At 48.2% G+C, this 57,671-nt stretch carries 51 protein-coding genes, 2 pseudogenes and 1 riboswitch (1 of these 54 running past the window's edge); of the genes and pseudogenes, 5 read left to right on the top strand and 48 right to left on the bottom strand.

Translation table 11 applies throughout. The annotated features are described in order from the left end of the window. From EDM58_RS10885 to EDM58_RS10775, 23 genes are all read right to left on the bottom strand, one after another. Positions 1-803, bottom strand: the 5' portion of a protein-coding gene (locus tag EDM58_RS10885; protein ID WP_122913357.1) for an NRAMP family divalent metal transporter. It extends 385 nt beyond the left edge of the window; the window shows 803 of its 1,188 coding nt (coding positions 1-803); it begins with the start codon at positions 801-803; the stop codon falls past the left edge of the window. A gap of 48 nt (positions 804-851) precedes the next feature. Continuing rightward, on the bottom strand, positions 852-1,613 hold the full coding sequence (gene pxpA / locus EDM58_RS10880) for a 5-oxoprolinase subunit PxpA (RefSeq protein ID WP_122913356.1): 762 nt from the start codon (positions 1,611-1,613) through the stop codon (positions 852-854). Between the two features lie 11 nt (positions 1,614-1,624). After that, complete coding sequence (locus tag EDM58_RS10875; RefSeq protein WP_122913355.1) at positions 1,625-2,629, bottom strand: 5-oxoprolinase subunit C family protein; 1,005 nt, start codon at positions 2,627-2,629, stop codon at positions 1,625-1,627. Next, positions 2,626-3,366, bottom strand: coding sequence for a 5-oxoprolinase subunit PxpB (gene pxpB / locus EDM58_RS10870; protein ID WP_122913354.1), 741 nt, complete (start codon positions 3,364-3,366; stop codon positions 2,626-2,628). The genes EDM58_RS10875 and pxpB overlap by 4 nt, the downstream gene beginning before the upstream one ends. Beyond that, the gene (locus EDM58_RS10865; RefSeq protein WP_122913353.1) at positions 3,366-4,142 is read right to left on the bottom strand and encodes an IclR family transcriptional regulator; all 777 of its coding nucleotides are present in this window, start codon (positions 4,140-4,142) and stop codon (positions 3,366-3,368) included. The genes pxpB and EDM58_RS10865 overlap by 1 nt, the downstream gene beginning before the upstream one ends. Before the next feature lie 254 nt (positions 4,143-4,396). After that, positions 4,397-5,530, bottom strand: coding sequence for a GerAB/ArcD/ProY family transporter (locus EDM58_RS10860; RefSeq protein ID WP_122913352.1), 1,134 nt, complete (start codon positions 5,528-5,530; stop codon positions 4,397-4,399). A gap of 43 nt (positions 5,531-5,573) precedes the next feature. Beyond that, positions 5,574-5,804, bottom strand: a complete 231-nt coding sequence (locus EDM58_RS10855) for a hypothetical protein (protein WP_122913351.1) — start codon at positions 5,802-5,804, stop codon at positions 5,574-5,576. Between the two features lie 10 nt (positions 5,805-5,814). Continuing rightward, positions 5,815-7,011: a Ger(x)C family spore germination protein gene (locus EDM58_RS10850; RefSeq protein ID WP_122913350.1), complete on the bottom strand. Its 1,197-nt coding sequence runs from the start codon at positions 7,009-7,011 to the stop codon at positions 5,815-5,817. A 38-nt stretch (positions 7,012-7,049) separates the two neighbouring features. After that, positions 7,050-8,555, bottom strand: a complete 1,506-nt coding sequence (locus tag EDM58_RS10845; RefSeq protein ID WP_122913349.1) for a spore germination protein — start codon at positions 8,553-8,555, stop codon at positions 7,050-7,052. 343 nt (positions 8,556-8,898) lie between these two features. Then, complete coding sequence (locus tag EDM58_RS10840; RefSeq protein ID WP_122913348.1) at positions 8,899-10,260, bottom strand: putrescine aminotransferase; 1,362 nt, start codon at positions 10,258-10,260, stop codon at positions 8,899-8,901. 18 nt (positions 10,261-10,278) lie between these two features. Beyond that, positions 10,279-11,751, bottom strand: a complete 1,473-nt coding sequence (locus EDM58_RS10835) for an aldehyde dehydrogenase family protein (RefSeq protein WP_122913347.1) — start codon at positions 11,749-11,751, stop codon at positions 10,279-10,281. A gap of 21 nt (positions 11,752-11,772) precedes the next feature. Further along, positions 11,773-12,774 carry an ABC transporter ATP-binding protein gene (locus EDM58_RS10830; protein ID WP_122913346.1) on the bottom strand — a complete coding sequence of 334 codons (1,002 nt, stop codon included), beginning with the start codon at positions 12,772-12,774 and terminating at the stop codon, positions 11,773-11,775. Further along, positions 12,764-13,777 carry an ABC transporter ATP-binding protein gene (locus tag EDM58_RS10825; protein WP_122913345.1) on the bottom strand — a complete coding sequence of 338 codons (1,014 nt, stop codon included), beginning with the start codon at positions 13,775-13,777 and terminating at the stop codon, positions 12,764-12,766. The genes EDM58_RS10830 and EDM58_RS10825 overlap by 11 nt, the downstream gene beginning before the upstream one ends. 14 nt (positions 13,778-13,791) lie before the next feature. Next, complete coding sequence (locus tag EDM58_RS10820; protein WP_122913344.1) at positions 13,792-14,715, bottom strand: ABC transporter permease; 924 nt, start codon at positions 14,713-14,715, stop codon at positions 13,792-13,794. A 16-nt stretch (positions 14,716-14,731) separates the two neighbouring features. Beyond that, complete coding sequence (locus EDM58_RS10815; RefSeq protein WP_122913343.1) at positions 14,732-15,682, bottom strand: ABC transporter permease; 951 nt, start codon at positions 15,680-15,682, stop codon at positions 14,732-14,734. A 78-nt stretch (positions 15,683-15,760) separates the two neighbouring features. Then, complete coding sequence (locus EDM58_RS10810) at positions 15,761-17,386, bottom strand: ABC transporter substrate-binding protein (protein WP_246000652.1); 1,626 nt, start codon at positions 17,384-17,386, stop codon at positions 15,761-15,763. A 44-nt stretch (positions 17,387-17,430) separates the two neighbouring features. Continuing rightward, positions 17,431-18,540, bottom strand: coding sequence for a C45 family autoproteolytic acyltransferase/hydrolase (locus EDM58_RS10805; RefSeq protein ID WP_122913342.1), 1,110 nt, complete (start codon positions 18,538-18,540; stop codon positions 17,431-17,433). A 243-nt stretch (positions 18,541-18,783) separates the two neighbouring features. Then, entirely contained in the window at positions 18,784-19,656 is an 873-nt protein-coding gene (locus EDM58_RS10800; protein ID WP_122913341.1) for a LysR family transcriptional regulator, read from the bottom strand. 2 nt (positions 19,657-19,658) lie between these two features. Beyond that, positions 19,659-22,109, bottom strand: a complete 2,451-nt coding sequence (locus EDM58_RS10795) for an EAL domain-containing protein (RefSeq protein ID WP_122913340.1) — start codon at positions 22,107-22,109, stop codon at positions 19,659-19,661. A gap of 190 nt (positions 22,110-22,299) precedes the next feature. Next, entirely contained in the window at positions 22,300-23,544 is a 1,245-nt protein-coding gene (locus EDM58_RS10790) for an MFS transporter (protein ID WP_122913339.1), read from the bottom strand. Positions 23,545-23,623: 79 nt separating this feature from the next. After that, entirely contained in the window at positions 23,624-24,289 is a 666-nt protein-coding gene (locus tag EDM58_RS10785) for a tetratricopeptide repeat protein (protein WP_342769007.1), read from the bottom strand. Between the two features lie 123 nt (positions 24,290-24,412). Continuing rightward, positions 24,413-25,120 carry a DUF421 domain-containing protein gene (locus EDM58_RS10780; RefSeq protein WP_122913337.1) on the bottom strand — a complete coding sequence of 236 codons (708 nt, stop codon included), beginning with the start codon at positions 25,118-25,120 and terminating at the stop codon, positions 24,413-24,415. 81 nt (positions 25,121-25,201) lie between these two features. Next, positions 25,202-26,089: a LysR family transcriptional regulator gene (locus EDM58_RS10775; RefSeq protein WP_122913336.1), complete on the bottom strand. Its 888-nt coding sequence runs from the start codon at positions 26,087-26,089 to the stop codon at positions 25,202-25,204. A 127-nt stretch (positions 26,090-26,216) separates the two neighbouring features. Here EDM58_RS10775 and EDM58_RS10770 point away from each other — a divergent pair, with 127 nt between their 5' ends. Next, on the top strand, positions 26,217-27,407 hold the full coding sequence (locus EDM58_RS10770) for a coenzyme F420-0:L-glutamate ligase (RefSeq protein ID WP_122913335.1): 1,191 nt from the start codon (positions 26,217-26,219) through the stop codon (positions 27,405-27,407). Positions 27,408-27,483: 76 nt separating this feature from the next. On the opposite strand, the gene EDM58_RS10765 is transcribed toward EDM58_RS10770, so the two are convergent. From EDM58_RS10765 to EDM58_RS10750, 4 genes are all read right to left on the bottom strand, one after another. Further along, the gene (locus EDM58_RS10765) at positions 27,484-28,236 is read right to left on the bottom strand and encodes a MerR family transcriptional regulator (RefSeq protein ID WP_122913401.1); all 753 of its coding nucleotides are present in this window, start codon (positions 28,234-28,236) and stop codon (positions 27,484-27,486) included. A 112-nt stretch (positions 28,237-28,348) separates the two neighbouring features. Next, positions 28,349-28,771, bottom strand: a complete 423-nt coding sequence (locus EDM58_RS10760) for a VOC family protein (protein ID WP_122913334.1) — start codon at positions 28,769-28,771, stop codon at positions 28,349-28,351. A gap of 36 nt (positions 28,772-28,807) precedes the next feature. Continuing rightward, positions 28,808-29,542 carry an SDR family NAD(P)-dependent oxidoreductase gene (locus EDM58_RS10755; RefSeq protein ID WP_122913333.1) on the bottom strand — a complete coding sequence of 245 codons (735 nt, stop codon included), beginning with the start codon at positions 29,540-29,542 and terminating at the stop codon, positions 28,808-28,810. An 89-nt stretch (positions 29,543-29,631) separates the two neighbouring features. Further along, on the bottom strand, positions 29,632-30,495 hold the full coding sequence (locus EDM58_RS10750; RefSeq protein ID WP_122913332.1) for a LysR family transcriptional regulator: 864 nt from the start codon (positions 30,493-30,495) through the stop codon (positions 29,632-29,634). Between the two features lie 164 nt (positions 30,496-30,659). Here EDM58_RS10750 and EDM58_RS10745 point away from each other — a divergent pair, with 164 nt between their 5' ends. Beyond that, on the top strand, positions 30,660-31,637 hold the full coding sequence (locus EDM58_RS10745) for a DMT family transporter (protein WP_122913331.1): 978 nt from the start codon (positions 30,660-30,662) through the stop codon (positions 31,635-31,637). A 267-nt stretch (positions 31,638-31,904) separates the two neighbouring features. Here EDM58_RS10745 and EDM58_RS10735 read toward each other — a convergent pair whose 3' ends face one another. From EDM58_RS10735 to arsR, 6 genes and pseudogenes are all read right to left on the bottom strand, one after another. Next, positions 31,905-33,110: an MFS transporter gene (locus tag EDM58_RS10735; RefSeq protein WP_122913330.1), complete on the bottom strand. Its 1,206-nt coding sequence runs from the start codon at positions 33,108-33,110 to the stop codon at positions 31,905-31,907. Positions 33,111-33,168: 58 nt separating this feature from the next. After that, a riboswitch (purine riboswitch) is annotated at positions 33,169-33,269 on the bottom strand. A gap of 109 nt (positions 33,270-33,378) precedes the next feature. After that, positions 33,379-34,323 carry an aminoglycoside phosphotransferase family protein gene (locus EDM58_RS10730; RefSeq protein ID WP_122913329.1) on the bottom strand — a complete coding sequence of 315 codons (945 nt, stop codon included), beginning with the start codon at positions 34,321-34,323 and terminating at the stop codon, positions 33,379-33,381. Continuing rightward, positions 34,299-34,730 carry an arsenate reductase (thioredoxin) gene (gene arsC / locus EDM58_RS10725; RefSeq protein WP_122913328.1) on the bottom strand — a complete coding sequence of 144 codons (432 nt, stop codon included), beginning with the start codon at positions 34,728-34,730 and terminating at the stop codon, positions 34,299-34,301. Before arsC ends, EDM58_RS10730 begins: the two co-directional genes overlap by 25 nt. A 28-nt stretch (positions 34,731-34,758) precedes the next feature. Then, positions 34,759-34,827 (bottom strand): annotated as a pseudogene (locus EDM58_RS26165) (hypothetical protein); the annotation flags it as partial. Positions 34,828-34,873: 46 nt separating this feature from the next. Next, positions 34,874-35,311 carry an ArsI/CadI family heavy metal resistance metalloenzyme gene (locus EDM58_RS10715; RefSeq protein ID WP_122913327.1) on the bottom strand — a complete coding sequence of 146 codons (438 nt, stop codon included), beginning with the start codon at positions 35,309-35,311 and terminating at the stop codon, positions 34,874-34,876. A 66-nt stretch (positions 35,312-35,377) separates the two neighbouring features. Then, positions 35,378-35,692, bottom strand: a complete 315-nt coding sequence (arsR, locus tag EDM58_RS10710) for an arsenical resistance operon transcriptional regulator ArsR (protein WP_122913326.1) — start codon at positions 35,690-35,692, stop codon at positions 35,378-35,380. Positions 35,693-35,846: 154 nt separating this feature from the next. Here arsR and EDM58_RS10705 point away from each other — a divergent pair, with 154 nt between their 5' ends. After that, a complete protein-coding gene (locus EDM58_RS10705) occupies positions 35,847-36,680 on the top strand; it encodes a DUF92 domain-containing protein (RefSeq protein WP_122913325.1) in 834 nt (277 codons plus the stop codon). Between the two features lie 95 nt (positions 36,681-36,775). Here EDM58_RS10705 and EDM58_RS10700 read toward each other — a convergent pair whose 3' ends face one another. The 15 genes from EDM58_RS10700 to EDM58_RS10630 all read right to left on the bottom strand — a co-directional run bounded on the left by EDM58_RS10700 (position 36,776) and on the right by EDM58_RS10630 (position 56,798). Beyond that, a complete protein-coding gene (locus tag EDM58_RS10700; protein ID WP_122913324.1) occupies positions 36,776-37,207 on the bottom strand; it encodes an SRPBCC family protein in 432 nt (143 codons plus the stop codon). Between the two features lie 180 nt (positions 37,208-37,387). Continuing rightward, entirely contained in the window at positions 37,388-37,936 is a 549-nt protein-coding gene (locus tag EDM58_RS10695; protein ID WP_122913323.1) for a dihydrofolate reductase family protein, read from the bottom strand. Between the two features lie 324 nt (positions 37,937-38,260). Continuing rightward, positions 38,261-40,018, bottom strand: coding sequence for a Rieske (2Fe-2S) protein (locus EDM58_RS10690; RefSeq protein WP_122913322.1), 1,758 nt, complete (start codon positions 40,016-40,018; stop codon positions 38,261-38,263). 86 nt (positions 40,019-40,104) lie between these two features. After that, complete coding sequence (locus tag EDM58_RS10685; RefSeq protein WP_122913400.1) at positions 40,105-41,172, bottom strand: PQQ-dependent sugar dehydrogenase; 1,068 nt, start codon at positions 41,170-41,172, stop codon at positions 40,105-40,107. A gap of 394 nt (positions 41,173-41,566) precedes the next feature. Next, entirely contained in the window at positions 41,567-42,607 is a 1,041-nt protein-coding gene (locus EDM58_RS10680; protein ID WP_122913321.1) for an NADH:flavin oxidoreductase, read from the bottom strand. Positions 42,608-43,003: 396 nt separating this feature from the next. After that, a complete protein-coding gene (locus EDM58_RS10675; RefSeq protein WP_122913320.1) occupies positions 43,004-43,597 on the bottom strand; it encodes a TetR/AcrR family transcriptional regulator in 594 nt (197 codons plus the stop codon). A gap of 140 nt (positions 43,598-43,737) precedes the next feature. Further along, entirely contained in the window at positions 43,738-45,384 is a 1,647-nt protein-coding gene (locus tag EDM58_RS10670) for a HEAT repeat domain-containing protein (RefSeq protein ID WP_122913319.1), read from the bottom strand. A 312-nt stretch (positions 45,385-45,696) separates the two neighbouring features. Continuing rightward, the gene (locus EDM58_RS10665) at positions 45,697-47,460 is read right to left on the bottom strand and encodes a DUF4179 domain-containing protein (RefSeq protein ID WP_122913318.1); all 1,764 of its coding nucleotides are present in this window, start codon (positions 47,458-47,460) and stop codon (positions 45,697-45,699) included. Continuing rightward, positions 47,457-48,014, bottom strand: a complete 558-nt coding sequence (locus EDM58_RS10660; protein WP_122913317.1) for an RNA polymerase sigma factor — start codon at positions 48,012-48,014, stop codon at positions 47,457-47,459. The genes EDM58_RS10665 and EDM58_RS10660 overlap by 4 nt, the downstream gene beginning before the upstream one ends. Before the next feature lie 383 nt (positions 48,015-48,397). Continuing rightward, a complete protein-coding gene (locus EDM58_RS10655; RefSeq protein ID WP_221175407.1) occupies positions 48,398-49,186 on the bottom strand; it encodes a sugar phosphate isomerase/epimerase family protein in 789 nt (262 codons plus the stop codon). Positions 49,187-49,362: 176 nt separating this feature from the next. Beyond that, positions 49,363-50,184, bottom strand: coding sequence for a macro domain-containing protein (locus EDM58_RS10650; protein ID WP_246000660.1), 822 nt, complete (start codon positions 50,182-50,184; stop codon positions 49,363-49,365). A gap of 99 nt (positions 50,185-50,283) precedes the next feature. After that, entirely contained in the window at positions 50,284-53,628 is a 3,345-nt protein-coding gene (locus EDM58_RS10645) for an AAA family ATPase (RefSeq protein ID WP_122913315.1), read from the bottom strand. Then, positions 53,609-55,363 (bottom strand): hypothetical protein, encoded by a 1,755-nt coding sequence (locus EDM58_RS10640; RefSeq protein ID WP_122913314.1) that lies wholly within the window; start codon positions 55,361-55,363, stop codon positions 53,609-53,611. Before EDM58_RS10640 ends, EDM58_RS10645 begins: the two co-directional genes overlap by 20 nt. A 304-nt stretch (positions 55,364-55,667) precedes the next feature. Continuing rightward, the gene (locus EDM58_RS10635) at positions 55,668-56,264 is read right to left on the bottom strand and encodes a GNAT family N-acetyltransferase (protein ID WP_246000650.1); all 597 of its coding nucleotides are present in this window, start codon (positions 56,262-56,264) and stop codon (positions 55,668-55,670) included. 195 nt (positions 56,265-56,459) lie between these two features. Beyond that, positions 56,460-56,798, bottom strand: coding sequence for a DUF1801 domain-containing protein (locus EDM58_RS10630; RefSeq protein ID WP_122913313.1), 339 nt, complete (start codon positions 56,796-56,798; stop codon positions 56,460-56,462). 266 nt (positions 56,799-57,064) lie between these two features. Here EDM58_RS10630 and EDM58_RS10625 point away from each other — a divergent pair, with 266 nt between their 5' ends. Both EDM58_RS10625 and EDM58_RS26010 read left to right on the top strand, forming a co-directional pair. Further along, complete coding sequence (locus EDM58_RS10625) at positions 57,065-57,418, top strand: ASCH domain-containing protein (RefSeq protein ID WP_122913312.1); 354 nt, start codon at positions 57,065-57,067, stop codon at positions 57,416-57,418. A 52-nt stretch (positions 57,419-57,470) separates the two neighbouring features. Next, a pseudogene (locus EDM58_RS26010) lies at positions 57,471-57,671 on the top strand (hypothetical protein); the annotation flags it as partial.

Below are 57,671 nucleotides of genomic sequence, written 5' to 3'. Positions count from 1 at the left end.
TAGCCAATGTCACCCGCTGCCAACTGGAAGACGGATGCCGGTGGATTTGCTGGATCCAATTGCAGACCTTGGGAAACAACTCCGAGTACAGCGAGGAATAATACGACCCGCATGATGGAAACGACGATGATCCCTGACATGGAGCTTTTCGTCACTTCCGGCAAAGCCGCTCTCCCTTTCACGCCTGCATCCAACAGACGGTGGCCGCCCGCAAATGTAATATAGCCGCCCACTGTTCCGCCGACCAGGGTTACGATAGCCAAGACGTCAATGGTGTCTGGAACAAAGGATTTGATAACTGCTTCTCCAACTGGCGGGGAGGATACAGCGGCCACGTAGATCGTAAGACCAATCATGATGAAGCCCATAATCTGGGCGAAGCGGTCCATGAGTTTTCCTGCTTCACGAACGAGAAAAATACCAATAGCAATAATTGCGCTTACTAGTGCGCCCGTCTCAGCGGGAATACCGAACAACACATTCAGGCCCAGGCCTGCACCAGCCACGTTCCCGATATTAAAGGCCAAGCCGCCCATGACAATCAGCAACGCCACCAGATAGCCCATACCCGGCAGTACCATGTTTGCAATATCCTGGGCTCTTTTTTCTGACACCGCAATGATGCGCCACACGTTCATCTGCGCTCCGATATCCAGGATAATGGACATCAAAATCACGAATCCAAAGCTTGCAAGCAACGTTTGTGTAAATACGGTAGTTTGTGTCAGAAAACCGGGTCCAATCGCTGATGTTGCCATCAGGAAGGCTGCCCCCAAAAGCAGACTCAATTTGGATTGTTTCATAGAATGGATTCACTCCGTTTTTTGGTAGTCTGTTTTTTCTTTTTTCTCTCAAAGTGACATAGCTTTGACTTCTACCCCGGTTTTCTCCAAAGTCTCGCGAATTTCGCGCGCGAATGACAGAGCGTGTTCGCCGTCCCCATGAATGCAGACTGTCTCCGCCTTAATCGCGAAGTCACTTCCTTGTCTTGTAAGCACTTTTCCTTCTTTGATCATACGGATTACTTGCTGAACTGCCTGTTCATCATTCGTGATCAGTGCACCCTCCTGGCTGCGCGGGGTGAGAGTCCCGTCCTGTTGATAGGTGCGATCTGCAAAGACTTCACTTTTTGCTCGAAGCCCGATTTTTTCTGCCTCTGTGATCAAATGACTGCCGGCAAGCCCTACCAGATACAGCTCTGGATTGATTCGGTACACCGCTTCTGCGATTGCCCGAGCAAGATCAGAATTGACGGCTGCCATGTTGTAAAAGGCACCGTGCGGTTTCACATGTTGCATCACTCCTCCCTCGGATTGAACGAAGCCCTGCAGCGCCCCCACCTGATACACGACCAGATCGTAGGCCTCCCCGGCGGTAATGGCCATGTTCCTTCTTCCAAAGCCTTGCAGGTCCGGCAGGCCAGGGTGCGCCCCGATTTTGACATCGTGTCTCAAAGCCAGCTGCACGGTCTTGCGCATGGTAGCCGGGTCCCCGGCGTGGAAGCCACATGCAATATTGGCCGAAGTGATGTATGGCAAAACGGCCTCATCATTTCCAATCCGGTAGGCACCGAAGCTCTCTCCCATATCGCAATTCAAATCGATGTGATACATCTTGATCCCTCCTAGGCGTTTTTGACCAAAATCCCTGTCTTTAATTGACGGATTTGATTTTCTCTAACAAGCAAAAGCCACTCCGCGTCTTCACGGCTGATTTCCGTATAACGGATGGTGTCCCCGGGCTTCGTCTGGGCAATCAATGGCAAGTCAACCGTGGCGATCTGGGCGATCTTGGGGTACCCGCCAGTCGTCTGCCTGTCAGCCAGCAGCACGATCGGCTTGCCTTCAGCAGGAACCTGTATGCTCCCAAAAGCGACGGCCTCTGAGATCAACTCCATCTGCTCTGTCAGCTCGAGCATCGGTCCATCCAGCCGGTAGCCCATCCGGTCGGATTGCGGTGTGACCTTGTATGGCTCTGAAAAGAACGCGATTTGGCTTTCTTTTGTAAACCAATCGTATTGATTGCCGCGAATCGCTCGAATCACGGGCGCCGACGTATAATTCGGCACCATTTCCTGTGCCACTCCCCACTCTGGAACGATAAAGGACGCCTGAGCTGATTGACTGCTTAGTCGCTTCATCATTTCTTCTCCGAGCTGGGTGCGCGCCCCAAAGCTCAATTCATCTCCGGCTTTGAGAGCACGTCCCTGAAACCCGCCAATCCCGGCCCGCAAATAGGTGGAACGGCTGTTCATGACGAGCGGAACATCCCAGCCTCCTGCTATGGCGAGATACGCTCTGATTCCTGTTCGGCATGGTCCAAAGTCCAGAACGGATCCTTTTTTCAGGAAAATGGGCTTCCACAATGGCACCGGGGTCCCTTCCACGGATGGGGACAAATCACCGCCGCATATCGAGATCAGCGCATCTTTCTGAAATTCCAGGGTGGCACCTTTCAGGGTCATTTCCAGAGTGGCTTGCGTCTCCTCATTGCCAACCAGCATATTGGCGATCCGGTGCGCCAACGGGTCCATGACACCGCTTACGATTACTCCATGTTTTTGAAATCCATATCGCCCTGCATCCTGAACCGAGGTCAACAATCCAGGTCGAATCACACGTACGGTCACGATGATCCCTCCTCAAACGCCCGGTATTCCTCCATGGAGATCGGATAGAAACGAACCCGGTCTCCCGCTTGCAGCAGACTGGGCGTATCATCCTCCGGTCGGAACAGCCTCAAGGGAGTCCGGCCGATAATTTGCCAGCCACCCGGTGTTTCCATAGGATAGATACCGGTCTGCTTTCCTGCAATCCCGACGGAACCTGCCGGAATCGAGAGGCGTGGAGATTTCCGGCGCGGTGCCGCGATTCGCTCTGACATCCCGCCTATATAAGGAAATCCGGGAGCAAACCCAATCATATAGACCAGATAATCTCCCCCCGCATGGATGTCGATCACTTCCTGCTCCGTGATTTGATTCAACGCGGCTACATCAGGCAGATCAGGCCCGAGCTCTCCCCCGTAGCAAACCGGAATTTCTACAGTCCGTTCCTCTCCAGCGCTTGCTACGGTTGCTTGCTTTAGCTGATCCCGAATCAAATCGCAAACGATCTGATAGAGAGTATCCGACTCTTCTGCCCGCTCTCTCGCTGTATGCTTTTGGTTCCAGTCATATAATGCCTGCGGGTTGTAAAAGATCGTAATCGTCGTGTAGGCAGGAATGTATTCCACCATTCCCGGAATGGGATGCCTGTCCAGTATCAAGGCTACACGCCTTACCTGTTGATACGCCTCCAGACTCATGGTCGTACCGAACTGAACCACGACGGCCTGATCACCCAATGGCTGAAAAGTTGCTTCCATCAGGCCTTCTCTCCTTTTCCTGTTGCTTGCCAGCCTAGTCTTTCTGATATTTCTCGGGCTGCAGCTACTGTTTTTTCAATATAAAACGGCAAATTTTCTTCTCCGTAACGATTTTCTGGTCCCACAATACTGAGACCCGCAACAACGTTGCCCGAATGGTTGAATATGGGCGCGCCTACTGCAGAGGTGTAATTGTACAGCTCAGAATGGCTGATCGTATACCCCGTTTCACGCGTCTTGGCGATGACTTCCCGCAACTTTTGCAGATCTGTAATGGTATTGTTAGCAATTCGCTCCAATTTTACGTTTTGAAAATACGTTTCCCGCTCGAATTCGGACATGTAGGCCAGCAATACGCGCGGACATGCCCCCCCATACAAAGGAGCGCGACGACCAATCGCGGTAAAAACACGGACTGGTTCCGTCGTATCTACTTTCTCTACATAGATGGCTTCGTTGCCATCTCTCACAATCAGGTTTACCGCTTCCCCGATCTCCTGTCGAAGCCGCTGCATGACTGGCAGAGCAATCTTGCGAATATCCAATCGATCGGCGACAGCATGCGCAAACTGTAAAAAGACAAATCCCAATTCATAGGCATGGTCAGCTGTCCGACGTACAAAACCCGTCTCTTCCAAGGAGCTGAGCATCCGATGTACGGAGGTCTTCGGTTGGCCGGTTAGTTTGACAACCTGCGGCAAGGTAAGAGCGGGATGGGACAAAAAGAGCTTCAACAATTCCGCCGCTTTTAATACCGTACTGTTTTTCTCAGACATATTCCCACTCTCCTGTTCCGAATATCGGAACAATCGTTCCGTTAATCGATACTTGTGATCCATTATAAATCGAATGTAAATTACATGACAATATGTAATTTTCATTCTATTCCACACACTTAGGTATCATGGCCAACGAATGACGATGAAAAAGCACAGAGAAGTTTCTCCGAAAACAAAAGCGACTGCACCCCGGATTGGATTCCAGATTGCAGTCGTTTTTTGTTTAATCGGCGCTTCTTTGCTCAGCGATCTCATTCGGATTTTGTTTCATTGCTGGACGTCGCCATGTCTTGCCTTCCTTTTCTTCGGAATGCGTATACTCCCAATAACAGCAAGGGCAAAAACAACCCGTAAGTCGAGACATAAGACAGCCAGGTTTCCCTATTATACTCAAAAGAATGCAATGTATTGGGATGTACCAGCATGGAGAGTGCAACCATAACAACCCCCAGCGGGAGTGTTAGAAAACGATAATCCTTTACATTCAACGTTTGTGCCAAGCCAGTGACGGATGCATAGAAATACAATGAAAGCTTGAAAAAGATCGAGATAAACCACATACCAGCCATGACGATCTCAATGCGTTGGAGAAAATTTCCGACATTAATTTTTTTCGCTAGAGAATAGCTCGGATATATCTGCAGTTGGGTTGTAGTGACTCCAAGTACAAGTATACTCAAGGCGATCATGATGATTAATGTAACCCCGGCGATGATGACTCCAGAAAAAAAGTTTTTTTTCGCTTCATTTGGCCGATTTACGGAAGCGGGATAAACCATTAACAGCACAACAGTGGGGAGGGAAAAGACGCTAATGAAATAGATGGCTGCCCTAAGCAGATTTTTGAAGTCGGCCTCCAAGACCGGCTGTATGTTCTCAACTTTTACTTGAGGAGATACAAAAATCACAAAAACCAGGAATAGAAAAACAAACAACGGAAATAACAGCTCTGCTGAGCGTGCCAAGGTCTCGATTCCAAGTCGAACTCCCATGACGACTACGCATGCAAAAATAATATTGATGGATTGCATCGGGGTTTCCGGCATAATTTGAGTGGTAATAAAGTTGCCGACAAAATACAAAAGTTCAGAAGCAGTGACAAGTGCAAAGAATATAAACGTCAAGGAAACTGCCTTTCCCAGCCATTTCCCAAGTAACTCCTCCATCAATTCAACCAAGCTCATGGAGGGAATGAGACTTCCTACAGCAATGAACAGCCCCACAAGCACAATACCTATGCCCACTCCGAGCAAAGCCGCAATCCAGGCGTCCTGTTTTGCCTCTTCCGCCAGGACTGCGGGAACAATCAAGATGGTAGTGCCTATCGAATATAACGCTACTAGAATCCCAAATTGGCGTGCACTTATTTTTTCGTTGCGAACCATTTTCTCCCCCTTATATCCCCGCGATATGGACGAGATACGCGATTTATTTCAAGATGCCTTGAATGAAATCATTGATTGGTTTGTACAAGTAGGCGATCCCATCAATAGGGTTCGGAACCTTTACGGATAAGCTTTCGGCAATACTGATGCCTGTACCCAAGAGAAGCAGAAGCATAAAAACCCAAAGCTCTTTCTTGTGGCCCTTTCTCCGTAGACGGGGCACTTCCGCCATCGCAATGATCCCTGCTATCGCCAATATTCCAATAACCGCCATAAGCGAACATTTACTCCTTCAATTTATTTTGAAATGAATCACCAGTCGTGCCCAGTTGCCTGATTTTGAAGTCAACCTTGATCCGGACCGGTAATGAAGGAAAATGCTTGTCCCAATCCTTTTTTACTGTTTGCCAATAGTTCGGATCCGCCCGGTGGATAGCCTCACCAAAACCAAAAATATCGCTTTTCAGCTTCTTTGCCTTACTCAGTGCACGTTCTGCATCACTTTTCATTTTCTGTTCCAATTCTATTTCCAGATCGTATAAGGTTTTGGACTTCATAAGATCGATCTGACATTCTACATCCCCTATGTTGGCTTCAGTACGAATCGTCACCTTGATTTCTGGTTGCCCGTCCTTCACCTTTCCCTTCACTTTTGTATTGGAGCGGATCACCTCAACCGCCAATTTTCCGTTATTCCCACAAGCTACTTCCATCACTGTACTGTCCAATCTGTTGGTTAGATTGCTGACCCCCTTGCTTTCTTCTTCATTCAACCAACCGATCATTCGATCTTTTTTAAATACGGCAATGCCTCCGTACTGCAAATTGGTAGGCGTGTCGATAGTTTCGAGATTCCCTTTGCCTTTGCCTATGGCGGGATTCCCTTTAATCAAGATGCCTGTCAAAACGGGCTCCTTCCCTTCGCTAACTATATCGTTGATGAGTTCATCCAATTGAATCGCTACTGTTGGTGCCCATGCTTTCTCTGATACCTCAAGAGAGGTGAACATTTTGGTTGACGGGTTTTTTTCCAATGGGGTCAGGATACTGATGATATCTTTGGCTGCCCTTCCTTTGGACACCACGATGTAAAAATCAGTGCGCAATTCATGGTCTCTGGAGAAAAAATCCAGAATTTTGCCGATGCCTTCCCTTGCCAAGTCTTCACTCAGAACGAACATTCGCAGATGGGAAAAGTACAGCTTCCTGGGGGTTACCGTCGTCATTCTGCGGATGACTTCAAACACCGTGTCTCCTGAAGCATCATACAACGTCACAGGAGAACGTCCGCTGCTTCCTTTCTTTCCTGCCGCTTCCCCGGGATCCACGACTTGAACGGAGACACGATACTTGTTATCGATTTTGTCAATCGCAACTCCTGTGACGATGGCCAGATCGTTCAATTCCCGGCGGCTCCAGCAACCGGTAGCGAAAAGCAAAAGTGTCAGCACGGCGAAAAACAAGGCAGCATTGCGAATCATGGCTGAGCTTTCCTCCTGTTGGTGAAATCTTCGCCTTTCTATTGTCTCGGTTCTGGTTTACGAGGTGGAACATTTTGCTTGCGAGTCACATTTATTTGGCTGATAAGACGCGGACGGGAGAACATCGCCCACTGGGGCAGCCTGAGTATGGCATCCTTTTGGTCAGGGAGAATCATCGGGGCAAAGGGACTCATGTACGGAACCCCGAAGCTGCGCAGACTGCACAAATGCAGCAGCGTGGCAATGGTCCCGACAATTACCCCGAACAACCCGAAGGTGTCAGCCAAAATGATAAACGGAAAGCGCAGGATTCGAATGGAGTTGGCCAGGCTATAAGAGGGAAAAACAAAGCTGGAGATGGCTGTCGTTGACACGACAATGACCATTGCAGCTGATATGATCCCTGCTTCTACAGCTGCTTGCCCGATTACGAGTGTACCGACGATGGATACTGCTGGCCCGATTGTACGAGGCATACGGAGTCCGGCTTCACGCAAAATTTCAAAGGCGACTTCCATCATGATCGCTTCAAAGAAGGCTGGGAAAGGAACACCCTCCCTCTGAGAAGCCAAGCTGACCAGTAATTGCGTCGGGAGCATTTCCTGATGGAACGTTGTAATCGCGACATAGAGCGATGGGCCGAACAAAGCGATAAATATCCCGAGATAGCGCAGGATGCGGATGAGACTGCTGATATCCGCACGATGATAATAGTCCTCGGCTGCGTGCAAAAATGACACAAACAAAGCAGGAACGACAAGGACAAACGGGGTGCCGTCGACCAGTATGGCCACCTTTCCCTCAAGAAGCTCGGCCGCGATCACATCCGGGCGTTCGCTATTGTATACCGTCGGGAATGGTGTAAATACATCGTCTTGAATCATTTCCTCAATGTAGCCGCTTTCCAAAATACCGTCGATGTCTATTCGATCCAGACGCTCTCGGACTTCTTCCACTACTTTGTCATTCACGATTCCTTTGATGTACATGAAAGCAACTTCCGTTTTTGTCACACGGCCTATCTGTTTGGTTTCCATCCAGAGATTCGGATCCTTGATTTTGCGCCGTATCAAAGAGGTATTCGTCCGCAGCGTTTCCGTGAATGCTTCCCGCGGGCCGCGAACGACAGATTCTGCGGAAGGCTCTGTCACGCCTCGATTCTGCCATCCTTGGGCACTTACTGCCTTCGCTTTGGTGCTCCCATCGAACAGGATGATCGCATCCCCGGACAACAGCCCGTTGTACAAGTCATCGAAGGTATGAATGTCCTGGGCATCGCCTATTGTGGTGACAAATTTTTGCAGGACCTGGGCCACGTCTAGTGTGTCCGTATTGGATGGATCCGCCTCATTAAACCGGGTATCCAGAAGCAGCGACGCCCTGATGTAGTCAGTGATCACATTTTTGTCTACCAAGCCGTCTGTATACAGGATTCCCAGTGCTTGGTCCGCTTTTTTCCCGATGCGGACCTCTTGAATAATGATATCTGAGCTGTTGCCAAGATCACTTTTGATCTTTCTGATATTTTCTTGAAGGCTTGACAGAAGCGGCTGCCCCTCTGTCGCAACCGTTTCCGGACTGGTTTTCGTGGAAAAAAAAACGTCTGCGAAAGTCCTTAATTTTCATGATGATCCCCTTTTTGCTAAGGATGCAGTCTAGTATTTCATTATCGTCCTTGCAAGTTCGGTTTAGACATTTTGATGGCGTCGGGTTATGCATCGCCGCTGGGTCCCATACACAAAACGAACCGCCACATCGCTGGAATCGCAGTGGCGGTTCGTTCCTCTTTCCAAATATTACATTTTTAAATAATTGTTTAAATGGATCCTACCCTTCGATTTTCCGGGTCATGCTCTCCTACCGGCACCCCTGCTGCTAATGAGCATTTCATTTGAGCAGCCGAAGCACTTCTGCAAAAGCCTCGATCACGCGATCTGCCTCATCGTAGGTGATCGTAAGCGGCGGTTCGATGCGAATCGTCTTGGCATTAATCAGGGTCCCGGCTACCAGCACACCGTTGTCGAACAAGCCTTTGGATACCTCGTAGCCAATCTCGTCGCTATGGAATTCAATACCGATCAACAAACCTTTTCCCCGTACCTCCTGCACTTTATCCTTGTGCTGCCCTGCCGCTTCACGCAGGCCTTTCAGAAGGTATTCTCCCATTTCCACACAGCGGTCGAGCAGATTTTCCTCGATCAAGACATGAAAAGTTGCAATTGCAGCGGCACACGCCAAGGGATTGCCGCCGAATGTGGTCGTTTGGACAAACGGGTTGGGGAAAAAGCTCTTGAATACTTCCTCCGTCGCGACGACGGCCCCGGCTGGCATGATCCCGCCGCCGAATGCCTTTGCGAGACAAAGAATATCGGGAACGACGCCATAGTGCTCGCAGCAGAACATTTTCCCGGTACGTCCCATTCCGGTCTGAACCTCGTCGAGAATCAGCAGCGCGCCGTACTCATCACATAGCTCCCGCACTTGCTTCAGGTAGTTTTCCGGAGGGAGATTGACGCCGCCCTCCCCTTGGATTGGCTCGAGGATGACGCCTGCAATCTCTTCCCCTACCAGCGTGCAGGCTTCAAAGGTTTTGCGCATCATCTCCATATCGCCGAAATGGACATGGCGAAAACCGGGGATCATGGGGATAAAGGGCTTGCGGAACACTCCTTTTGCCGTGGCGGACAAAGCCCCCAGGCTCTTGCCGTGGAACGCTTTGGTCGTTGAGATGAAAGTCGTGCGCCCCGTATGCATCTTGGCCAGCTTGATGGCCGCTTCCACCGTCTCCGTGCCGCTGTTGGCAAAATAGGCGTATTTCAAATCTCCCGGCGTGATCTCAGCCAGGATTTTGGCGAGCATCGCCCGCAGCGGATCCAGCAGGTCCTGACTGTGCAAGGGTTGGCGATTGAGCTGGTTGATAACTGCTTGTACGACTTTGGGATGACGATGTTCAACGTTGTAAATCCCGAAACCGCCGAGGCAGTCGATGTATTCCTTGCCGTTCACATCCATGAATGAATTGGGACCGGCATCCTTCCATTCGACCGCAGCGAATTGTCCATCCTTCGTTACGGATTTTCGATAGCTGAGAAAGCCGGGATTGACGTGCTCCCGGAAGTTATCCACCGTCTGCCGGGTGACCCATTCTGCCTCCTCCTTTGAGATCTCGTCCTTGGCAATCAGATCAAGTACTTTTTGTGTATAGTCAAAGACCTCTGCGTATCGTTCACTCGTTATTGTTCTGCTCACTTTTGCATCCTCCTGAGTTTAGTTGCGAAACCAACCGCTCGGCTGGACCTGCAACTGAATGTTAATCTGCTTCACCTCGGTGTATTCCTCATAACCGTAGGTGCCCAGCCCGCGACCGATTCCGCTCTGCTTGTAGCCGCCCCACGGCGCCTCATTGTATGTCGGGTGGTAACAATTGATCCAGGTGATGCCTGCGCGCAATTTGCGGATCACGCGCATCGCCTTGGCACCGTCTTGGGTAAAAACGCCGCCTGCCAACCCGTACACGGTATCGTTGGCGAGACGAATCGCCTCTTCCTCATCCCGGAAGCGCTGGACAGCCAGCACAGGTCCAAAAATCTCCTCCTGGACGATTCGCATCGATGGAGTGGTTTCTGTAAAAATAGTCGGTTCGACAAAGTACCCGTTTCCGAGTCCATTGGCACTGATCCTGTTGCCACCGCATACCAGGCGCGCTCCCTCGGCTTTTCCCAGCTCGATGTAATGCAGGACCTTTTCCAGATGTGCCTGGCTGACCAAGGGCCCCATCTCGGTATCCGGATCGCTTCCTGGTCCGACGACGATTTTCTGCGCCCGCTCCACCAGCTTCTCGACGAACCGGTCATGTATGCTGTCCTGAAGCAACAGACGAGAGCCAGCCGAGCAGACCTGCCCCTGATTGGCAAAAATGCCGAAAAGCGCATAATCCACTGCCGTATTAAAATCCGCATCCGCAAACACGATATTGGGGGATTTTCCGCCCAGCTCGAGCGAGATTTTTTTGATGTTCCCGGCTGCTGCCTTCATGATGCTGCGCCCAGTCGCGATACCGCCTGTAAAAGAAATTTTGTCTACCAAATGGCTTTCCGCCAGTTCGTGTCCCACGGTAGCTCCCGGACCTAGAACCAGGTTGGCTACGCCCTTCGGAATTCCTACTTCTTCGATGATTTCAAACAGTTTGATCGCCGTCACTGGCGTAACCTCGGATGGCTTGAACACAAAGGTGTTTCCAGCCGCCAAAGCAGGAGCGATCTTCCATACGCCCATCAGGAGCGGGTAGTTCCAAGGCACGATGAGGCCGCATACACCTACAGGCTCGCGAACAACCATCGCTTGCACGGGATCGGCGACGGGATAGGTCTGTCCGTCCGGCTTGGTTGCCAACCCGGCATAATACCGGAAGCAGGCCGCTGCGTCTGCGACATCGAATGCTGTCTCCCGTAAAGGCTTGCCGTTGTCCAGCGTCTCCAGCCGGCTGATTTCCTCCGCCCGCTGCTCCAGTTTGTCTGCGATCGCAAACAGATAGCGCGCTCGTTCGGCTGCCGGCAGCTCAGACCAGATCCCGCTGTCGAATGCTTCTCTGGCGCATTGCACGGCTTGCCTGGCGTCGTCCACATCCCCTTCTGCCGACAAGGCGATGACTTCCCCATTAGCGGGATTCACAATCTCCCGCGTTTTCCCGCTCTTTGCGTCCACCCATTCCCCATTGATGTACATCCTCAATTTCATCACGCCAGCATCTCTCCTTTTCGATTATGGTTTTGTATAGAAATGACAGGAAACCATATGTTGGGGGGCTGCTTCTAACTGAGGCGGCACCTCTTGTTTGCACACGTCCATCGCGAGTGGACATCTTGTGTGAAAAATGCACCCGGACGGAGGATTCATCGGCGACGGGATCTCCCCCCGCAGGATGATCCTCTCTTTCTTTCTCTGTGGATTGGGAATCGGAACGGCTGACAGCAACGCTTGCGTGTAAGGATGCAGCGGGTTGGCAAACAGACTTTCTGTCGGGGCCTGTTCTACCATCTGGCCTAAGTACATCACCCCGATGCGATCCGAAATGTGGCGCACGACACTGATATCATGGGCGATGAAAAGATAGGTAAGCCTGTATTCTGCCTGCAGCTCCTGCAGCAGATTGATGATTTGCGATTGAATGGACACATCGAGCGCAGAGACAGGCTCATCAGAGATGACAATCTGCGGATTGACTACCAGTGCTCTGGCCAGACCGATCCGCTGCCTTTGTCCGCCCGAAAATTCATGGGGATAGCGAAAATAATGGTCTACTTGCAGGCCTACCTTGTGCATCATCTCCATCACCCGTTCGGTTCGCTCTTTTGGATCGCCGATGGAGTGGATGGCCAAGGGCTCCTCCAGGATTTGCCCGATGCGTTTTCGCGGATTGAGTGATGAGAATGGATCTTGAAAGACCATTTGCATGTCCCTGCGGATCTTTTGCAATTCTTTTCCGGAAAGCTGAAAGATATCTTGGTCTCCGTAAAGCGCCTGCCCTGCTGTCGGATCTGTCAACCGCAAAATGGTGCGCCCCATCGTGCTTTTGCCGCACCCGGATTCTCCGACGATACCGAGCGTCTCGCCTGCATGCAGCTGGAACGAGACATCATTTACCGCTTTTACGTAGCCTTTTACTCCGCCCAAGGTGCCTAAAGGGCCTTTGACGGGAAAGTATTTTTTGAGTCCGCGCACATCCAGAAGCGGTTTACGGGTTTCCAGGGCTTCATGAGACATAGCTTCTCTCCTCTTCTTCCTGCGCGATTTTTTCAGCATGCCAGCATCTCACCTTATGTCCCGCTGCATGCTCCTCGTATGCGGGAGGCCGTTCATGGCACATGTAATCGGCATATGGGCAGCGGGGAGCAAAGCGGCAGCCGGTCGGAATATTGTCGAGGGTCGGCACCATTCCTTCGATAACGTGCAGTTTTTGCGATCGGTCGGAATCCATCTGCGGGATTGATTTCATCAACCCTTTTGTGTACGGATGGCGCGGCTGGGCAAACAAGGTTTCCACATCTGCTTCTTCCACGATCTGCCCCAGGTACATGACGACCACGCGACTGCACAATTCTGCCACCACTCCGAGATCATGCGTGATAAAAATCATCCCCATGCCCTGCTCGCGATTCAGCTCCAGCATCAAATCCAGGATCTGGGCTTGAATCGTAACATCCAGCGCAGTCGTAGGCTCATCGGCGATCAGCAGTTTCGGCTGGCACGCCAACGTCATCGCGATCATCGCTCGCTGCCTCATCCCTCCCGACAATTGATGGGGATACTCATGCACGCGCTTCTCCGGAGCCGGAATGCCCGTCATCCGCAACAGCTCTATCGCTTTTTCGAAAGCTGCCTTTTTCGAGATCTGCTGATGAAGCATGAGTGATTCGGCAATCTGGGAACCGATGGAGAACACCGGATTGAGGGAACTGAGCGGGTCCTGAAAAATCATGGAAATCTCATTGCCTCTGATTTTTTGCATACCTGCCTCAGGCAATTGCAGTAAATCAGTCCCTTCAAAAAGGATCTTACCGTCGTATTCCACGGTGTCTTTTTCGTCCAGCAATCGGAGGATCGCTTGGGAGGTCACGCTTTTCCCGCATCCAGACTCCCCGACAACACCGACGATTTCCCCTGCGTTGACATGGAAGGAGATGCCGTCAACCGCCGTAATGCGGCCGCGTTCCGTATAGAAATGGACCTTAAGCTCATTCACTTCCAAAAGAGGTGGTTTCGTCACGATAATCCCCCATTTTATTTTTTCTTCTTTCTTTTAAAGGAGAGACTGGAATGAGGATCTACCATGTCGCGAATACCGTCTCCCGCAAAATTCAGGCCCATGACCGTCAAAATAATCAAAATCCCGGGGAAAACCGTCATCCACCAGGCTTTGAAGATGACCAGCTTGCCATCGTACAGGATGTTCCCCCAGCTTGGGTCCGGCGTAGGGACTCCGGCCCCCAAAAAGCTCAAGGCTGCCTCGGTGATGATGGCATCCGCGAAGATGAAGGTCGCTTGCACGACGAGAGGGGACAGCGTATTGGGAGCGATATGCATCCAGATGATCCGCGCCGCGCTTGCTCCTTGCGCCTTCATCGCTTCAATATAGGTTTCTTCGCGCACCACGAGGGTAGCCGAGCGGACAATCCGGGCAACATAAGGGATGAACACGATCCCGAGCGCAATGATCACATTTTCCGTCATAGGGCCTAGAGCCGCTACGAGGGCAATCGCCAGCAAGATACCCGGAATCGCCATCAAACCGTCGCAGATCCGCATCAGTACTTGATCGAGAGCCCTGTAATAGCCGGAATACAGGCCAATCACCATGCCCGCCGCTGCAGAAATGAGCGCTACCGAAAACCCGACCCCGATGGATACCCGCGCGCCATATACAATACGGGTCAGCAGATCGCGACCGAAGTTGTCCGTTCCCAGCAGATGCTCCGCTCCAGGCGGCTGCAGTCTTTTGACCGGGTCCATTTCGTACGGATCGTAGGACACCAGATACGGCCCCACCAGAGCAAAGGCTGTGATCAGTACGATGATGATGCTTCCGGTAAGCATCAATTTATTGGAGAGAAAACGGCGCAGTTGAAGGCGTCGCTGTTCTTTTTTCAACGTTTGTTTAACTTGGGACAATTCCAGTCTTTTCGCGTTTGATCCAAGTGCATCCATCCTGCATTTCTCCTTTCTATTTCCGCTCCAATCTCACCCTTGGATCAATGACGCCATACAGGATGTCGACGATCAGATTAATGAAGACATACACACAGGTCACAAACAGGACGACTCCCTGTATCACCTCATAATCTCGCCTCTCGACAGAATTGATGATGAGCTGTCCGATACCCGGGATGTTAAATATCGTCTCGGTCACCACCGCCCCAGTGACCAAGCCGCCAAAAGTTTGTCCGATGACCGTCAGGATTGGGAGAAAGGCGTTGCGCAGGGCATGCTTGTAGATGAGCTGCCGCTCCTTCACTCCTTTGGAACGCGCAGCTTTCATATAATTCATGTTGAGGACCTCAAGCATCGATGATCGGGTCATCCGCGTGATTAAGGCGGATTGAATCGCTCCCAGGGACACCGCGGGAAGGATTAAATATTTCAGGTGATTCCACAGCCCCGCTTCCAAGGGCTTGTATCCCGCCACAGGCAGCCATTGCAATTTTACGCCGACCAAAAGAATCAAGAAGAGCGCCAGCAGGAAGCTGGGAATGGCCATCCCAAGCAAGGAGAAGCCCATCACCGTCTGGTCGGCAGCCGTCCCTCTTCGCAGAGCTGCCGTAATGCCCAGTGGAATCGCGATCAATAATGCGATGATCTGGGCCAGAATCGCGAGCGAAAGCGTCGGCTGCAGATGGCTGAATATCGCCTCGGAGACCGACTCTTTCATAAAATAGGACTCTCCCAAATCGCCGCGAAGCACGTCTGTGATCCAGTTCATGTACTGCTGATATATCGGGAGATCAAGCCCGAGCTGTTGCCGCAGGGCCTCCACATCCTGCGCAGTTGCCGACTCCCCCAGTATCACGGAAGCAGGATCCCCCGGAGTGATATGAATGATCAGGAAGATGACCACGGAGACTACAAACAGCACAGGGATCAGGGCTAAGATTCTCTTAACCAGGTAAAGATTCACGAGTCATCCCTCCTTTCTTCGATTTCAGGAAAATTCTCCACCCATTCCCGAAGAAAGAATGGGTGGAGACAGCGTTCTTTATTTCGCGTTGGATACATTCCACAGAATCAAGCCGTCCAGCCATGTCATGCCTTCCACTGATTTTTGCGAGGAAGAGATGGAATTGCCGTCGCCAATCTTGACTACAGGAACGTATTCGTAGAACCACTTTTGTATGTCATCGTAAACTGACATCGCTTTTTCCAGATTGGGCGCTCCTCTGAATTTCACCAGAAGCTCATCGAGCTCGGGACTGTTGGTCCACCCTGGAAAATCCTTTCTCATAAACGCGAGGGAGCTGGGCTCCGGCTTGGGCGTATTGGTGATGACAAGGATATCGAATTTGTTTTCATCGTTTCGCAGCTCAGTGAAAGTAGGCCAGTCATACACCTCCAGCTTGGATTTGACCCCCAGGTTCTTCAATTGTTGTTGAAAGGCGACTGCCCCGTTGTACATATCTTCATAGTCACGGCTTGTCATGATGACGATTTCTTCGCCATTGTAGCCCGCTTCACCAAGCAGCTGCTTGGCTTTTTCCGGATTATTCTGATTATAGGATTCGCGTCCGTTTTCACTGGACCATTGGCCGATCTGGTAATACATCATCATATTGTGGTTAAGCTCGTAATATTTTTCTTGCGTGTAGGCAGCGATCAGGATGGATTCGGCGTCGATCCCGGCTGCAATCGCCTGACGCGCCTTCTCATTGGCGAACAATCCTTTTTTCTTGTTAAAGTACAGATTCAGCATACCGGTAGGAGCGACATCCACCTTGATCTCGGGATTGCTTTCCAGCTGCTGGACACTGTCATAGGAGACATCCGCCGCGATGTCGAATTCCCCGGAGAGAAGTCCTGCAACCTGTGTCGACGAATCAGGAGTAAAAATAAAGTAGATATCGTCAACGCGTGCCTCTCTCTTTCCAGCCAAGCCATCCGCCGCTTCACTTCTAGCCTGGTAATCCGCATATTTGGTCAGGTGAATTTGCTGATCTTGCTTCCACTCCTTGAATTGGAATGGTCCGGTCCCGACATATTCCTTGACGCCTTTGGGATCTGCCTGATCGATCAGTTCTTTGGGCATGATCGCCGGGTAATTCCCACCGCCGTAGGCGAGAATTGCCATCGCTGTGGCGGTAGGCTGTTTCAGGGTAAGAACGGCAGTCTGGGCATCCTTGGCTTCAAAGACAGCCCCAGTGAAGTGATCCTTTCCGGCACTGGATATCTGGATCCACCGATTCATAGATGCCGCCACATCGTCAGCGGTCATTTCTTTGCCGTTATGAAAGCGGATTCCCTGGCGCAGCCGGAAGGTAATCGTTGTGCCATCCTCACTCTGCTCCCATGACTCTGCCAGCATGGGCTGGACGTGGTACTTGGAATCAGCGGTCACCAGCGTCTCAAATACGTTGCGGCCGATGGTGGCCGAAGCCTGCGAGGTGGTCACATGCGGGTCGAGAGTCGGTGGTTGTGCCTGGTAGGCGATCTTTAATTCTCCCCCTGTCGCTGCTTGCGGTTCCTTAGCGGGTTCTGGTTGGGCTTGCCCCTGACCAGGCGGTTGAGCCCCTTCATTTTGTCCTGTCTGTGCCGTCTGTGCCCCGCATCCAGCCAATGATGCCGCCACCATCCAAATGGCCAATGTTCTGACAATACGAGATGCCTTCATTTTTTCTACCCCCTTTATCATTGCTTTTTTAGATTCTGCTATGCCTAGGAAAAGGAATAGCGTTTGTATTCGTATTGATTGGGAGGACCCAGTGCGACCCACAGATTCCCTTCCCCGGGTTCCGCGATGACCGAAGCAAACGTGATGATGTCTGCCCCCTTGTCTCCAGGAGACTGTACTCTCTCATCACCCTCAACCTGACACAAGCAGTGGGGAAAAGTTGCCCGATCCCGCAAAATGTCCTGCATGACCGTGGTATTCAACCTGCCGTGATGCTCCTTCAACAAGCTCAGCATCCGCTCCAGTCTGATCCGCGAATTCTCCAGCTCTACGCCGCGCAACCTTTCCTCAGCCAGCAAACTCTCTGCGGTGTAATGATTGGAGTGAGCCAATAGACCGTTTTCGGGGAAAATCAGGGCATCCCGAGTTGGCGTATTCTCGAAGTCTACTGCTCCCCCGTATTTGTCCAACAGGATCAGGTTGCGGGAAGATGCACGCTCTACTTGGCGGATCAGCTCGATTGCCTCTCCGACTGTGTCTTTGGAAAGCGCCAGCCGGGACAACATATAGCGAGGAAGGCCTGCTCTCCAGCCGTCACAGGTTAGAAAGTTGGCAAAAGCTCCGAGGCCCCTTTGATTGATCCCGACATAAGAGATCTGTCCCGCAGGGGTTAGCATAAGCGTAGCTGGTCCACTGTCAGGAACACACTCTACCACCACCCCCAGCTCGGAATAAAAGGCCGGCAAATCGCAGTTCTGTCCAATCAAAGGAATCCCATTGGACGTCGCCTCCGCCAATACGGCAAAGGTCGTGCACTCATTGTTGGCTTTGGCATCATGATTGATCTCTGCCCTGACCTGCAGCAGATAGGCTTCCGCGATTGAAATGCCGGCGCCTTCTGCCACTCCCTGCACCTCTTCGTCAAAGAACTCTGCATACTTCTGGACGTAGGGACGGTACTTCATGACAGCGCTTTCCAATTTGGCAGTCGTCATGTGATATCGGCTATTCAGGCGATCCAGCGCATAGTCACGATGCTTTAGTATCAGCTCCGAGCAAGCTTCTCCAAACTGTTGACCGATTTGGCGATAGGTCCCGCTAAATCGATAGAAAGGAAATGATTGTGTCGATCGTTTTGTGTTTTGCTGCGACATCCGATTTTCTCCTTACTCTTTTATTTCTATATTTTCTGCAGGAACGTGCGTTTTTTCCCTCGACTCCTTTCCAGACCGAGTCTGTATTGTTCAAATATTTCGTACAATTAACGTATCACGCGGTCACTCTTCAAGTAAATTTCATAATTTTTGTCTGTTCCTTCAAAAAATTTGAAGATAGATTCTTCCCTTATCCAAACAAAAAAGATGCAGCACAATGTTGCACTGCATCTTTCAAAAGAGTCACGTATCATTCATAAAATCAAGCGCCAGCAAATGAGCCACAAATTTGTTCACGATCGCCAGCTGGGTAGCCGATTCCCGATAAAGCATCCACGTCTTCAGCGTTACAGGCTCACCGCTTTTTGTCACAAGCTCAAATGCATGCAAGGGATCGTCAGGGTATAGGAAAATCTGCGGGATGATCGCATAACCCAGGTCATTCATTACCATTTCCTTGCATATTTCAAACGTATCGACCTGCATGGTAATGAGAGGGGGAGCGGTAAACCTCTCATACCACCAGTTGTTGATCTCCTCGCTGAAATCCGAGCTGTTTTTATAGTTGATTCGCGGAATATTGGGCAAATCGTCCAGATTGATTTTGTTTTTTGAAATGATGAAGATGTTTTCTTCCTTTAGCAAATGCTTTTGTTCTGACCACGTATATTTGCCCCGGACGATCCCGACGTGTATCTCTTCATTGCGTATCCACTCGTATATTTCGTCACTGATCCCCGTCTTGACATTGATTTCGACCCTGGGATACAGATTGACGAATTCTTTCAGGATGGGGGGAAGCTTGTAATGGGCTATGACCCTTGATACCCCGAGCCTCAAGGTGCCTTGGGCTTCGTTTGCCATATTCAGCATGTAGTCCTTCGCCTTGCGCAGCTCCGTACTTGCCTTTTGGGCATATTGATACAAGTACTTTCCCTCTGGAGTAAATTCGATTTTCTTCCCGCTTCGGGTGAGTATTGGTACTCCGAATTCCTTCTCCAACTGCTGCAGCCGATAGGTTAAAGCCGGGGGTGTGATATAGAGAAGCTCAGCAGCTTTGGTCAGGTTCTGCGCTTCCGCTATATATTTCAGCAGAAGATAGTCCTTCTCATTCATGCTTATCCCCCGATTTCGCCTGCGATTCGGCCAGGAATAAAAAATTCCTGCTCTACTTCCTCCGCAGATAATGGTCTGCTGAAATAATATCCCTGGATTTCCTGGCAGTCATTTTCGGTGAGGACATCCAGTTGATCCTTCGTTTCGATTCCCTCTGCAATGACGTCCAATTTCAGATGCTGGGCCATCGAGATGATCGCGGCCACAATCGCTTTGTCACTGCTGTTTTGCGTTATGTCTATGATGAAGGAACGGTCTATTTTCAATTTGTGTATCGGGAATTTCTTCAGATAACTCAATGAGCTATAGCCTGTCCCGAAGTCATCCAAGCTGATGCGAATCCCGATCTTATTCAATTCCTGCAGAATCGCGATGGATACAGCAGGGTCCATCATCATGCTCTCGGTGATTTCCAGCTCCAGGTACTTGGGTGCCAGCTTCGTCTCCTCCAGGATGTTTTTGATATACATCACCAGATTTGGCTGATGGAATTGCTGTGATGACAGGTTGACCGATATCGGAATCAAAGGACCTCCCTCGTCATGCCATTGCTTCATTTGACGGCATGCTTCCTTCAAAACCCATGTCCCGATCTCAAAAATCATCCCTGTCTCCTCTGCTATGGGAATAAACAGTCCGGGAGACATCAAGCCTTTCTTCGGATGCTTCCATCTGACCAAGGCCTCCACACCGATCATCTGGTTGCTTTCAGCATGAAATTGCGGCTGGTAATGCAGCTCCAGCTCATTGCGCTCAAGCGCTTTTCGCAGATCACTTTCCAGTTCAATATTGTCCAATAACTGAAGATCCAGGTCGGGCGAGTAAAATTGGTGGCCGTTTTTTCCCTGACGCTTCACCTGATACATCGCGGTATCGGCCTTTTTCAGCAAATCTACAGCATCCTTGCCATGAATCGGGAACAATGCCGTACCAATACTGGCAGAGATGTAGAAATCATTGTCCTTTAAACGAAACGGCTGCTTGAGTGCTTCCATGATCTGCTCCGCCAACTCCGCGGCCTCAACCCCGTCGGCTCCTGTTTTGCAAAACACCGTAAATTCGTCTCCACCCATTCGGGCTACCATCGCTTGAGAAGCCTCCGCACACTTGACGATCCGGCTGCTTACCCCTTGCAAGAACAAGTCTCCATAGGTGTGTCCCAGTGAATCATTGATCATTTTGAACCGGTCTATATCCAAAACCATGACGGCAAAAGTGGTTGTTTCGCCTACGTTTGCATGAATAGTGCGATTCAACAACTCATAAAACTTTCTGCGATTGGGCAGCCCTGTGAGCTCGTCGTGATCAGCTTGGTGCTTGATTATGGTCTTTACTCGGTTTTCCTCTGTAATATCCTTAATAAAAAGATGATTCCCAACGACCTCGCCCTGGATCGTAACAGGCACATTGATCACACTTAACTCTACTCTTTGCCCGTTCGGGCGGATAAGAGTCGTCTCGAAGTTTTTGGCCATCTGTCCAAAGGATTGATTGTACCACTCTGCCGCATTCTCTCTTGCATCCTCGGCAAGAATCGTTCCAATTTTGGAAATGTGCTGCTGCAGATAGTCCTCTGCCCGCAATCCTCCGATAGTAAGGATCGCTGGATTCATGTTTAGAATGATCCCAGAGGTATTGATCGAGATAATGCCATACTCGTTATTCTCATATAACGAGTGGTACCAGCTTTCATTCTCTTGAATTCTCGAATCTTTTTGAGAAAGCCGTTTATTGATAAATACCCCAAACAGCGTCAAGCCCAGCAACAGAAACGTGGCGATGACAATAATATAAGCCAGCGTGTCGGTCCCCATCTGCATCTCTTGGTTGTCCATCATGTGAGGACTGGTATGGAAATGTGCAGCGACCATCCCCGTGTAATGCATGCCCGCAATAGCCGCTCCCATGATCAGGGAGCTTCCCAATTTATACAGATGTACGAATCTCGATTGATCCCGATTTACATAAAACAGAAGCCACAGTGCCGCAAAGGAAGCTGTGCCCGCAATGACGACGGAGAGAATCACGTAGTAAGGATCGTAGGTAATCTCGACATTCATGGCTTCCATACCGGTGTAGTGCATTCCGGATATTCCCGCAGCCATAAGTAACCCGGCGATGAAAATCTGTTTTACCTCCAGTTTGTTTCTGGTTACCGTAAGCAAAGCAATGGCTGACACAAGTATGGCAAAAACAACAGACAAAATGACTAGCCCGGTATCGTATACAACCTTGACCGGTAGGGTGAGTGCCAGCATTCCGACGAAATGCATCGACCAGATCCCCAACCCCATCGACATTGCTCCAAAAACCAGCCAAAGCAGCCTATTCTTCCCTTTACTGCTGTTCACCCTGCCAGCCAGGTCGAGTGCAGAATACGAAGCGGCTACCGCGATGAGATAGGACAGGATCACCAAAAAATAATCATACGTTCCATGCAAGGTATGATCCATATATGTTGCACCTAGCTTTCCTTTGACTCAGCTTGAGTTTTTTCATGACGCGTCCATTAAAATCAAGCATACTGAACGTATTGGATATCTGCAATCATTTTCCACCATTTCAACAACTATGAAAAGGACAGGGGATGGATAGATGCATCATGCCCTACCCTTCCTCTGTCCTTACTATTACGCTCATACGCTACGATTCTCTCAATACCGGTTTTCCCGCTTCGATCAGTACTTTATTTCGGCCCAAGAGGATGGCCAGTATGATGATGAAAACTCCAGTTCCTACGAGCAGCCATTCGATTTTGATGATATCTGCGATTGGGCCGAATATAAGCATTCCCATTGGCATCATGGAGGTTGAAATCATCCCCATTACTCCAAAAACTCTCCCTAAAAAATCTCCTTCTATTTTTTCCTGCAAGATGACTGTAGTCGGTGTATTAAAAATAGGCATGGCAACTCCGAATAAAGCCATGAAGACCAAATAGATCCAAAAGACCGGAACGATACCGAGCGCAATGGTACAGGCCCCCATGATCAGACTTGCGAAAGTCATCGTTTTCACTTTGTTTTGAAAGCCTCCCCAGGCCGCAATCAGTCCCCCACCTGCCATCATGCCAATTGAAAAGGCAATTTCGATAGCAGTTAGTCTCCACAAGTCATCACCAAAGCTTCTTGTAACCTGAAGTGGCGTCAAAAATGCGGCAGGTGCCATCAATACAAAGAAGACTGCAAAGAACAGGAAGAACTTCTTCAGAAAACCATGGTTATAGACATATTGTAAACCTTCTTTAAAGTCGCTTACATAACTCGTTGTTTGTTTCTCCGCTGCCTTCTCATGTACAGGAATTTTTAAAAAGGCAAGCAGCGTGACAATCGCCATTGCTGCAGTAATGACATCAATGAAAAAGATGATTTCAATCGAGGTCAACGCCAATAGAGCTGCACTGGCCATTGGAGATACGAACATGATAACAGCTTGAATGCTCCCATTGGCTCCGTTCACCTTCGTCAGCTTATCCTTTGGAACAATTTGCGGCAAAATCGCACCGACAGCAGGCGTCTGTATCCCTGTCCCAAAGGCACGAATCGCTGCCATTACAAAAAGCAGCCAAATCGCATCAAATCCCATGAAGAAGAGAATGGCAAGAATCAACGTAGCTATTGCTATGAGGCCGTCAGCTAAAACAATCAGCATTTTTCGGTTGTAACGATCCGCCCAAACCCCGGCAACCGGAGATAAAAGAAAAGTCGGAATGAAACCGCAAATGATATACAAGGTCATCATCACGCCAGATTCCGTCGTCAGCGTTATGTGCCACATGATGGCATATTGAACCAGGGACGATCCAAAAAGAGATATCGTCTGGCTGCTTAAAAAAAGAATAATATTCTTTAACCAATTCCCCTTCCGATCATCATTCCCTATGTTCATTGGCTAACAGCTCATTTCTCTTTTAAGTATGCTGAACAACCCGTATGCCATAACCAGCTTGCGGTTTCCCCTCGTCTTTTTATTTGAAAGATTTCAACCACGCCAGCAAGGCCCAGCGTCTTTCTGTACGGCGTTTATAAGAAGGCAAGCCGCGATATACTTCTACCGCTTCCCGGTAAGACGCCTTGGCTTTCTCCTTTTGCTGCAGCGCAAGGTACAGCCCTCCCAGCTTGTAGTACACCTCGCATGAAGACATGTTCATCCGCGCAAGCTCTTCCAGACAGGCAAGCGCCTTTTCCTGTTGGTTCTGTTTGGCATAAGCCTCCCCCATGACGAGGTAGGGTTCCCCATATTTGACCCGCGGATTGGCTTTCAGCGCCTGGTCGATCAATTGCAAGCCCTCATCCATCTGGCCCACTTTTAACAGGCATATTCCCTTGTCGCACAAATATTCCGGTGCATCCTGCATCACGGTTGAGATTTCCTCCAGATATGGGAGAGCCTCCTTATACTGGTGTTTCTCCATATGCAAACGCGCGATCTCCAGCTTGCTATTCGTGTCATGCGGGTTCAGTCGAAGCTGGTTCTTCAGATTGCTTAGTCGTCTCCATCTGCGATAAGGTTTGGTGACATCAGGAAGCAATCGGACAAATCGAAGATCCAATACGTATAACACCAGCAGAATAATGAGCATGGCGACAAAAGGATTTCCCGTCAGCCACCACAAGATTGAGAATATGAACACTTTCCCCAATGGTTTTCCCTCGATTCTTTTCTTTCTACATATACCTCCTTACTATAAAAGCCTTTTCTGGAAATTGTCAAATTCTGCTATCCAAAAGCCACTTCTCGTCATTCTCTAGATGGATCATTCCTTGTCCACGGGTGCGTGAATTCCATCATGGTAAAAATCCAAATACAGTTTCCCGTTAGAGGACTTCACGGCATAAAACACATCCTCTATTTTTTTCCCCTTTTTTCTGATATGAGATAGTAACCATTCTTCTGAAATACCGTTGTCACTTACATTTTTGTCCATGATTTTGCCATCCATGATCAGTTCAACCGGAAAGGTGGATTTTGAAGAACGGAGCTTAAGATCTTTTCTGGTCACATTCAAGTACTCCTCTTTCTTTTTTACAGAAAGCCGTCCGTTGGTCTCCAAAACGGCATAGTCAACTTCTGTGATGTCAAAAATATCCTTTTGTCTCAGTGATTGATTGAGTGAATCCAGCGTAAACTTAAGCTTCCTCATGTTGTCATCTAATATTTTTCCATGTTCAATAACGACTGTAGGACTCCCGGAAATCCATTTTCGAGCCATGGTGCTCTTTAACGATAACCAGGACAATCCAACAGAAGTTAACGTTAAAATAACCAGACATAGAATCAGGTACTTGGCAGGGACCTTTTCATTGAAGGCTAAATTTGCAGCAATGGCCCCCATTGATATGGCTGTCGCAAAATCATGAAAAGTCATATTGGAAACGGTTTGTTTCCCATGCCATTTTGCAATCAAGAGAAGTATTAATAAAGCTGAGACTGTCCTTATAATAATTTCTATATACTGGTGCATGAAACATCCTCCCTTTTCAGAGAGTATTTCCATTAAGTGGTGGATAAAACGCAAAACCCCCGAAGTGGGGAAGTAATTTCACTACACCAGCTTATTTTCTAGAATCTCCACAAACTTTTTCGAGGCTGGCGATAAAGATACGCTTTTCAAAAAACATACGCCAATGCTTCTCTTTGGTATTTCCTCTAGTAATTGAACTTCATATAATAATCCTGTATCCAAATACTCTTGGGAGAACTCTTTCGTCACACAGGCTACTCCCAGATTTATTTTTGCAAACTCCAACAATAATTCGTGTGATCCCAATTCAAAATCCGGCGAAATTTTGATCCCCTTGGACCATATATAATCTTCGACATACTTCCTGGAATTCGATTTCGATTCAAGGAAAATTAATGGCAGCTTGGCCACCTGTTCCAGGCTGACAGGTCCAGATAAGATGTTCTTAAATCTTTCCCCGTATACAAAAATATCTTGAATATCAATGCACGGCCTAAGCTCGAAGCCAGGATCCTCAAGCGGAAAATTACAGATTCCTATATCGACACCGCCTGATTTTATAAGAGCGCATATCTCAAGTGTTGTACCATTCACAATCCTGAACTTGATATTGGGATAGCGATTATGAAATTCCTCGAGGTAAGGAAGCAAAAAATAACGGGATATCGTATCGCCAACCCCTATTTTCAACTCACCTGTCGTCAAGTTTTTCAGTTCCAGCAGCTTTTCTTCCCCGACACGAATAAAATTCACTGCCGAATTCGCATATTCAAATAACAGCTTGCCTTCGTCTGTTAAAAAAACCCCTTTTGAGGTTCTTGTGAACAAACGAGTATCCAACTCCCGCTCCAACTGCATGATGGCTTGGCTAACGGCTGGCTGCGTCATGTATAGATCATGGGCTGCTTTGGAGAAGCTTTTTCTATTCGCTACCGTGCAGAACACTTTATATAAATCTAATCGGCTCAAGACATAAGCACCCCTTATATCAATTATTCGATATATTAATTTCACTTATACCATTAGTTCAGTGTATAGTACAAATAGAAAGGCAATTCATGCACTTTACCATAATAGTCCTAAGGAGCGATTTATATTGGAAAGAGTGGTTGGAACAGTAGTCAGAGGCCTTCGTTGCCCAATCATAAATCAAGGGGACAGCATTGAGAAAATCGTTGTCGATAGTGTGTTAAAAGCTTCCGAAGTTGAAGGTTTCACCATACAAGACAGAGATATCGTTACGGTAACAGAATCAATCGTTGCTCGCGCTCAAGGGAACTACGCTACGATTGATCACATCGCGAAAGACGTCAGCTCCAAATTTGGCGAAGAGACCATTGGGGTCATTTTTCCGATCTTAAGTCGCAATCGTTTTGCCATTTGTCTGCGCGGTATTGCAAAAGGGGCTAAAAAAATCGTCCTCATGCTCAGCTACCCATCTGATGAAGTAGGAAATCACTTGGTGGATCTCGACAGTCTTGATGAAAAAGGAGTCAATCCTTGGACAGATGTTTTGACAGAGCAACAATTCCGTGAGCTATTTGGCTATCAGAAACATACCTTTACCGGCATTGATTATATCGATTACTATAAATCTTTGATTGAAGAATACGGTGTGGAATGCGAAGTCATTTTCTCGAACAATCCAAAAACCATTTTGAAGTACACCAAACATGTGCTGACTTGCGATATTCATACGAGATTCCGAACAAAGAGGATATTGAAGGAAAATGGCGGAGATAAAATATATAGCCTGGATAACATCTTGACAGCGCCAATTGACGGCAGCGGCTGCAATGAAACATACGGGCTGTTGGGATCCAATAAATCCACAGAAAATAGCGTGAAACTATTCCCGCGCAATTGCCAGCCAATCGTAGATAACATCCAGCACATGCTCAAAGAAAAAACAGGCAAGCATGTTGAAGTGATGATTTACGGGGATGGAGCATTCAAAGATCCTGTCGGCAAAATTTGGGAGCTCGCTGATCCGGTTGTATCCCCCGCTTATACAGCAGGACTTGATGGAACACCGAATGAAGTGAAGCTAAAATACCTCGCGGATAATAATTTCGCTGATTTGAAAGGCGAAGAGCTTAAGCAAGCTATCTCTCAATATATAAGCAATAAAGATTCCAACCTAGTTGGCGCCATGGAAGCACAAGGCACTACACCTAGAAAATTAACGGACCTGATCGGCTCTCTGTCTGATTTGACCTCAGGAAGTGGAGACAAAGGCACACCGATTGTCTTTATTCAGGGTTATTTTGACAACTATACAAACTAAAGATAAACAGCTGCAGCCTTGGACAGGATCAAAAAAGTCCTCGGCTTCCGCTGTTTTTTTGAACTGTTTATAACCGTTACTGATGCTTCGCTGCAAAATCCTCCGCTGCTACGCAAAGATAATACGATAGCCCGGTCTGCTGTGCTTCGAGCATATTTCTGTGAAACTCATCCTGTAAAAAGAATCTCGCTTGGGCGGCAAAGTCTTTTGCTGTTGTGATGTGTCCTTGGTTGTTAAGTGACGCGATGTGCTGTGTGATGAGATGTTCTACTTTTGGATCATCGAACTTGATGCCTTCCTGTAGTGCGTGAGCCATTCCTTCCATAAAATGTTTGGCTTCCCGAGCTGATTCATTCATGGCATCAACATCGATAGAGCGTTCCTCAATCAAGTCATACCCATACTTTTCCTTCAAATACTCATTCTGCTGCGACAAAGCCTCCTTCCACTCTTGCTCGCTTTGGAATCCGATAAACATTTTGTCTTTGTCCATCCTTACTCCTTTCTCGGTACACCGGATCGACTCGTCAATGGTCTGTATCAAACGCTCCATCCTGCTGATATTCGATTGCAGGAGTTGCTTTTGACTAGACAGAATCGACAGTCGTTCTGGTTCCCCATCCAAAAGTTTTTTAATTTGTTTGAGGGGAAAGTCCAGCTCTCGGTAGAACAAGATTTGTTGCAGACGCTCCAGCTCTTTTTCTCCGTACAGACGATATCCTGCATCACTAACGCTATGCGGCAGCAAAAGACCAATCCTGTGATAATGATGCAATGTTTTTACCGTCACCTTGGCTAAGTCGGATAGCTCCTTCACCGTATAAAGCATTTCCTTCACCTCGTTTCCGATTCTAAAGTCTCCTGTAAGGTCAGAGTCAAGCAACATAAAAAGGCGGGTCTTCGTTGAGATCCCCCCGCCTTTTCCAACCTCCAACAGCCTGTTATTCCTGTAAGGCCCATTGCGGATTCCATACCACTTCCCACAAGTGGCCATCTGGGTCTTGAAAGTAACCAGCGTATCCACCCCAAAAAGTGTCATGGGGCGGCACAGTAATCACGGCACCAGCATTTTTTGCCTGCTCCATGACCTGATCAACCTCTTCTTTTGTTTCCACATTGTGACCTATGCTACATTCAGTAGGGCTAGATGCAGTTAGTGGAAGCTGCGCGTCATGCGCAAGATCTTTGCGATTCCAGATAGCCAGTTTCAAGCCTGCTTGCAGCTCGAAAAAGGCCACCGCCCCGTGCTCAAATTCTTGACCGATGATCCCTTCGGTCGGCAATCCCAATCCATCCCGATAAAACAGCAGCGACCTTTCCAAATCGTCCACACCCAGTGTAAGTACGGTAATGCGTGGCTTCACAGAAAATGCCTCCTGTCCCAAAGTCTGCTTTTGCTGCTATCTTAAGTAACCACCGTTATTGATATCAAAGGTCGCGCCGGTGTAATGCTTCGATTTGTCCGACAGCAAAAAGACCACCGTATCAGCAACATCTTCAGGCAGTACAGGCGTATCGATGAGCTGATGACTGAGATACTCTTTTTTTCTCCATTCCGGTATTGTATCCATCATGGGTGTATGCACTATCGTGGGAGCAACGGCATTTACCCGAATGTAAGGCGAAAAATTCATGGCACAGCTTTTTGTTAAGCCCAGTATGGCCGCTTTGGACAATCCATAAATGGCATCTGAACTTCCTTCCAGAGCTGACACAGAGGACATGTTCACGATTACGCCCTTGCGTCGGCTATGGAACAATTTCTTGCCGAACATTTGGGAGAAGTAGATATATCCCTTGATGTTGATATCGAGGACTTTATCGATTTCATTTTCTTGATAGTCCAGTATATGCTTCGCCAAATAAATCCCTGCATTATTAACCAAACCGTCTACTTCGGAATGCTTTGCTTCTACATAGGAGAAAAACGCAGCGACTTCTTCATACTTGCTTACATCTACTTGGTAGGTGTCTATAACATTGCTGTCATCCATTGATTCTTTTAAATCGCGCAAGGCTTGTTCGTTACGATCGCATGCAATGACTGAAGCTCCTTCATGCAAGCATTGGTTCACAATTGCTTTTCCGATGCCAGAAGCTGCGCCTGTGACAATTACTTTTCTATTGCTAAGCATGTGAAAACTCCCCTCGCAAGTTCTCCCCCAATAATTAACAAAATTATAGCATGCGCCTCCCTGTTTGCAGTCCCTTTTGCGAGTGTATGCTAAAAAATACTTTTCTTGTGCTGGCTGATCTCGTCGAGAAAGGACTGCATCGTGCTCGTGATAACCGTATCCTTTCTTCGTATGAAGACCGTGGACACAGTCTGATAAGGTTCTGGTACCCGATGAAGATGAATCGTCCCGCTTTCAGCCAGATGGCTCACCGATGATTTCGGCATAATGGTGATCCCGATTCCTGCAGCAACTCCTCCGATGATCGTGTCAAACGTTCCGAACTCCATCACCTTCCTCGGAATCAATCCCGCAAGCTTCATCCAGCCCTCCAGCCGCTCGCGATACCCGCAACCTTTGTGATACAGGAGCAGCGCTTTATCTGTCATGTCATCAACGGCGAAATCGCTGCTTTTGGTCACTAGCACAAGCTCTTCTTGGAAAACCTTCACCTGCTCAATCAGCGGATGGTTGATTGGGCCTGTGACGAACGCTCCGTCAAGTCCCACATCCAGCACCTCCTGAAGCAAATGCTCGGTTACTCCTGCCTTAAGCGATAAATCCACTTGCGGATACTGACTGCAATAAGAGGATAGGAGGTCGGGAAGCGCATGGATCGTCTCGACCATCCCAATCGCGAGGACCCCGGAAGGCGCGGAGGTTTGATTGAAATAGCGATGCATGTCTTCCACTTTCATCAGTATATCCCGCGAGAATTCCAGGAGCCTCCTCCCTTCTGCATTCAACGTCATCCCTCGCTTGTTTCGATAAAACAAGGGCGTCCCCAGCTCCTTTTCCAGCAGCTTGATTCTTGCCGTCACGTTGGATTGCACGTAGCTCAGCTCGGACGCCGCCTTGCTCACGCTGCCTAGCGTAGCCACCTTTTGAAAAATCCTCAAATCGTTCAGCTCCACCTTTTTCCTCTCCCCATGCTTTCTCCTCAATGGTGTTCTTTCGATGCAACTATCACTAAAAATGATACAATAGCTTATTTTCAATCATTATACTATCTTCTTTCCATCCCTTATGATCGTAGAGGAATCAAGAACAGCTTCAGACTGAAAGGGAGAGCTTCACCATGAAAAACAAACCAATTATCACAGGATCAATCTTATGCATGATCGCCAGCGTGTCGTGGGGAGCGATGTTTCCCGTCGCCCACATCGCCCTGCAGCAGATTGATCCATTCTATTTCTCGTTTCTTCGCTATTTCTTCGTTACCGTTATTTTGTGTGGCCTGCTTTGGACCAAGGAGGGCTTTTCTGCCTTTCGCTTGGAGGGGCGCGGGAAGGCTTTAGTGTTCTTTGGAACCATGGCATTTACCGTCTACAACATGGGGGTCTTCCTGGGGCAGCATCTCATGGGCGAGGCAGGCACCATCGCCGCATCCATCATGGAAGTGCTTATGCCAATGATCTCCATCCTCCTGTTATCTGTCACCACCAAAAAGCTGCCGCCCTCCTATACTTGGACCAGCATCGCCATTGCCTTGGTTGGGGCATTGCTTGTAATTACGAGAGGGAATCTGGCTTTCTTCGCTACGGCAAGCGAGCAGCTTTTCCCGTTGCTGCTGATTTTTGCCGGTGTGGTGGGTTGGGTTGTCTACTCCCTCGGCGGAGGACGTTTTAGCGATTGGTCTATACTGCGTTATTCGACATTGACATGCTTATTGGGAACTGCCGTTTCCTTCGTCATTGTTACGATCGGATCTCTTTTTCAATGGATTCCCGTCCCTAGCTGGGAGAGCGTGATGTCTATCAAGTACGAAATGGCCTTCATGGTGCTTTTTCCTGGGCTGGCCGCCCTTTTAAGCTGGAACGCTGGTATCAAAGCGCTGACTCCGTTAAACGGCATTTTATTTATCAACCTGGTCCCGATTACTACTTTGGTTCTGATGTCTTTTCAGGGCTACGAGATCAGCATGTTTGAATGTTACGGCACCATGCTCGTCATTTTTGCATTGATCCGAGACAATCATTTTCAGAGAAAACAGCTTGTCCAACGCGTGGCTGCACGAGAAAAAGGCAAGAGGCCCATCACTTCCATTCCGTATTGACCTTCTCGTCGCGTGAAGCTTAACACCCTGCCTGGCGGTCTACATGTTTTATTCGCGTTCACTGAACATCCCGACATCGCGCTCGCCCCGGACTGGGGGAAAAATGAGTACCTCTATCAAAGCAATGAATTACAAAGCTATTATGCAGATTGGGAGACACTATTCACGGAAGAATGCATATTCGATTGCCATTCAAGCGGCGTTCCCCATCGTCATGCTTCAAGAATACTGATTGCCAAGAAGTGGTCTTAGAAATAATTCCACGCTTCAACTCCCCGTCCTTCTGGCGGGGGCTCCTTCAGACGAGGCCGCAATCGCATTTGCTCTTACGATGGCCGGTCTTGTTAAGGAAAAGATGGCACATAACAAGGAGATCATGACAATGACACTCCCAAACCAGGCTGTACTGGAAACTGTGCCGGTCTGGTTTAACACGATCCCGCCAATGGCCGACCCAAGCGAAATACCGATCTGCAAGGCGGAATTATTAAAGCTTTGCTGAATATCGGACGTAGCTGGGTCGGTTTGAATCAAATAACTTTGTTGCGGTGGTGCCAGACCCCAGCTCAATGCGCCCCACACCATCATCATCGGCATGAATAGGAAAAGGGAAAACGTCGTGAATGGCAATAAGCCTAGTACAACAGCAAATGCACTAATCACAATGATGATGCTTTTACGAGCCCCAATCGAATCCGAAAGTGCTCCACCCAATGCTCCACCGCATACAGCTGCAATGCCAAATACAAAATAGCAGATACTGATCCACTGGGAATTCAGATGAAGATTCGTTTCTAAAAACGGCGTGAAGTAGGCATAAAGCGTATAGTGTCCCGCTAGCATAAACATAGTAGCAAGATGGGCGCTACCCAGTTTTGCACTGCCTACTGCTTTTACTTGTTGTGAAAGCGGAATCGTTGTTTCCCCGGGAATGCGCTCCAAAAAAAGTGAAATCAGCACCATTGACCCGATTGATAACACAGCGATTCCCAGGAATATGACGCGCCAACCAAATGCATTGGAAATCAGGATTCCAAGCGGCACCCCTAGCACAAGCGACGAACTGATTCCCATATAAATAAGCCCTAAAGCCTTTGCTCGGTGAGCAGGAACAACGATTTTCGCAGCAATCGTCAAGGACAGTACGACGATCAGGGCCGTACTCGTTGCGGTCAGCACCCTTGCGATCATCATAAAGGTAAAGTTCGGACTGAAATATGTCATGATATTGCCGAGAAAAAAAACGAAAAGGGAAGCAAGATATACTTTCTTGCGTTCCAATTTGCTAGTTACTACGAGCAAAACTGGACCGGCAATAGCGTAGACAAGAGCAAACACTGAAATCAACTGTCCGGCAGCACTTAGGGATATGTGTAAATCGTCAGCTATCGTCGGCAATATCCCACCTACGACTAACTCTACCAATCCAACTGCTACAGTCGATAAGGCCAGTATGAAAACTTTCAAATTCATAATCTGTTTTTCATCCTTTCGTGTTGATTGAAAATAAAAAAAATCCTAATTACAAAAAATGAATACAATCATTTTCTGTAATCAGGATTTTTAAGGTTCCTGGTAGAGACCCTCAAGCCATATTCTTGAGGTTATACAGGTACGTATTCTGTTTAATAGTGCTGATCTTACTACACTTGATTTTATCTTTCAAGCGTAAATTCCTGGTCCACTATCATACGACTCTGATTCCGGCCAATCTGCACACCAGACGCCTGATTCGTCTACATTATTTCCCCAGGGTTTTCAATTCTTCTTGTAAATGGTTCAATGTACTAACCCTTTCTTCCTCATTTTGTTCATCCCATAACAGCTGTTCGAGAAACTCCCATATATCTTCCAACTTTCTTTTCCCTTGATAAAATTGCAAAGCATCAGGATTGATGGAAAAGTTATGGTGCGTTTTCTGATAGATATTTAAAAACTCTTGAAAAAATGGTTTATCAATAAGGAACATCAAATCCGCTTCCACCGGAGCTACTTTTAATCCTTCCCAGTCAATGACGATTAATTGTTGTTCGGATTGCATCAAGTTCCAACCATGCAAATCTGTATGACATAAAGCCATTCTCACATTGCTATTTCTCAACCGCTGACCAAGTGTTTCAATGGTATGCATCAAATCCTCCATTTGTTGAATATGAGGACTGACCAAATTCCATACATCGTTGGGAAAATTGCACCTCCTCTGATTCCATATATCTCTTAGTGACTGTAAAAACGGAACGTCAAAATCCTCTTTAATGCCATCCGTCTCGACTGGAATGTCTTCACTATATAAATGGAGTTCTGCTATGATTTCCGAAAGCTGGCGAACTTGATCCTCCGTTACATCCTGATCTCCAATGGTGTATCCTTCAATATAATCATAAATCATATAAATGCCATGCTCATCTTCGCACTTGTATTCTCCGCCTCTTGTTACTAGAGGAACAGGAATCTTCCCTTTTAATTTGCTATTGTGCACGAGCCATACCATGATTGGAACGTATTTATCTATTAGGGCAGTCAACTTTGCAGTAGATGCTCTCTTTTTTTCATATACTTTTAGGAAGTAGCTCTTCTGATTACTCGACACTTTATAAGCGAGTGATGCCCACCCTCCCTGCTGTGATGACATACTTGTAATATCTACATGATAATAATCTTTCAATAGTTTTTTTGTATTGTCCATTGGCCCTCTCCTGCTTCCTTAAATGCTTTCATACGCGCCTCAATCTCATCACGAACCCGTTGAAACTCAGACCATTCTTTGCCCGCCGGATCGTCAAATCCCCAATGGACACGCTTTACATGAGGAGGGGTGGCTGGGCATACAGAATCTGCATGGCTGCATAATGTCACGACCAGATCCGCTTTGTTTAAGAGAACAGGGTCAATGACATCAGATGTTTGATCAGAAATATCGATTCCCACTTCCTGCATCGCACGCACGGCATTGGGATTGACACCATGCGCTTCAATTCCGGCGGAAAACACATTCCACTCGTCACCTAAGTATTTTTTCCCCCACGCTTCTGCCATTTGGCTCCGGCAAGAATTGCCTGTGCATAAAAAGTATATGGTTTTCTTTTTTTCCATGATAGGATCACCTTTTCCGCCTTCACTTAATGACCATGGCGATACAGCTTGCTAAGCCAATCATAATCAGCCCAATCAAATATTCCGGTTTACGGGGGAAACGGTCTAAAAAAGACAGCTGTTTCATGAAGCACCCCCTTGTCTTAACAGCAAGAACTGCTTGCTACTGAATTGGAAGGTACGCAGCAAGTTGTGGATTCCATTTTATGCGTGTCACTGTCCGACTTGGTGTAGAAAAACTCCCATTCATTACCGTCTGGATCTGTCACCCAAAATTTATCCTGTACGGCATAACAGCATGTTGTATCCATTTCCTCACGTGCAAAAAACCCTTCTTTCTCCAGCCTCTCTTTATGAGCAAGGATCTCCTCAGGACTTGCAACCTGGAATCCGAAGTGGCTGACTTGATTCCCGTGCACTTCGTCTCGAACATTTAATGTAAAGTTAAGCCCAGGGCTCTCCAGCAAGAACTTCGCATAATCTGTCTTTACCTTCACAGGTTCTACCCCAAATACCTTCTGATAAAAATCAACTGATTTCTCCAGGCTCGTAACGTTAATCCCAACGTGAACATACTTCATTTCATGTTCCTCCCTTATCATAAAGCATTATTAATCAAAAAAATTTGATGTAAGGTTTAAAAAAAATTAGCAGCAGCTTCCTTTGCCTGTTTTCCGGAAAATACAACAAAGCTCTTCCGACAACAACTGATTCACTTCGCTGTCATTCAAATCGTAATAACTCCATGTCCCTTTTGTTTCTTTCATAATCAGGTTTGCGTCCAACAAGATCTTCAGATGATACGACAGCTTGGATTGCGGCATGTCAAAAATCTCGGTTAGATCGCAGACGCATGTTTTCCCTCTCTGGCAAAGTTCATACATAATTTCTAATCGTTTCTGATCAGCAAGAGCTTTGAATTTCTTCTCATATTGTTCTAGCTTCTGTTTCAAATCGTTCATCGAAGACTACCTCATTCATCAAATTTTCTTGATGTATTAATTATATGCACGGATTCCCAGAAAATGCAATCCCTAATATCAATTTTTTTTGATTAATCGGCAACTCCCTTTCGATGTAAGGTATAATAGCTCAGAGCAAAGGGGGAAGAACGCTTTGGATTGGTTAATAGGTCTGGCCTGCAGTGCAGGGATTGCGGGGACGGCTTATGTAAAACGGTCGCTCTCCGGTTCCGGCTTTCTAGCAGCGGTGATGCTTGGCACAGTGATGTACGCGCTCGGAAGCGCGATCTGGTACGGCTCCCTTATCGCTTTCTTTGTTTCATCGACTTTTTGGTCCAAATGGAAAAGGCATGCAAAGGAAGCAGCAGAGAGCGGCTATGAGAAATCCGGGACGCGTGATGCAGGCCAGGTGCTCGCTAACGGCGGGCTGGGGCTGCTGTTATGTGCAGCAAATTGGGTGTATCCTCATCCGCTTTGGTGGTATGCCTTCCTCGGCGTTATGGCTGCGGTCACAGCCGATACCTGGGCTACGGAAATTGGTGGTTTAAGCCGCAAGTCACCGAGATCGATCAAGACGGGTCGGATCGTTCCTCCTGGCACGTCCGGAGGCGTTTCAAGCCTCGGTATAGGCGCTTCACTGGCCGGTGGCCTATTTATCGGCATCGTAGCGTGGATGCTGCTTGCGGTGTCCAACCCATCTGCGTCAGAAGCGACAACGGCGGCCCTTCGACCAGCCTCCTGGGTCGGAATAGCCGGGCTCGCGGGCATCATAGGGTCGTTGACCGATTCTTGGATTGGTGCGACATGGCAGCAAATGTACCGTTGTGCCGCTTGCGGCCGCGAAATTGAGCAAGCTCGCCACTGCGGCATGCCAGCCGTACCGATTCGCGGACGCGTCGGCTGGAACAACGATGTCGTCAATGTAGCCGGCTCGCTCGTAGGAGGCGCGTCTGCCGTCTTGCTTGGGCTTGCGCTCGGCTTAATCTGACAGCTAAATGCTTTGAATCTCCTCGCGAACCCGAATGTTCCTGAGCCTGCAGCGATAACAAAGCGCATGCCGATTGCCGACATGCGCTTCTAATATTAATTTTTGACCGACTCGGCATATTTTTTGAAGTTATCTAAAATGGCCTGCCATCCGGCTTGTTGCATCTCGATTGTATTGGTCTCTTCCGCTTCGAACGATTCGATGATTCGCGTGTCGTTCTCTTGGCGAATGAAGACGATCTTCACTTTTCTACCGTCGCCAATCGTATAGGCAATACTCTCATTCACACTCACTTCGTCGTATACCCCGCTGAAATCAAAGCCAAAACTGCCGTCTTTCGCTTCCATCCTCGAGACAAACTTACCGCCGACCTTTAGATCGTTCTCGGCATATGGCGTGTGCCAATCATCCGAAGCGTTATTCCATTGCTTGATATGCTCCGGCTCCGTCCAATATTCCCACACCTTTTCAACGGGGGAATGAACGACCGTTTCTACTGTTATTGTTACCGGATCATTTTTAGCCATGAGATAGCCTCCTTCGTATAAGTAGAAGCAAACATGTATTTCGTGATAGAAGAGCAATTTCCTTCATATAATGTAACAGAAAGCTGGATGCTGCATTTCTTTTCGATTGCTATTCTTCCCTCTTCATGCGAAAACGCCAATACGAAAGCAGCTTCCCGCTCGCATTGGCGCAGATCGATGTCAAGAGCGCTCATAAGTGAGTTGCACAACCCCGGAGGAGAACGTTCTTGTAGTAACCAATGTTACATTCAATCTTTCTTTTATATCATGAAACAATGGTTTTCCTTCTCCCAAAATGACTGGGTGAACAGATAATCGATATTCATCAACAAGCCCTAAATTGATAAAAGTTGTAATAAGACTTGCTCCACCATATAGCCAGATGTCTTTGCCAGGCTTATTCTTTAATGCGTTTACTTCTTCAAGAATATGATCATTTATAAATATCGCTTTATCGTCAGTCGCTTTTTGTGTCCTAGAAAACACATATTTTTCTTTACTATGAACGAGTCCCCACAGTTCTTTTTCCGTATCGGATTGATGTATTTCTGGGGTAAATTGTCCCCATAATTCATAACTTTTTCTTCCGTATAAAATCGTATCAATTTGATCTAAGAAATTCATAAACCCCATCTCCGGGTCCATGATGCACCAATCAACTTCCCCATTTTTCCCTTCAATAAAGCCATCTATAGTAACCGCTAAATCTAAAATGATCCTTCGTTTCATGATTTATTACTCCTTTCCTTGATTTAACACCATTATAGATCTTTAAATATGTCACCTTATGTCATATTAATAACAAAAAGATTTTCAACCATGTTGTCTGTTCGCTCAATACCTGGCTAGTTATTGGTACCGCTCCGTTGCTCGGGAGAAGTCTATCGTTCATGTATAGCAAGAGCGTCCTGCTAATTTTCAGGACGCTCTCGATCTTGCTATCAATTAATCCACTATATGATGTGAAGCTGCTTCACTCTTGCTCCATTTCCTCGCTCCTTTCCTGACAGCAAAAGAGATGCCAAGGATCCCAAACAGAGCTTAGCTTTCAGTTTACGCCTCTTCGAATAGCCGCTCGCCTCGGTACAGCCGTGTTGCAATGTGGGCGATATGCGGCAGTTCGCGAGGTGTAGGGGCATGGGCCGCCAAATAGCGAGTTGCCGCCAGAAGCATCGTTTCACCAGCACGGGCGGCGAAGGCGTCGTTGCGCGTTCTCCAGAGCCCATATTCGGCGACCGCCGCTTCGTACATTTGAAAGGAATGGAATTCGGCGTCTTCGCGTAAGAGCGCATGGCCCAACGTAGTAAGCAGGGCGTCCGGGTCGCCGCCGGCGTGTAGGTAGCCGACTGTCCAGCGCGCCGCTTCCTTCACCTGCTGGCGTTGATCCAAAATTTGCAGCAGCTGCTCCGGATTGGTAATGTCCACCGCGGGCACGGCCGAGCCATCCGGGCGGTGTGCCGAAGGGATATTCAAAAAGCGATCCAAATAAATGCTGATTATCCCGTGGTAGATTGCCCGGATGAGCAGAGGATGGGTCGAGCTGCGCAAACGCTCATGTACGGCATGGGTATAGGTAAAGGTATGCAAAACGGAGATCCAATCCCCGAAATCATTCTGGGTATGGAAACGGACGATCCGTTCCGCTGCGGCCAAAGCAACCAGTTGGGCCAGTTGCGCCGGATGTGCGCCGGATTTCAAGACCTCTGTCACAAGGTTCACCGTTTCAAGGGGTTCGTCGCTTAACAGCTGCTCCACAATTTTCTTCTCGTCCGCTTCGGAAATATCTATATAGGGCTCAGTCAGAGGGAGGCTTTCCAACTGGACGAAGGCTTCCTTAAGCGGAGCGACAAGATTCACTGGCGACTGCCATTGATGAAGCTCCTCGCTGCGGGTCGGATTGGCGAGGAGCCGAACCAGTGAGGTCAGCGTCTGCTCGGCGTGCTCTTCGCCGATAAGGCCAAGCGCTTCAAAGGCTTTATTATGGAAATCGAACGTATGGCCGCCGTCCAAATAAAAGTGGTCCGTCGCCGCGATCAACATCATCTCAGAAAGCTGCTTCACGGAAGCCCCCTTCCGGATCGCCGTGAGCAACACTCTTTCAGCCCCTTGTGTGTCGCGAACCTCGATACAGTTGCGGTACCATTCCGTCAGCCGCTCGAATGGCACGTCAGCCCCCGGCAGCGGCTTAAGCAAATGTCGCGCCGCGGCGCCGGAGCTGTTGCGAGCCACATGAAGCAGTCCTTGATAGAGAGCGAGGATCGTTCCTGCTTTATCCAGCTTCGGCAGCACATTTGCCATCGCGGTGAGGATGGTGAGCCCCGAATTCCAGCCTCTCCCATAGGCGGTACCGAACTTGATGCCGATCTTCGTGATTTCCGCTGCTGGAACGCCGGCTTCCACCAAGCCGACGACAGCTTTGGCAATCACGAGACCCAGATTTTGCTCCAGGCCTTCCCGCAACCGAAGTTTGTATTTCTCAATGCTGTTCGCCTGTTTTGGATGCGGATTCACCCAAACTACCCCATCTTCAATTTTCACTTCATAGGATGGAACATCGTCCGCCCACGGATCCAGTGTTCCACCGCTGCAGACGTCAAAGCGTGCATGATGCCAATGACAGGTGAGTATCCCGTCGCACAAGCTACCCATATGCAGGGGAAATCCCAGGTGCGGACAGCGATTGTCTACCGCGTAAACCTGCTCCTCATGATAGAACACGGCGATCCCGCCGTGGATTAGCTTGTGGCCCTTCTCTTGGATTGACGCCAGTGTACCCGCATTGATCCAAGGCTGGCTTTGGTTTTGTTGCATACCTGTCCCTCCTTACTATTCTGTATTTTCAAACAAAATTTACCACCACCTTTTAACTTTGTGAATATTTATATTTATTATGTATATTAATATCGTCCAATGCTCGTCAATAGTGAAATTTTGTATAGCTTATCGTCATTCTCCTGTGGAGCCCCACGTCCATCCGTGTTATTGCTAATGAAATAAAGAAAGCCATCTTCAATCAGCACATCTCGAATTCTGCCAAGTCCGGTTACTACTTCCCGATATCCACCTGTTTCAAGGTCAAACTCCAACACGGCAGACCCTCTTAGTGCGGCAACATACAATTTGCCATGATAAGAGTCCATTCCAGATGGCGCCCAAGTTGCCTCATCTCCGGAAGTAAATCGCGGCGAAACCATCCCTTCTTGTTCCTCATAGCCTTTGATAATCGGCCAGCCATAATTTTGACCAGCTTCTACTTTGTTTACCTCATCATTTGCATTGTTTCCGTGCTCGCTTGCATATAGCGTTCCGTCAGGCAACCAGGTCATACCTTGAGGATTTCGATGGCCATAACTATAGATGTAGGAATTCGGAAATGGGTTGCTATCTGGAATCGACCCATCAAGATTCATTCTTAACATTTTCCCGCCCAGTGAATGAAGATCTTGTGCTATACCCGCTTCAGATGCATCACCGGCTGTAGCATACAGCTTTCCATCGGGCCCAATTTTCAGCCTTCCTCCGTGATGATAGGTACCACTTGGAATTTTATCGAGCAGCAAACCTTCTTCTCTCCAAACGTTATCCTCCAAACGAAGGGTAACGATACGGTTAAATTGTCCAGAGTTGTCCTCATACGTATAATAAGCATACGCTCGGTGCGATTCTAAAAAGTCAGGAGCAAGTACAAATCCCAATAACCCTGCCTCTGAAGCTGTGGAAATCTCTTTCTCAAATTTCACGCTTTGTCTAACCATTTTTCCGCTCTCCACTTTTACGATAGCGCCTGCTCTTTCCGTCAAATAGAAGGCATTACCCAGCTTTTCTATAGACCAGGGAGCCTTAAGGTTTTCAGCTAGTATTTCGTATCTTTGCTGTTCGGGCTTATCCACAAAATTTTCCTGTGCAATTCCTGCTGTTTGTTGTTCAGTGTCAGAACAGCCCGCCATGAAAGGCATTGCCAGCATAAATGCTGCGAAAAATTTTATCACCACTTCACTCACCTCTATCTTTCGTAAATCATTTATGAAGGAATCAACAAGGAATACATTTTATCTGAAAATTTAGATATCAACAGCCGCAGATGCACTGAAATAAACACCCTCTTTCTTATTTTTGTTTTTACTGGTTTAAACCATTGATGAATCAACATCTATTTATCATTATAAATAGAAACCCGATGCGCTCAAAGGTTAAATGAACGCCATTCGTTGATTACTCAACAAATCAATAAAAATGGTTCACAATGCAATGACTCTTGGCTTGAAAAAAAGCAGTGGCGGACTAGGAACTCGAAAGACCTAGACCGCCTCTGCTCTTATTGTTATGGACTCTTCTCTTCAAGACAGACCAACATACGGCTTAATACAAAGTTTTCACCGCTTCGGCCGTGAAGGGAAGCAGCTCGTCGAGCCGGCCGTCGCGAATCTTGCTGGCCCATGCGGGATCGGCCAACAAAGCCCTGCCTATGGCCACCAGATCGAATTCTCCACGCTCGAGCCTTTCGATCAGCCCGTCAATCTTGGTGTTGTTTGAGCCCTTACCTTCTGTAAAGAAACTCATAAATTCAGTATCCAGTCCGACTGATCCGACCGTAATTGTCGGTTTTCCCGTCAGTTTTTTGACCCATCCCGCCAAATTCAGCTCGGAGCCGTCGAACTCGGGCTCCCAGAAACGGCGGGTGGAGCAGTGGAACACATCTACGCCCGCCACGGTTAACGGCTTCAGGAACTGCTCCAGTTCAGCCGGCGTTGCCGCCAACTTCGCCGTATAGTCCTCCGACTTCCATTGCGAGATACGCAGGACGATCGGAAAGTCCGGGCCGACAGCTCGGCGGCAAGCTTCGATAACTTCTACCGCAAAGCGGGTGCGCTTCACCATGTCGCCACCATAACGGTCAGTTCGTGGGTTCGTTTGCTCCCAGAAAAATTGGTCGATCAAATAGCCGTGCGCGCCGTGAAGCTCGATGCCGTCGAAGCCGAGCCGCTTGGCTTCGGCTGCTGACTGAGCGAAGGCCTGAACGATGGCGGCGATGTCAGCTTCCGAATAATCGCCGACTTGACCACGAGCTCCCATATGCCAAATCTGCGGGATGATCCGTCCGCCGACCTCGTGCACCTCTGCCAACACGTTCGCCCAACCTTTTAACGCCGTTTCGCCGTAGAAATGCGGTACGTTTGGTTGATTGGACGCATCCGGATGATCGATGATCGTACCTTCAGTCACGATCAATCCGACTCCGTTCTCCGCCCTGCGGCGGTAATAGGCGGCTACGTCTGCGGTCGGCACGCCTTCCGGGGAGAATTGGCGGGTCATCGGCGCCATCACGATGCGATTGGGCAGCGTCAGATTACCGATTGCGAACGGTTGGAACAGGGCTTGAACGGATTGCGAGTTTGTCATAAGAACCTCCTTTAGTGACGAACACTTTCTTGACTACAAAGTCAAGAATATAGCAAAAAAATGAGCTGCATCTTTGATTTTTCCCTAGTTGTGCCCTACCAATCCCTATGCCTCACCTCCTTTTTCGCGTCTCATTCTTGACTGCATAGTCAATAATGTCACAAAAAAAAACAACTCTTGCTAAATCAAGCATCTCTCCCCCGCCCGGGCGGGAGACGATCGAGCTTTTCGCTCTACGGACCATAGCCAGAACCGACCGTGCCATCCTCACGTCTCCCACTCCGCATTTGGGTGAGAATGGTAACAGACACCAAGTGCGAAGGGGCAAAATCGCGGGGGGCTCTCGTCGTCCAAGCCCCCCTCCGCTCTCCACCCCCGCACTCGGATTGCCTGACTCTAGCCAGCGTTCTCCGATGTCATCAGCGCCAATGACGTACACAGCACCGCTTCGATCTGCTCTCGGGAAGCGCCCGACTTCTCCATCACCTTCGCCCCGCTAAGCACGTTGTTCAGGTAAACCGCGAGCTCTTTGCCGGTCTGGCGTTCCGTAATAAGCCCTTGCTCCTGGCCGTCGCGAATGATCCTTTCCAGAATACGTTCCACCTGATCGAACATCAGCGTTACTTCGCGGTTGACTTCCCGGTCGTCGTATCCGAATTCCAACGCGGAATTGAGAATGAGACATCCCCTGGGCATTGTTTCTTCGTTTTGATACAGCGTAGCATCGCAGATGGCCTCCAGCTTCTTCAAGGGCGACACCTCCCGAGAGGCCAATTCTTCCAGCATGACTATGCTCTGTTCGCGATAAAGCGCCAACGCTTTTAGGAACAAATCCCGCTTGTCTTTGAACACGCAATACAAGCTTTGCTTCTTCACTTGCGTCGTGCGGGTTAAATCTTCATAGGAGGTCGACTTGAAGCCTTTCGTCCAGAACACTTCCATGGACTGGTGAAGCGCACGATCGACATCGAATTCTCTTGGTCTGCTCATATGGGCATCTTATCAATTCTTGACCACGAAGTCAAAAATTCACTCGGATTCGTTGGTCATCAAAGTGCGAAATCAACCCATACCTTCCCCACATTGTAAAAATGAGTTATTATTGATCCGCCCATTCTTCATCATCAAACTTATTCAGTAAATCGTCTTGAGGTTAGAAACTCAAACTCCTCAGCTATATACCCCGGCAGGAACACCCGAACCTTATCAAAAATTTCTTTGATTTCTTTTCGTTTTTCATCGCTCATTGGGACATAAAATCTCGTGTTGTATCCACTAGTCCAATGTTCGATATGCCGTATCGCTGTATCACGGATTTCTTCTTCCTCCGTAGCACACGATCGTAACAAGAATAGAATGCTGTTGGCTTTGCTTAGCTTCGAAAATAAAAAGAGAATGTGTTTCTTCACATGAGCCCTTTCATCATTTTCAAATATCCTCCAAAGCAATTCGGCCTGGTGCAGGTCAATCATGCCCGCTAAAATTTGTCTCGCTTCACGAGACACGCTTCGCTTGTCAGATTGCAATGAATCGATAAAGACCTCGGTGTTATCTTCCGGATTAAGCGTTCCTAGTGCTTTCACTGCCGCTCTATGTAACTGAGCATTTACATGACATAAAAACGGAGTGACCCACTGTGCATCAGCTTTTTCACCAGTTTCACCCAATCCAACAATCGCAACCTGTATCAGTCCCTTATCTGTCTCTTTGAGTGTTTCCCGGTAAAAAGAAGGGTAGTTTATTAGCTGATCTTTTAGATAGTACCTGGCCATTTCGCGAATTGTCTTATGTCGGTCCAACAGAGCAGCAAGCAGTTCTTCAGTAGACTGCTCTGGAAAACGATCCATGTACGCTTGTAATACCAGTTGCCGAATAGGAGGAAAAACGTCACTCCTGAATCGTTTTAACCAAGGATTTAAACAAACGTTTGAGTAGCTTTTACAAATATGTTTCACGATTTGTAGCCTGATCAAGGCATCTGATTGACACAACGCTTCTTCTATCACTGACTTTTGATCCATATCGGGAAGGTTGATCGCCGTTTCAAAACAAAATCGTCGAACAGCCGGGTCTTTTGAGTGAAAACCGCTTAGCAGCACATCCCGATTTTGGGGATGACGAAATACCTCATAGATTTCATCTACTAAGTCAGAGAACTTTTCTCGCGTGTAGTAATCCGACAGATGTTTGATCAGATATATTGCTTCAAGGTAGTATTTTACATAGTCTGAATGTAATTTCTGCTTAATAGCCTTGAAAGCCAGGAAACGGATTTTGGGCTGCCAATCGTTCAAGCGAAGAAACAAAAAGGGAATATCTGCTCCTGAAGCCTGTTTTGACAACACTTCAATAGCCGCTTCTCTTACATACCCATTGCGATGGAAGCTGCAAATTCCAATAAAACTTACATCAGATTCATCTCTTATTGGATGAGCCTTGATGCTCTCAGGTAATAATTTATGCCATGCCGCCAATTTGTCACCGTAGTGGTCAGGAGTCAGCCTCCGCATATATTGATCCAGGCCAATCAAGTCTTGCTTCCGATGGTTGGAGATAATTTGGTGTATAGCATCACGCGCTTTCTTGCGTATGGTTTGAGTCTTATCTAAAGCAAGCGGTAATAAAAACGTCAGTGTAAATATACTTTCAGAATTAGCCAACGTCTGTAAGATTTCTATTTTACGTTCATCTATATTTTTAAAAAGAACATCGAAGAACGTGGTTTTTTTATATAGCTCATCGATTAAGTGATGTTCCTCTTTTGAAATGCCTTTCATTATGCCATACACTCCTTTGTAAACGAAAAAGAGCTACCCTCGCACAGGTAACTCAATAAACAGACCATTTCTAAGTTGCAGCTCCGCGATGGGACTATCTGAAAGCACCCATTCCAAGTATTAGAAGTTATCTTCAGTCTAATACTTTATTATCCAGTCTACAACTTTAAACATGATTATCTCTGAACCTTTGACCAATCTGCGACTAGTTGGCCGTACGAGGGACTTGTTACATCACATGGACAAGCCCCATCTCTTATAAAAGGGTACCGCCAGCCATCTGCAGAAAGCAGCACTACTGGTTAAAGTCTCCTATTTTTCTGAGAAAATGGGTACTTCCCAGTCTACATTGCGATGCTCAACCATCCTTTTCGTAGCGGTGATGGTCAGTTGCTTTGGAAACGGCTCGATGTTTAGCACGAACAGCGAGCCGGTCAATTGCGCCCGTCCATTTTTATAGTCGGTTCGATCGATAAAATACTGTACGTCGTCGTACTTTTTGCCGTTTTCGTCCGTGATGGACCAATAGGCACTAAATGGGAACATGGCCGCGGCCTCTTCCCCAAGCGTTCCTTCAAAGGCAAGTTGGTACCCTTCCAGCTTTGTAGCGGTTCCATCAGCGTTAAAGCTGTAGGCACCATCATCAAAACCTTCGACATCAACTACTCTATTCGCATCTTTCTCATACTTTTTAAAGGTAAAGCGATCACCTTGATCTTCTGCTGTAACCGGTGCTTTTTCTATGCTATCAAGGTCAAGTGTTGCACGGAATGCCGCCGATTCTTCGGTATATACAGAACCAAGCTTGAAGGAAATAGCTGTACTTGGATCAATGAGCTGGAAGTAATGAAAATCTCTGGACCCGTTCTCCAGTGGCAAAGAATGGCGCCAATTCAAACTATCGATCACATTTTTTTGTTTGTTGGCTCTCCTCATTATTTCCTTAGAATCCCATGCTCCAAGAACAGTACCTCGATCATCTACAAGCTCATAGCTGTAGTCCTTTCTCCGTTTGTCCTCTGCATTGCTTCGATCGATGACCATTTCCACTCCACTCGGTGCAAACGTGATCTGTTTCACATCTAGCTTGAGTCCTTGCGGGGTGGTGTAGGACTTATTGATTTCGTGTGTTTTTGTAGCGGCTTTTGCCTTTTTCATGTCGACAGGCACTGACAGCTTCCAGTTACCTTTTGTATCACCTATTTTTTTGATATCAAATTCTACAAGCAGCTCGTCTGGAATCTTGCTTAGATCATCAAAATAGCTTCGTAGCTCCCGGCTCAAGAACAGAAAGCCGGCCGTATTTCTTGCACTATCCCACTCTTCATTGGGATTACGGATTGATTCTTTTCTTGTGTCAGAAGGGGGTGCAGGCAGGAGAATGTTCCCCTTTTGGTCCTTGATTGTAAAAATGGGTTCTTCGTCTGTCCTTGCAAACATATCCTGCCAAAAGATTTCGAGTGGCTTGCCGTTTTCATCTCTTACGGAAGCCAGTATGCTAATTCGCAGAGGGTCAGCCACAACCTCTTTTATTTCGAGTGTGATTCCTTGATCGGTCGTGCTTTTATTAACTGGTTGCGCAAATCCATTTTGGGCAGCTTTGCGAATGCCGATGTCGTAAGCCATTTGCCGTATATCCTTACTCTCAGAGGCTTCGGGAGCAGATCTATCGATTGGGCTGCTCGTGAAAGCCGCATTTACATAACCGGCAAAGGTCGGGGAAATGAGCATTCCCGAAGAGACTACGACTGTTAAGGCGGCGGCAGCAAAAGTCACTCTTTTCATGATGGTGATACTCCTTTTCTTCCACAAGGATGTGGTTGGCATAGGGTTGGCACGATTCAAAACTCTCACTGGATGCGGAGAGAGCGTGCTAATAATTTTTTGGTCCAGGTCCTCTGAGAGGGAGTTTTCCCAAGAGGTTTCAACTGTTTCTTCCAAATGATCAATCCATTGCTCCAGCTGTTTTTGGCAGAAGCTACAGTGATCGAGGTGACTTTCTAGTTTCTGTTTGTTCACTGTTAATAAACGATCTTCCATGTAAGCGATCAGTTGCTCTTGCGTAAGGCACTTCAAAGCGGGTGCCCCCCTTTTTTCTCCGTTTTGATAACTTGCTCGCGTAGCTTTTTTCTGGCGCGGGACAGACGCATTCGCACCGTATCTACAGACAAAGACAGCTTGCTGCTGATCTCTTGGTAGCTCAACTGCTGAAGATAATGAAGGGCCAGAACGGTTCGATGCTCTATATCGAGGACCATCATCTGCCGCCTGAGGCCAGTGCGTTGTTCCTTCACCAGATAGGCATCCTCTGGAGCAGGACCATCGTCTTTCAGTTCTACATCCATCTCTGCGAGTAAAGGAGCCCGTTTTCGCTTGCGCCACTCATCAATCCCGCGATTAATGGCGATCCGATACAGCCAGGCTGAGAAGGAATGGTTGGGCTTGTAGTCTGGCAGGCTGTAGTTAGCTTTAATAAACACTTCCTGCACGATGTCCTCAATGTCATAAGAATGCGGGAAGCTTTTTTGGAGAATAGAAGCGACTTTTCCTTTGTATTTGTTGACGATCAGAGCATAAGCTCCTTTGTTTCCTTGAAGAACCTTCGCAATGATCTCCTGATCATCTTGCATGCTGTTACCTCCTAGCAAAAAGGGTGCTGCGCAGCCGTTCCTTTTTGTTCGTTCACTACTATATACGATGGGGGAAAGCTACCCCTCTCGAACTTTTTACAAAACGATAGAAAAAAGATGCTCTTCCTGTTCAGTGAAAATAAAGTATTAGACCGGAACCCCTACTGGCACAAGGAGTTCCGGTCTTCTTTATCACGAGATATTTGAAAATTAGTTTTAGAATCAACGATAGAGTGAAGTCATTCATGGCTCTAAACTGAATCATGTGTTTCTAGGTCTTGAAAAACTTATTGCAATTTGTTCACCGTTAGCCCCTACTATTAAAAGCAAAACGCCGAATAAGAAAAATCCAACAGGAATTCTTACTCCACGATCAAACTCCGTTAGCGTAATGCTTCCAGCCTTTTTGCTCGTTCAAACGCTTTATGTAAAAACTCTTTAGCCGATAAATTCTCATAATCCCAATTCATGGCCTCTATTGCAGTCGCACCTGAATAATTCGTTTCCGCAATTTTTTTCATAGTTGTTGACCAATCAATCGTACCGTCAAAAGGTAACCCGTGTTGGGCATGACTCCCATTATTATCATGTAAATGTAGTGCCATCAACTGGGACCCGAACATGGATAATAAATCATCGCTTGGATAGTAGCGGTAGTGATGCCCGCAGTCATAACAGAATCCGATACGCAGGGAATCCACTTGCTCCAGGACGTATGCCAAATTGGTAAGGTTCCGCAAATTCTCCAGTGCAACATTGACCCCAAGCTGTTCAGCTTTTTCGGTGATTCTCTTGATTCTATCCAGTCCCAGTGCGTTATATGGTTTGGAATCATTAGGCAGGTGCACCACCATTGTCGGAATCTCAAACTCGGCGCAATCTGCAACACATTGCAAATAACAATCGGTTAAGGCTTCACCGTCCAGATTGTCAAGCCAGAGGTTGTTTTGGTTTTTGACAGGCGTGTGGATATTTTCTATAAAAAGACCCACTTCTCGCGCAGATTGCGGCCCGTTGCGGTAATCGTCATTCCGATTAAAGTCTTCACTCCACCACATTAAAACGCCATCAAATCCGGCTTCTTTTATTAACTGATAACGTTCTTTTATCGGCAATTCATAGCCAAACCAATCATAAATGGTAATCATAAGTCGATTCCCTGGTACATTCATAAGAATCCTCCTCGTTTCCCAATAATTGGTGCGTGTGAAGCTATGTTATTATACTATGAATGAATTGGCATAGGTGTAAACGAAAAAGAGCTACCCCGGCACAGGTAACTCAATTAACAGACCATCTCCAAGTATTGAAAGTTATCTTCAGGCACAAAATCCACCTATCGAATGCTTTACACCTCAAACTTGCTAACATAACGCAAATACTCTTCCATCTCTTCTAAATCATACCGATTTCGCATAAAAGCATCGGGATGAATAACGATGGTCAGCTTCTCACTGAATTTGCAGCATTCTACAGCAAGCATAAACGTATTTACGATATCGTGGATCAGCTCATAACGGTTCACGTTCAAACGGTTTCTTCCGCTACCGATTACAGGGATGATCAAATGTTCTTTTCTGCCTCGCTTACCGATATAGTCCCACAAGCTATTCAACGCTGTCCTAAATTGCTCACGATTCGGTATTGCCCTGCCATACTCATTAAGTTCAGCCGTTGCAACAATATAGGCACCCTTCACTTTAGCCGAATTAAGTTCAAGACGTGCAGCTGTGCCGATAGGATATTTCCTTACTTGATTCCCTTGCAAAGTAATCATTTCACTTGGCTCATGCTTGAGCGCGTCCTCCAACACCCGTTCAAAAGCGGCCGGATTCTCGTAAAACTGGTTCCGCAGCTGTGCCTGTACGGCTCCTTCATCCAGATGATCGTGTTTAAACAGGACATTGGACGGGACGATTACCGCACCGCCGCCGACACGGAAGACGTCATGAACGGTAATTTGCAGCGTAATGTCTTTGTCCTGCAGCTTTACGGTTCGGGTAAGTCTCGGACGGCTCATCCACAGCGCCAAGGCGATCCCGATGAGCAGAGCGGCCCAAACAGGCGGTTTTACAGGGGAGCCGTCCCTTTCGAAAAAAAATCCGGCAAATTCGATAAACGTCCATATGACCGAAAACATCGCGATCCAATGTACAAGGAAACGTTTCATCACAAACGAATACTTCCATGCATGTGTCGAAAAAAATGCCCTTATTCTTTTTCTCAAGGCTGCGTTCCCCTTTGTCTAGCAAGTCGCCTGCTGCCCGGCCTATAGCTGCAGGACACGCACCGCACGTTCTTGGTCGGGTACAAAAGACTGAACCTGGATGCGAATCGGTCCTTCCGGATAACGCTGCAGGTGATAGGACTGGAAGCGCTCCTGTAAAAAGCTGAATTTCCGCCGAAACAGCGTAGCAACCTGCGGATTGGCCGTTGTGAAAAATATTTGGGTTCCGTGCGTAATCGTGATCTGCCGCAAGAAGTCCAGCAATCCAAGCACATTCAACTCGTCCATATTGGCAACCGGTTCATCCAGCATCAAAATCCTCGGTGCTGTATCCATGACCAGGTGCATCACGAAAAACACGGCGAGGATCACAGCCGTCCGCTGACCGGTGCTCATCTGGTTGATGGTGCAGCTTACACTATTTCCTTTTCGCTTGGCGACGATTTGATTGTTCTCGTTCCATTGAAGCGCCTCGAACTCATTCGGTGCATGCAGCGCCACGAATAGCTGGCTGATCGCCTCGAAGTTGCTTCGGACGAATTCATCTCCGTACTCTGCAAGCTGCTTCAGCCCGGAAAGCACTCTCAGTGCTTGGTCGCAGCGGCGCAACCGTTCCGTTTCGGTTTGGATCTGCTGCATCAGTTCTAAAGCTACACTTTCTCTTTGCTCCAGCAACAGGCGCGGTTTGAGGATTTCCGTCAAGCTCGAACACTCCGCGATCAATTGCTCCAGGTAGGAGCGCCAATCTCGCCAGGAATGCTCCACACTGATGTGAACATTATGCTCGTGCAATCGCTCATATGCCTGTTCAGCCGCAACCAGATGCTGCCTGGCGCTGGAAAGCTCTCTCTCCAGCTTCTCCAGCTCTTCCATGCGTTTTCTTAACTCCTGGTGGTGATTCTCTGCTTGTCGAATCAGTTCCTCGACCGTTGCGGATTCTTCAAGGGCCTTCTCGATTTCCTTTTGGTGCAAATTCGCCCGCTTCTCAAGTCCTCGTACGAGCTGTTGTCCTGTTGCCTCCGTCCCCATCTCCGTCCGGACGGATTCGAGCTGCGGCGATTCCAGAAGAGCATCCAGCTCGGCCATCAGCTTTAACGTAAACCCTCGTCTGTCCAAATCTTGCGCTTCCTGCTCAAACTGGCGGCGCTCAGCTGTTTTCTGTTTTTGTTGTTCTGTGCATGTTTTCAGCACACGCTGCAAGTGCGCGGGATCAAAGGCTTCCGGGATTTCAACCATCATCAAGCGGTTCTTGCGTGCCAACAAATAGGCGTGCAGTTCCTGGAATCGAATCAATACACGGTAGCGTTCTTTGGCGGCTTCATAGACTTCATGCTGTGCCTGCGAGCGTATTTTGCTGTGCTCTTCCTCTTCCAGAAGCTTGGTAAGCCATTCGTCGTCAGCATGGATTCCCTTTTCAATGGCTTGCAAAAGCGTTTCCGAGGTCGTATGATCATGCCCGCACATGGGGCAGCGGGATTCACCCGGATTTGCCTCCAAGTAGTGACGGCCATCTACTTTGATCTCCGAAGCAAGCCTTTGCAGGAAAGAGGAACGCTCCTGCTGAGCCTTTGTTCGCGCCATCGCCTCCTGGTAATGCCTTCTCGCATCCCCCCATTGGGTTTCCGCTTCGTCCATCTGTTTTCTCGCTTCGTTTACATCTGCATACTCGGTCGCTGCATCTGCTACATCCCCGTAAAGGCGAATGACAGCCTCTATTTCCATCAACTCTTCTTGAAGCTCGGCCAATCTCTGCTCGATCCATTTCCTGCGATCACGGGAACTGCTTTGATCAAATATCCCCACCTTGCCTTGAAGCTGCTGGGCCAGTTGAAGATACTGATCGCGTATTTTTTCGTGATCCGATATGAGCATTCGCAAAGCATTCCGCTGCTCCACCAATTTCTCAGCAGACGAAACCGTTTTGAGCTGTTCCAATACTTCGTTCTTTTTGTTTTGGCAGTCGGTTAGTTCCGCGTGGTTAGCGGCGATCGCCGACTTTAGCTGTCTGCCACTTTGAATCTCCCCTAAATTCGGATGGATCAGGGGGCGACTCACGATCTCCAGCTCTGTCAGGCGAGGCTCCAGATGCTGCAGCCACGTTTCGACCTCGGACAGAGTCGCATCCTCCTCCAATATCGGGTACGCATAATGGCAGTTTTTCATCCATTTCGCGATCGCGTTTCGTTTCATTGCGGCTCTGGCTCTCATCAATTCGGTTTCTAGCGCCTGCCCGTCTTGCTGCTCGGCAAGCTTTGCTTCCAGGCTTGCCAGAGTGCGCTGAATCCGATTGGCTCTTTTCTGCATTTCATCTCTATGCTGCTTCCATCGTCTCTCGACACGCTCTAATTGCTCGCCGTAAATCACGCGGGCAAAAGCGGTCCGGTAATCGATTTGGCTGTCGTGGTTAAAGCAAAATTGGTGGACTGCCTCGGAAGAAAAGTAATTATACTGATGAAACATCCGATTGATCTGGCTTCGCGCTTTAGGCGCCACCTTCTGCCTGTAGTATGCGATCTCGCGCTCTTTCTTTTCCTGTTCGGAAGGCACTCCCTCGAATACCCTTTCGTCTCCCGAAAAGGTCATTCGTCCATCCCATGATTCTCTTATTTCTGAATCGGAGAGCAGATTCCGTTGAATCGCCCCGGTAAATGCCAGCTCGATGCACTCTAGCACAGAGGTTTTTCCCATCCCGTTCGGACCTGACAACAGATTGACTTGGGCAAATTCCAATTCTGGCGCACTCGACAAAAAATGAGAGCGATACGCTTCTCCAAATTGCAGCGTTCGAATCGGGCCAGTCGGCTTTTGAGGAGGGGCTTCCATCGTTTCTTTGTGAGACTCCTGCGGAATCGATTCCATCGTGTCGTCCAAGTAATGACCAATCGAGGCATCACTGTAATCCTGCAGACAAAACCCCAGACCAAAAGGGGCCAAAGCCTGTTCCCACTCCTTGAGCGGGTCTGCGGCTACTTGCCCATCCATGCGAGTCGGCAGCTTGGCTGTCGGCAGCCGCTTGGCAAGATCGGACCAGGTTATGATCAGCTTCTTGCCGTAGCGTTTTCCCCGCTCCACCCGCACCATTCGCTCAATCGGGACTTGCTTCAAGTCATCCTCTTCCAGAATGAAACACAAATAAAGGTTCCAGCTCCAGTCCCCTTTCAGCCGAAAGTAGAACGGCGCCAACACTTGCTCTTCAAATCTCTCGTATTCCTGGAGATTGGCCGTAACGCCCAGAAAGTCATCCAGCGCCATCGGGACCAATATGTACTTACCCAGCGTCACCCCTTGCCATCTATGGGTCGCTTCATAGACTTCCCCGCACAGATGATGCTTCCGGACAAAGCTGAGACCGCATGCGCGGATGAGCTTAATCAAACGGTTGTTCAATCGACACACCTCCATGTGAGATATCCGTCCTGTTTTCTACCCGGTCGGGGCTGGTAAATTCCTCGCTGACTTGAGGGTAATGCGTGAGTTCCCCCGTGGCTTTCCTGGCAAAAACGCAAATGGAATCTCCCAACAATTGACGGCCGTATGGGATCTCCCGCCAAATCCCCTCTGCCGTCTTTATCATTTCGCTTTCTCTCTCCACATAGCTGACGAGGGCCCCGCCTTTTTCATTCCCCGATTTGGGGATCAAGTTAAAGGGAGTCTCCTTTGCCAGCATAAACTGATACCCTCCCTGCAGCTTTCGGAGCTGAGCAGGCAGCGTCCTTTCGCTTTTCAAAATGCGAATCAGATTCGCCACCCTGTCTGCTTGACGCACCCGCCCTGGCTCGCAGGCATCGTCAATGTGATAGCTAATCCGGGAGCATTGCTCACTCCCAGACAAGACGAGCTCTCCTTTTTCCAAGTGACCCAGGCAAAGTCCGAAAAATTTGTCTCGCTCTTCGACGCTGGCATGGACGGGAAAAGCGAACTCGCCTGTGGCTTCTTGCGCTAATTCGTCAGGCAAAGCAGTTTGAAAATGCAGGGTGGAAGCTTCCCACCCATCGTTTCTCTCATTGGGCAGGTATAGCTTGCTGGCTTGTACCGTACCCGAGGGTTTCACGATGGCCGGACCTCCCCCATACGGCTTGCGGACAACAAGCAGCTGAAGATGTTCATTCTTATGCGCGAACCACACCTTGTATTTCTTATAATCTTCGAATGCAAAGCCGAGCCCGTGCTTGATATTCTCATTTCGAACGCTGCGCAGCTTTTCGGCCCACTCATCGCCGCCATAGTTATGGAACCGGCGATAGATACTCGACCACGGCGTTTGAACCACATGTTTTGCCCCCGGCATCTGTTCCGGGAAAATCGCGCTGCCTGCCGCCCAGTTTGCGGTAATATAGATCGTCGAGTTCCCCCACTCCTGGCTGAACAGATTGTTCCGCAAGCTTGCCAATTCGCCGTTTCGCGGTGCGGGATTCATCTGCGGATGCAAGATGATCAATTTCCGCTCATTGCCCCCCGGAAAAAACTTGCTTGAGTCTTTCAAGTCTGGGTGAAAAGCATCCGCGCAAATAATCGAGACCAGCTGGTTCGGCTTCTGATCTCCAAAGAGTACGACGTGTTTTCCTCTGGATAGCCCATCTCCCTCGCAAACAAAGATGTCTTCTCTCATTGGTTGAAGCTTTAGCTGCGGCACGATACAAAGCTTGTCTCCTCGTTTGGATTGAAACAGGTAGAGAAGAAACCCCGCAAAGTTTTTCCTGTACGCCTCTTCCAGCGCCTTTTTGCCAACGTAGGCACGATCCGACCACTCATTTATTTTCTCTTCGAATATCTCCCAGGGCACGCCTTCGCAGCATAGACACCACAGCTTATTCGGATGCGGCTGCAATTCTGTCGTACAAATGATCTCGTCAATCAAGGGAAGCGGAATCGCATACTCGGGCGTCAGGAAGATATCAGCCCGATGAGCTCTCGCCAATTTCAGCGCCTCCCTACATTTATATGCATGCAACTCGCTAGCATTTCGCACTCCCATTTCCGGATGCGCGAGGACGTCCCCTCTGCACTGCATGCGCAACAGCCGAAACGTCGGGTCCTCAATCTCCAGAAAGTCAAAAGAAGGCACGATGTCTTCGCTCTCAACCCCAAAGCACCGTTCGATCGGAATAACCGATATCGTCATGGAAGTTCCCTCCCTACTATCACCAAATATTTCCATAGTTTTACTATTTATACAATAGCATCAATATAGGGTGAAAGAAATAAACATAACCATACAAATTAAAACCCTGTAACGGCTTGTGTTGGGCCGCTACAGGGTTTATGTCGAATTACATATTCGTGTTCAGAACCTAAGACTTTTTTCTTCAAGGCTGAGCCTCCTGGTGATCTACTGTTCTGTATCGCAATGGCTGGAAGCACTGGCACAAGCAGCTCGCCGAGGCAGACGGCCAATCGGTGGCCTCGGCGAGCCGTCGCGCATGAGCTCAATCGGACGGCGTGCCCGGGTACCACACGCCGAACCATTGCTCGGCCCCGTAGTCCTCGAATCGCTCCACCTCGGTGAACCCCAGCTTCGCCGCGACGCGCATCGCGGCCTCGTTGGCGGTCTGGGTGGAGAGCACTACCGGCTCACCGGGATGCTGGTCGGCGAACCAGTTGAGCGCCGCTGCGCACGCCTCTGTGGCGTACCCTTGTCCCCACGCCTGCGGCAAAAACATGTAGCCGAGCTCAGGTTCCCCGCCCTCTGGACGGATGTGACCCTTACGCTCCGGGGCGCGCCGATCGAGCGTGATTATGCCGATCGTTGTTCCGTTGAGCTCGACCACGAAGAAGCCGAAGCGCTGCCCGGGCACCTCGGGCAGCGCGCGCTCGAGCTCGTCACGCGGTCGGGAGCCGCCGACGTAGGTGCCCACCTCTGGTGAGGAGAACAGGTCGATCAGCGCCGCACGGTCCCGGGCCTCGGACTGGCGGAGCACGAGCCGCTCGGTCTTGATCGGAGCAGGTGGCCAGGCGACTGGTTGCACTGTGATCTCATCGGACATGATGTAATCTCCCTTCTCTATTTGATTCTGTTTGTCCATTTCTCAACTTCCTGATAAGCTTCCTGTGATATCGTCATTCCTTTTCCCATTTTACATTAAGGAAACCGAAAGCAGTAACGATGCTAACCCTAATGTTTCACCCTGTATTTTTATAAAAAAGAGTAAAGGACATATCTCCTCTACTCTTAGAGTACAGCTTTAATGTTTTTTACTCACCATTTCTGATTCACTTTGTTAAAGAGAACTGGATGCTTTAGTCAAAAGCTCAGCCAACATATTGTAATCGGGTAAATCGCCTTCACGAATTTTGAGCCATTTCCGTTCAGCAGGGCCTTCAAATCCTTTAGGCACTTCCAGACCAGTAGCATTCATGATCATAAATGAAATGGCGTCCTTGGAAGGAGAAATTACCGCGGCGTAATGTCCATTTTTTAAGAAATGTGGCTTTTTGTATTGGATTCGTTCTTCTACTTCAGGAATGGATACATGGATAATCTGGCGGAGTTGATTAGAAACTTCAATCTGCCACGGCTGATTAAGGCTTTCAATAAAGGTTGTGACCTCCTGGTTCATTGCGTACTACTCCCTCCTGGTAATAATCGGTGAGAATTTTAGCCATCGAAAACAAAACAGCATCCGAATTCCTTATACTAATTTTCCTAAAGCGATAGTAGCATGATTGCAGCAGCAAGATTTCTTTTAGATTGCTGTGATGCCTTACTGCCTGTTAGCGTAACAAAGCTGCCTGCCTGGCATCACCACGGCAGCTTTGTCGTGCTTGTGCATTCATGGCTTGACTTATGATAAAGTGGTTTAGAAGAAAAAGGAGGGTGGCATGTATGCAAAATCAAATGGATTCTGACGCTTTACCGCCAAAAACCTGTACAATCGATCGTTTAATTACCGTGAAGCCGGATATCGAGAAAGTATTGTCGGGACAAAAAACCGCTTCACGGCGCAATGGACGCTACGCAGATGTTGGTGAAATCATGACACTCGAAGGCCATAAATTTGTCATAGACAAGGTTTATTCACAGTCGCTCGGGGAATTAACGGATGATCATGCCAAGCAAGAGGGATATTCAAATGTAGAGGAATATAAGCAATCCATTTTATCAATTCATCCAGGGATGCCTTGGCTGCCGCAAATGCGTGTGTGGGTCCATGAATTTAGCCCGGACAAGGAAAAATAAGGTGAACATTCTATTATATAAGACGATTCTTTATCTACATATTCTCAGCGCTATGATGTCCATTGGCCCGTTTTTTGTTCTGTTACCCATGATGAAAAGATTGCGAGAGGCTGACCTCACCAAACAAGAAGCCTATCTGGATACATTCAGGTCCACCACACGTTTGGCGAAGCATGCCGGTCATGTTTTGGTCATATCCGGGGTATTGCTTGTCATGGGTGGGTATTGGTCATGTTTTTGGCAAGTAAGAAAT

This window comes from Brevibacillus panacihumi (genome assembly GCF_003710985.1).
GTDB lineage: Bacteria > Bacillota > Bacilli > Brevibacillales > Brevibacillaceae > Brevibacillus > Brevibacillus panacihumi.
This window is presented reverse-complemented; position numbering and strand designations above follow the sequence as displayed.

Excerpts from the sequence above, each read along its gene's own strand:
- pxpA (WP_122913356.1), bottom strand. The coding sequence starts at position 1,613 with ATGTATCACATCGATTTGAATTGCGATATGGGAGAGAGCTTCGGTGCC.
- pxpB (WP_122913354.1), bottom strand. The coding sequence starts at position 3,366 with ATGGAAGCAACTTTTCAGCCATTGGGTGATCAGGCCGTCGTGGTTCAG.
- EDM58_RS10865 (WP_122913353.1), bottom strand. The coding sequence starts at position 4,142 with ATGTCTGAGAAAAACAGTACGGTATTAAAAGCGGCGGAATTGTTGAAG.
- EDM58_RS10860 (WP_122913352.1), bottom strand. The coding sequence starts at position 5,530 with ATGGTTCGCAACGAAAAAATAAGTGCACGCCAATTTGGGATTCTAGTA.
- EDM58_RS10855 (WP_122913351.1), bottom strand. The coding sequence starts at position 5,804 with ATGGCGGTTATTGGAATATTGGCGATAGCAGGGATCATTGCGATGGCG.
- EDM58_RS10850 (WP_122913350.1), bottom strand. The coding sequence starts at position 7,011 with ATGATTCGCAATGCTGCCTTGTTTTTCGCCGTGCTGACACTTTTGCTT.
- EDM58_RS10830 (WP_122913346.1), bottom strand. The coding sequence starts at position 12,774 with ATGTCTCATGAAGCCCTGGAAACCCGTAAACCGCTTCTGGATGTGCGC.
- EDM58_RS10820 (WP_122913344.1), bottom strand. The coding sequence starts at position 14,715 with ATGGATGCACTTGGATCAAACGCGAAAAGACTGGAATTGTCCCAAGTT.
- EDM58_RS10810 (WP_246000652.1), bottom strand. The coding sequence starts at position 17,386 with ATGAAGGCATCTCGTATTGTCAGAACATTGGCCATTTGGATGGTGGCG.
- EDM58_RS10805 (WP_122913342.1), bottom strand. The coding sequence starts at position 18,540 with ATGTCGCAGCAAAACACAAAACGATCGACACAATCATTTCCTTTCTAT.
- EDM58_RS10800 (WP_122913341.1), bottom strand. The coding sequence starts at position 19,656 with ATGAATGAGAAGGACTATCTTCTGCTGAAATATATAGCGGAAGCGCAG.
- EDM58_RS10795 (WP_122913340.1), bottom strand. The coding sequence starts at position 22,109 with ATGGATCATACCTTGCATGGAACGTATGATTATTTTTTGGTGATCCTG.
- EDM58_RS10790 (WP_122913339.1), bottom strand. The coding sequence starts at position 23,544 with ATGAACATAGGGAATGATGATCGGAAGGGGAATTGGTTAAAGAATATT.
- EDM58_RS10780 (WP_122913337.1), bottom strand. The coding sequence starts at position 25,120 with ATGCACCAGTATATAGAAATTATTATAAGGACAGTCTCAGCTTTATTA.
- EDM58_RS10765 (WP_122913401.1), bottom strand. The coding sequence starts at position 28,236 with ATGCTTTATACGGTGAAGGAGCTATCCGACTTAGCCAAGGTGACGGTA.
- EDM58_RS10755 (WP_122913333.1), bottom strand. The coding sequence starts at position 29,542 with ATGCTTAGCAATAGAAAAGTAATTGTCACAGGCGCAGCTTCTGGCATC.
- EDM58_RS10745 (WP_122913331.1), top strand. The coding sequence starts at position 30,660 with ATGAAAAACAAACCAATTATCACAGGATCAATCTTATGCATGATCGCC.
- EDM58_RS10735 (WP_122913330.1), bottom strand. The coding sequence starts at position 33,110 with ATGAATTTGAAAGTTTTCATACTGGCCTTATCGACTGTAGCAGTTGGA.
- EDM58_RS10730 (WP_122913329.1), bottom strand. The coding sequence starts at position 34,323 with ATGGACAATACAAAAAAACTATTGAAAGATTATTATCATGTAGATATT.
- arsC (WP_122913328.1), bottom strand. The coding sequence starts at position 34,730 with ATGGAAAAAAAGAAAACCATATACTTTTTATGCACAGGCAATTCTTGC.
- EDM58_RS10715 (WP_122913327.1), bottom strand. The coding sequence starts at position 35,311 with ATGAAGTATGTTCACGTTGGGATTAACGTTACGAGCCTGGAGAAATCA.
- arsR (WP_122913326.1), bottom strand. The coding sequence starts at position 35,692 with ATGAACGATTTGAAACAGAAGCTAGAACAATATGAGAAGAAATTCAAA.
- EDM58_RS10700 (WP_122913324.1), bottom strand. The coding sequence starts at position 37,207 with ATGGCTAAAAATGATCCGGTAACAATAACAGTAGAAACGGTCGTTCAT.
- EDM58_RS10695 (WP_122913323.1), bottom strand. The coding sequence starts at position 37,936 with ATGAAACGAAGGATCATTTTAGATTTAGCGGTTACTATAGATGGCTTT.
- EDM58_RS10690 (WP_122913322.1), bottom strand. The coding sequence starts at position 40,018 with ATGCAACAAAACCAAAGCCAGCCTTGGATCAATGCGGGTACACTGGCG.
- EDM58_RS10685 (WP_122913400.1), bottom strand. The coding sequence starts at position 41,172 with ATGCTGGCAATGCCTTTCATGGCGGGCTGTTCTGACACTGAACAACAA.
- EDM58_RS10680 (WP_122913321.1), bottom strand. The coding sequence starts at position 42,607 with ATGACAAACTCGCAATCCGTTCAAGCCCTGTTCCAACCGTTCGCAATC.
- EDM58_RS10675 (WP_122913320.1), bottom strand. The coding sequence starts at position 43,597 with ATGAGCAGACCAAGAGAATTCGATGTCGATCGTGCGCTTCACCAGTCC.
- EDM58_RS10670 (WP_122913319.1), bottom strand. The coding sequence starts at position 45,384 with ATGAAAGGCATTTCAAAAGAGGAACATCACTTAATCGATGAGCTATAT.
- EDM58_RS10660 (WP_122913317.1), bottom strand. The coding sequence starts at position 48,014 with ATGCAAGATGATCAGGAGATCATTGCGAAGGTTCTTCAAGGAAACAAA.
- EDM58_RS10655 (WP_221175407.1), bottom strand. The coding sequence starts at position 49,186 with ATGAATGTACCAGGGAATCGACTTATGATTACCATTTATGATTGGTTT.
- EDM58_RS10650 (WP_246000660.1), bottom strand. The coding sequence starts at position 50,184 with ATGAAACGTTTCCTTGTACATTGGATCGCGATGTTTTCGGTCATATGG.
- EDM58_RS10640 (WP_122913314.1), bottom strand. The coding sequence starts at position 55,363 with ATGACGATATCGGTTATTCCGATCGAACGGTGCTTTGGGGTTGAGAGC.
- EDM58_RS10635 (WP_246000650.1), bottom strand. The coding sequence starts at position 56,264 with ATGGACAAACAGAATCAAATAGAGAAGGGAGATTACATCATGTCCGAT.
- EDM58_RS10630 (WP_122913313.1), bottom strand. The coding sequence starts at position 56,798 with ATGAACCAGGAGGTCACAACCTTTATTGAAAGCCTTAATCAGCCGTGG.
- EDM58_RS10625 (WP_122913312.1), top strand. The coding sequence starts at position 57,065 with ATGCAAAATCAAATGGATTCTGACGCTTTACCGCCAAAAACCTGTACA.